The sequence below is a fragment of the Carboxydothermus ferrireducens DSM 11255 genome, from assembly GCF_000427565.1.
GTDB lineage: Bacteria > Bacillota > Z-2901 > Carboxydothermales > Carboxydothermaceae > Carboxydothermus > Carboxydothermus hydrogenoformans.
The window spans coordinates 1-56695 of sequence record NZ_ATYG01000021.1 but is presented as its reverse complement, the minus strand read 5'-3'; the positions used below and the strand labels follow the sequence as shown (position 1 = coordinate 56695).

The window sequence follows — 56695 nt, the reverse complement described above, 5'->3', positions numbered from 1 at the left end:
CGATTCTGAAGTTATAGTTAAAGGAATAGCTTTAGACGAAAGGAAATACCTCCACGGTGCCAGCCTGGCATCATTTAAAGTGGTTTCCGTATATAAAGGAGATCGTAGTTTAAAAGACAAAACTATCTATATTTTTGAACCATCTTTTTTTAACTTTAAATATAAGACGTTTTATATTTACAACGGATATAATTTTATGAAAAATGGGGATAAATATATCTTATTTCTAAAAAAATGGCCGTACAACAGATACGTGAGATATAACCCCTTTTACAGAAATAAGGACCTGTATTTGCTGTCCCATAATAGTGGCATTGATAAATACAACGTAAACAATGTTTTATTTAATAAATTTGTGTCCGAGGAGCAAAAGTATTATGGACAAATAAAACAATATGAATTTATTGCCTACAGCAAGGAGGAAGTAGATAAATACAATGAGATTAAAAGGAAAGTTTTATCCAATTTTTTGAATTAAAACTTAAAATCATGTTTAAGATTAAAATTTCTTTTCCTGCTTTTTCAAGCAGGCTTTTTTCTTTTTAGAGGAATTTTTTGAAATATGCCGAATAAGAAACAAAAATGGCTAAAGGAGAAGAAAAATGCTTTCTAAAGTACATACGGTTGCCTTAAACGGCATTAACGGCGAAATAGTGGAGGTGGAGGTGGACATTAACCGTGGGCTTCCGGGGATGGAGGTAGTGGGCCTTCCCGATACGGCGGTAAAAGAATCCCGGGAGCGGGTAAAGTCGGCGATAAAAAATTCCGGGTTTGATTTTCCCATCGCCAGGATAACTATAAACCTTGCCCCCGCCGACTTAAAAAAAGAAGGCTCTCATTTTGATTTACCAATAGCGCTTGGTATATTGGCGGCGAGCGAACAGTTAAATGCTGACCTTTCAAATTACATCTTTTTAGGGGAACTATCCTTGGAAGGTCAGGTGCGGGAGGTTGATGGAGTCTTACCTTCGGTATTAGCGGTGCGGGGAAAGATTCCCAAAGCGGTGGTGCCGTACAATAACCGTACCGAAGGAGCGTTAGTATCCGGTGTTGAGGTTTACGGGGTAAAGAACCTAAGAGAAATCGTAGCCTTTTTATCGGGAGAAGAAGAGCTTAAACCGGAAAAGCCTCTTGATATTACCGAAATAGTCCGGGAAAAACCCGATGAAGAGCTGGACTTTGCCGATGTAGCAGGACAGGCGGTAGCGAAAAGGGCTTTAGAGATTGCGGCGGCTGGCAATCATAATTGCCTAATGCTATGAACGAATTCCGGAAAAAGTTTAATACGGGAAATGGAACTTATTTAAAGGTGAAGCGGGAAAATTTAAACCGGAGCTACCGAACTGTTACAGTGCGATTTAGCAGTTACGACGTAGAGCGGATAAATCGTTACCTAATGGAGAAAAAGATAAGCCAGTCGGAACTGTTGAGGAAAATAGTAAGCAAAAAAGAATTAAGCTATACGGTAAAAAAGTCCACGGGAAGCAGGGTAGTATTAAACGCTATGAAAACATTCAGCGTTGAAGATAGGCTTTATAGAAAATTAGAAAGCTGGTCTGATAAATTAAGCTTAACACCATCAGAACTTATAAGGGAGTTAATTTTATCCGGGATAAAAGAATAAAAGTGCAAGATAATTAGTCCTAACTTTGCATTTTTACCCGGAAGAGAATAAAAAAAGAACATCAAAACCTGCATTTTGGGGCTGAAAGTTGGCCGAAAAAATGCAGGTTAAGTTTTTAGGAGGTGTTTTTAGTGTTATCACCGGAAGCAAGAAAACTTTATGAGAAACTCTACTTGTTATCTGACAGCAAAGAAACCTTTGAGGAATTTTTGAAGGAGTATCAAACCAGAGGTTTTGTGCTGGAAGACAGCAAAACCATTCTCGATAAAAGCTTTTGCATAGCAGAGCTGTTAAACGACTATCAGCAGTTTAAAAAACTTACCCAAGAAGAATACGAACTGCTTTTTGATTTTGCGGTATTTCTTGAGCAAATACTTAACGTCTGCCGGGGTGAGTAAACTGAAACAAGAGATGCTTTCTTACATTGAAAATTTGCCAAACAAGCTAACAAGAAAGATTTACCTGAACGCTTTTAAAGCCCTTGAAAAATTTATAGAGAAAACCTACCAAGAACCCTTTGAGCCGGACAAGATAATTCTGGACGATGTTTTGGATTTCCACAAGCACCTTGTAAAGACCAGAAGTCCCAGCACGGTAGACACCTATTTTACGGTATTAAGAAAACTTTACAGGCAGTTTCTTCCCGAAAAAGCCGAATACTTCCGGCAGAAAGCAGTAAGACAGAAACTCGCACCAAAGGCCTTAACCCTGCAGGAGCAGAGAAGGCTTTTAAGGGAGGCGGAGAAGGCAAAACTGCGAAGCAAGGTAATAATCTACACCCTGCTTTACACGGGAATGAGAATAAATGAACTGGCGGAACTGACGTGGCAGGATGTAGACCTGAAGGCGAAAACAATCACCGTCAAGTACGGCAAACACAACCGTTCAAGGGTAATCCCGATAAACCAGAAGCTTTTGGAAGTGCTGAAGCAGTACCGGGAAGAAACAAAAGGGCAGGAACACTTCCTGATGTCCAACTTCAAGCGTCCGATGTCCACCGACCAGATAAGAAGAGTAGTGGAAGAACTGGGCAGGAGGGCAAAGGTGGAGCTCACACCCCACACTCTCCGGCACACCTTCGCAACGAACCTGATAAACGCTGGAGTGCCTCTTACAAACGTCGCAATCTTATTAGGACACACCAAGCAGGACGGGATGCCAAACTTAAACGTAGTGGCAAGATATACCCTGCCGGATATGAATAGGCTGACAGAGGACATAGAGAAAATATAAGGGGGTATCTTCTTGGGCACAGGCTGGTATATTATTAACACTTATGCCGGGCAAGAAGCCAAGATCAAAGAAAGACTGGAGGCATTTTCGGCCAGTAAAAATATTTTCAGGATTTTCGTCCCGCCAGCGGAAAAGATCATGGTTCAAAACAAAAACGAAGAACTCGTAGAACGCAAGGTCTATCCGGGCTATATTTTGGTAGAAATGGAACTTAATCAGGAAACATACAACGTTGTAAGAAAAACTCCCGGCGTAACAGGATTTGTCGGAGGATTGAAACCTATCAAATTTACCGAAGAAGAAGTTAAAGAAATTTTGTCTTACCCTCTTCAAAATATTGACAACCTGCCATAAACTGCTTAAAAATAAAAGTAAGACCACTCCTTTTACAATAGAATACCATTTTAGACCACTCCTTTCGATGATGTTGCTCATGACCCCCTGCTGAACCCGGCAGGGGGTCATGCTTTTTAGGGGCAGTCAAGCCTCTCAATGCACACAACCCACGTTTTGTCCCCTTTTCTCGGCCGTGCGAAACGCACGGCTTTTTTCTTTTTTAGACCCCTCCTCATCCTATCCACCCTCCCGGCCGTGGGTAAAATTCCACGGCCTTTCTTTTTTAGAAGTAACATCATCGAAAGGAGGACGGAGCGTGGGATATAAGCTTTTAGAACCGGCAGAAGCGGTTTTGAAACTAATCGAAGAAAACATTAAACAGGGCAAATGGACATTCTTTGGGGAAACAGAAAATGACGAATTTGTTGACGAAGTGCCGGTTAAAAAGCTTGACACTATTTTGAAAAAGATAAGCGATAAAAGATACACCTATTTTACTCCAAACGGGTTTAGTCAACAGCGTTTTGGGAAGACCAAAAATAACGTAGAGCTTTTGAACTCAATCAGTCTGGATATAGACGAAGCAGTTGATTTCTGGGAAATTATTAATGCTTTAGAAGCAGAAGGACTGCCCGAAGCGACTCTAATAGTTCCTACACCTCACGGCTGGCACCTGCACTGGAAAATTGAAGCGGTAAAAGCCAAGAAAAGCAACCAGAACGCCTATTTAAGGGCAATGTCATACATTCGCATAGCTTTGAACAAATACTTTTTTGTAGATCCGCAGGCTATTTCAACGGAGAGGTATTTCCGCATACCAAGACAGCCGGCATTTTACTCCGGCAAGACTTACACGCTGGATTTCTTTACCGAATGGGCAAATAAGGTAGAAGCCGAAATGGGAATAGACTACCTAAATCAATTTACAGTTGCAGTTAAAAACGGAAGAGTAACCATAGTAGGAGAACTCCTCAACGACCCGGCAGTTCAAAAACTCCTTGAAGGTGTTCCGTTTGGCATCAGGAACCGTTCCTGCTACTCGCTGGCTTTAGTATTCAAAGCCGCAGGTTTCAGCTTTAAAGAAGCGTTGGAGGAACTGCTACGCTGGAATAAGAGAAACAGCCCACCGTTATCAGAAAAAGAGGTTAGAAAAGCGGTAAGTTCGGCCTACAGAAGCAATAAAATGCCTTCTGCAAGATGGCTTTATACCCTTACGGGAATTGCTCCAAAATTCAGAGTAGTTGTAAAAACTGCCCCCAGAAGAAAAAATGCCGATGAAGCAATTTTAAACGCAATTAAAGAGAACGGCGGAAGCTTGGAAGCAGACTATGACAGTCTTGCAAAAACACTGGGATTAAGCAGAAGCACGGTAATCCGCCACATTCAGAAACTCGAAGAAGAAGGAAAAATCCAAAAAGAAACCATTCGTCAGGGTAGAAAGGGATGCGTTACACGTTTAATTCTCAACGAAGTTAATATCGGCACTGAAGAACAAAAGACCAGAAAAACTAAAACCGCACTTAAAGTCCAAAAAGTTGCTGTGTCTTCAAAGACAACAGTTAAGCAAAAAATTACCCCTCCTCGTACCTCAAAACAGTTACCAAATCTTAACAGTATCAAATCCTATAACACTATGGTCTTGGGGGTGGGTGGTGGGGGGTCTGCCGGGCAGGCAGGCAGGAGACCCTGCATAATACCACAAGAGTATCTTAAAAGCTATATCTCTCTTAGATGGGGTGGTGGGGAAATAATCCTTCTTGGAGCAGTATACCTGCTTGAAAGAGTAAGAGGGAGCAAAAGGGAAGCCAAAAAAGGCACTGCTGTAGGAATTCCTGCTGTTGGGGTAAGAGTGCCTTTGGAGAGGAAACCGGAAAGCAAGGAAGCTGTCGGTTTGCTTTGCTTTGCCTGCGGGGATTTCCTGAATGACCGTTTCCCACCTGTAAGAAAGGCTTTTGCAAGCTGGCGTAGTCCGCCAAGCAAGAAGTGTTTTGGACGGGTAAACCAAGAAAACGACCGGGAGGAGGCAAAAAAATGGGCAATTTGAGAAAGCTGAAGCGTACTTTAGAGAAGTCTTCTGGTGTTCAGAAAGAACCGGAAAATCTTTTCAGCCGCATAGACAGCGGCATAATAGGCAAAGTAGAGGTGGTTGAGGTTAAGAAAGACGCAGAATTGAAAAAACCGCTTGAGGAGATGAACTTTGATGAGCTCTGGGAGGAGCTTATTCGTGTGGCAAACCGGGAATATGACGGTCATTTTATGCTTTTGCGGTTTACGACAAACTGGCGTTGTTGCTTTGGCACGGTTGAGGCAGACCCGATGACGACCCTTTACATGGCCGAAGGAACGACACTGGAAGAAGCAATCCGCAACGCATTGAAGAACCGTGTTGATGCTGACAAAATACTCAAAATGGCGGAGGAGGCTGAATAGCTTGAAAGAGGGTGTTTTCAGGAAAATTCCAAAACTGAAGCCTTTAAAGTCCAAGTATCACACGCTTCCGGAAATTTTAGAGGCAAACGAAAGCGACGTGGAAGCGTTGATTGAGGCAAGAGGTATCAGGGTGTCAGAAAAGGAAGTTGAGAAATACAACCGGATGGATTTCAAAAACCTTCTGGTTGAGCTTGGGCTTATAGCGTGGGAAGAGTATGACGGCCACTATATGCTTTTAAAGTTCACCACGAACTGGAGGTGCTGTTTTGGGACGATATACGTTGACAATCCAAACACGATGGTGATGGCCGGAGGCAGAACTCCGGAGGAAGCGATAAGAAAGGCGATAATCTACCGGATAGATGACGAATTTGTCGAAGAAGCGGGAGAGATTTTGAGACAGCGTTGGGAAGAACGGGCAAAACGACTGGCGATATCTATGGGGATTTTGAAGAAGTAAGGGGGTATAGTTAGCTTGCTTGGCAGAACCCATTTCATGGGCGGAGCTCTGGCTGGACTGGCACTGGCAAAATCAATGGGACTGCCTCTGGGAGAAGTCTGGGCAGTAACGGGAATAGCAGGATTTTCGGCGTTACTTCCCGACGTGGACACTCCAAAGTCAACCGCCGGGAACGTGCTGTTTCCTCTGGCCTTTGTGCTTAACCGGACTCTTGGGCACAGAGGGGCAACCCATTCCCTGCTGGCAGTATTAATGCTGGCACTGGCCGGAGCTTTTATCCCGGGAGTAAAAACGATATACCTGTTTGCCTTCGTGGCCGGGTATTTAAGCCACCTGTTGCTTGACTTCCTGAACCCGGAGGGAGTGCCTCTGCTTTATCCGTTTGGAGGCAGGTTTTCGCTTGGGCTTTTTACGACCGGGACGATATTTGACAACCTGCTTACAGTGGTGCTTTTTGCGATTTTGTTTGCTGGCCTGAAGTTTTAGAAAAGGGGGGGCATGAAAATCAGAGTTTTAGGGGCATTTTTACTGGCGGTTTTTGTAATTTTAACACCTGTCAACGCATTAGAAGCAAAAACTGTTTCTGCACCCAAGAAAGCTACAACCACAAAAACTCGTAAAACCCGAACGGTAAAGGTTAGCCGGAATATAAACTACCGCACTGCTGAATTTTTAGTAACGGCCTATACCCATACAGGGAATAAAACCTGCTCCGGCACTTGGCCAAAATACGGCACGGTTGCGGTAGATCCGGAAGTAGTACCGCTTGGCACGAAACTTTACATCCCGGGATACGGCTACGGCGTAGCGGAGGATACAGGCGGGAAAATCAAGGGCAACCAGCTGGATGTCTTCTTCCCGAACCGGGAAGATGCGGTAAACTGGGGCGTCAGGAGGCTGGAAGTAAGGATATTTCTTGATTAGAAGGGGGACGCAAGCGTGAAAGACACAAAGCTTGATATACTCGTTCAAAACTTGGCCAATTTTCTTGTGCTGATTTTGGGAATTTTAATCGGGCTTGGAATTGCAAAGGTGCTGGGCATTTAAAGAAATAAACCGAAAGGAGCGTGCCGATTGATTAAAGTTTACTGCGACGGTCTTTGCCAGCCGGTTAACCCCGGAGGCACTGCCTGCTACGGCTGGGTTGCTTATCTTGGAAATAAGAAGCTGTTTGAGGACTGGGGCGTTGTCTGTTCCGGCAGGAAAGCAACCAACAACCTTGCCGAATATACGGCAGTAATAAAAGCTCTGGAGTGGCTTTACAGTAACGGCTTTGCGACGCAGAAGATACAGGTTTATTCCGACAGCCAGCTTGTGGTTAATCAGGTTAACGGCCTGTATAGCATAAAATCTGCCGGGATTGTTCCGTTATACCGGGAAGTTCAGAGACTATCCCGGGAGTTCAGTAACCTGAAAATTTTCTGGATACCCCGGGAGAAGAACAAAGAGGCGGACGCTTTATCCCGCAGAGCTTACCGGGAGTATCAGGAAGAGTACCACAGGAAAAAGCGACTGCAAAATGCCGGAGAGCTTTCCCGGTATGTAGTCCAGAAAGACCCGGCAGTTTTCTTCGTGCCATCCCTGACTTTTAGCGGGCAGTATTACCTTGTTAACCTCAAGCACCAGACCTGCACCTGTCCGGATTTTCAGAAGCGAAAAAGGAAATGCAAGCACATTTTGGCGGTAGAAATTTATCTTAAGGGAACTGGTAAAAATGCAACTGCATCCGTTTGAACCTGACTATGTAGTCCCACCCGGTAAAACTTTGAAAGAAATAATGCAGGAAAAGAAAATTTCTACAAAAGAAATGGCTGGAAAATTGAAACTGTCAGAAAAAGAGTTTAGCGACTTGCTAACTGGAAGATTAGAAATAACTCTTGAGATAGCTTACAACCTGCAGAAAGCGACAGGTGTTCCTGCAGCCTTTTGGCTGAACTTGGAGAAAATTTACCGGAAAGCAAAAATACAGAAAGGGAGGAGCGTATGATTAAGAACTGCTGTTACTTCTGCGGGGTTATAACCTATTCGGTTCTTACCCTGAACGGCAAGAAGTATCAAATTTGCGACAATTGTTTGGAAAAGAATATGCAGTTTCAAAAACGCAAAGCAAACCTGCCTTTAACCGGGGCAAAAAGCAAAGGAGGGGGAAAATGGCGGTTGCAAAAAAGCAACTTTTAGAAAAGCAGGCACGCAAAGCCCAGGAAGAAGCAATAAAAAAGCTCAAAGAACTTGAGGATACTTTTATAGAAAATCTTGCTCATTATCTTAAAACTACGCCTTGGCAGGAAGTAGAAAGGCGATTTTTTATGGCAAAAATGTACCGGACACACGGCAGGTTAATCAAGAAGCTTTATGAAAAGCATTATTTGCCTCAAGTTAACGGTATATGGTGCAAGGTTGAAAAGGATAAAATTGACAGCTTTTTTGAATGGAGTAAAGAGGATTACTGCCAAACAATGGAGAATAAATGGGAAGAAAAACTCCTGCTGGCGGGAGAGTATACGGCAGAAGACAAGCGGCTTTACGAGAAGCTGAAAATTCTTTGGAAAATTATGCAGAAGTAACGAAAATATAGAGAGGTTATTTACTACCTTTACACCTGAAAGCTGGTGGCGTTATGTTGCTTGAAGGAATAGGCGTAAAACTTGCAGATTACCTGCAGGTTCTGTTTACGCAGACAGAAAAACGTTCCAGTGCGGCAACATTCGATTTTTCCAGTGTGCTGTCGCTGGACAACCTTAACAACATTGTACTGCTGGCAATATTTGTTTTTCTGCTGCGAATGGCCTTCCGAACGGTATTTGAAAGAATACCGGACAAGTTTATAGATTTTGTGCTCTTATCTTCTCTGGCTTGTTTTATGCTGGTAATGATCTGGTTTCCGGAGTTTGGGCAGAAGGTGGAATATGGGTTAATTTACCTAAAGCATATTTGGCAACTTCCTACTTAAAAACCATCGGAAAAATGCGAAAAAGTGTTAACTTTTTTTGGTATTTACTGTAAAATAAAGTTAAAACAAGAGAAGGGGAGTGGTCTGGTGCGGGGAAGTACGGCAAAAACAGTCTTAATATTTCTTTTGCTTTACCTGCTTGCAGGTTTGGCCTTTCAGTTGGATAAAGCCGAAGCAGGGATTAAGACCCTGCAAGCAGTTGTAACGTCTGTTTCCGACGGGGATACCGTTCACGTCAAAATAGGAAACAAGGACGAAAAAGTTCGCCTGATTGGGGTTAATACGCCGGAAATTTCTCACCCGGAACTGGGTATAAAAGAACAGCCTTTTGGCAGGGAAGCGGCGGAATATACCAAGAGACGCCTTTTGGGGAAGAAGATCTGGCTGGAACTGGACGTGGGGCAGAGAGATAAATACGGCAGGATTTTAGCTTACGTCTGGCTTTCTCCGCCTTCGTCCGGAAGCGAAAAAGAAGTCCGGGCAAAGATGTACAATGCAGAGCTCCTTTTAAACGGCTATGCTCAAGTGATGACCGTTCCGCCAAATGTTAAGTATTCCAGCCTGTTTGTTAAGTTCCAGCAAGAGGCAAGAAGTAAGAAAAAAGGCTTGTGGGGAGTAGCTCCTGCTCCTATAAAAACTAAAGTAGCCTATGTAGGAAACTCCCGTACCAAAAAATTTCATTACCCTGACTGCCGTTGGGCAAAGGAAATAAGTCCTGCTAACAGAGTAAGTTTCTCCAGCAGGGAGCAGGCTGTAAGGGCAGGTTACGTGCCGTGTAAAGTGTGTAACCCGTAACAAAACTGGGGGGATTTTAGTGCAAAAATTAAAAAAATTAATAGGAGTTATCATTGTTATTTCATTCTTGCTTTTTCAAACCGAGGTAGTTTTAGCAGGTTCCAAAAACTATCCACCATCAATAACATCATTTTTTGCAAGTAAAACTGTAATATATTCTGGCGAAACGATAACCTTAAGTGTTAAGGCGAAAGATAAAAACAAAGATAAAATATATTTCGAATGGTCTGTGGCAGGAAACGGTTCAGAAACAGGGAAATTGTCCTCAAGAACATCTTCAAAAGTTACTTGGACTGCTCCTAAAGTCCTCACTGACACATACTTCAACATCAAATTAAAAGTTTATGATAGCAAAAAAGCGGCTGTATATAAAACTGTCAAAATATTGGTAAAGCCAAAAACTTTGAGCCAGCTTTTTGAAGAATTAAAGAGCAGTTCGGTTGTTGTTGCAACGCCTGGTGGTACTGGAAGCGGTGTCGTTATTTCGCCAGATGGAAGAATTTTAACTTGCTATCATGTCATTAAAGGGCAAAACAGGGCTGAGGTTATTTTAGCTAATGGTGAAAAATATTCGGTAGAGAAACTGGAAAGATATGATTATATAAACGATTGGGCAATTATTAAAATTAATGCGAAAAATTTAAAGTCAGTTAGTTTAACCACAAAATTGCCAGATGTGGGGCACCAGATTTTCACCATAGGTAATCCCCGGGGGTTAGGATGGAGTATCTCAAGCGGTATTGTAAGCAGCAGCGATAGGGAAATTTATGGAAATAAGTACATTCAAATAACTGCACCTGTAAATCCCGGAAATAGTGGAGGTCCGCTTTTTAATATGAAAGGTGAATTGGTTGGAATAATTAATATGAAGCTTGCTGATAGTGAAGGACTTAACTTTGCTATTCCTTGTAAGACAATTTTGGACAATTTAGAAAAGGCTATGTTTAAAGATGCTCCTTTATATGATGTATTCAATGACACCTCTTATAAAGAACAAATAAATTCTCTTGTTGACTTTTTAAATAATGGAAACCACGAAAATTTTAATCCTCTTGTTATTGGATCAACGAATTATGGGAGAGTATTGTACCAAAATGGTATATATGTTGATAATGAAACAGGCCTTATAATGTATGGGGTTGATATTATAGTAAATTACAATCAATTTAGGTTGATGTACTTAAATCATTTAATAAACAATGAATTTAATAATAGTTTTTCGTTTTTTTCATATTACTTTACAAAAACTTTTTCGGACGCAATTGGAACGACTACTTTTGATTTATGGTATGGAGTTTATGATGAACTGGATTATATGCCAACAGATAACTTGGTGCCGGCGGAAAATATAAAGTACGTGAACGGGAAGTACGTGGTTGATTGGTATTTTTATTATGCGAGAAGTGGGTTTAATAATTTTGAGGAAAAATGGTATTAAGTTTAGTTATTAAAACTTGACTAAAAAGAAAAAGTAATAACGATAGGTTAAAAACTTCAAAAAATTAAATAAACCTCAACGATAAAGCGAGTGCAATCTTTTATAACAATCTTATGATACAGGAAAACAAGGTCCAGCTAAAAGAAAAAGAAATAAGAAGGATTGTTAGTTTTTTAACTGCCACAAAACCATAACAATTTTGACATTGCCAGGGATAATCCCTTGACTTGGGGAGAAAATGGTAATACGATTGAATTTGAAGAAACTTAATAATGTCCCGATAAAGGCAAACCCGGCGAAAGCCGGGGACGCAAAGCTAAAGGGGCTAAGGCCGTAAGGCTATGCCAGCCAGCTGCCGAAGGTGATTAGAGGTTTATTAACCCTCCGCCTTCCGGCAGGAGGGTTTAAAATTTTAAAAGGGGGTGTTTGAATGAAGAAGAAAATGATTTTGCTAATAACGGCTTTATTGCTTAGCATTGCTTTTCCTGCTTTCGCGCAAAAAATTGTTTTATCTTATTATGCTGATAATACTGAAAAAGCGGTGACGGATAGTTTATATCAAAAGAGCAGTAGCCAAGGAGAATTAAACATAAATAAAGATATAAATAAAGATAATAAAAAACAACAGAACTTGGTGAATGAAAATAGCAATAAAAAAGATGCAAGTGAAGATAACCAAAAGACTTTAATAAAGGAAGAAAAAGACAACAATCAAACTAAAGTAGATGAAGTAAATTATCAGGATGAGGAAAATGCTCTTGAAAATAAGGAGGTGATTGATGAAGAGGACGAATCCAGTACAATAGATGATGATTACAATCAGAATGAAACAAACGAAGATAGCCAACAAGGTCAAGAAAGCGACGATAATAATTATGGGATAGATAGTGAAGATGACCAGCAGAATCAAGACGATTAAAAAGATTTATTAAAAGACATGTTATTAAAATTCAAAACAAAGTTTTATTGTTGTCTAAAAAATTTTAGAAGATTAAAAAAGGGGGTATTCAGAATGAAAAAGCTGACAGTTTTAGTTTTAACCGTATTCTTACTGGGACTTGCTTTTCCGGTACTGGCGGATACTACTACCGCTACTACCAGCACCACCCCGGGAGTAAGTGATACTGTTTATACCAGCCAAACTCCAACTGTAAGTGACACGACCTATACCACCCCATCGGTAACGGATCAAACTTATCAACCGGTACCGGCTCCAGCAGACAACAAGTTGCCTTTTGATTTAAGCCTTTTAAACAACCTGTCTTACAGCCAGCTAAAACAGTTGAAGGAAGAAATTGAAAATCTTTTGGAGCAAAAAGAGAAAGAACTTCAGGAATTTAAAGGGATTGTAACTTCCTTTGACGGACAAACTCTTATCGTTAAAGGAGAAAACGAAGAAAAAACTTTTGTAGTTACACCGGATACGGAAATGGAAGTAAAAGGAGAGTTAGGTGCCGGTTATAAAGCAGAAGTAAAATACGATCCGGCAAGCAACGAGGCTGTAAAAGTTGAAGCAAAACCTGTAATACTGGAATATACCGGTATGGTAATTTCTTTTGATGGCAACAATCTCACCGTTGCCCGGGGAAATGGGGAACAAAAAACCTTTGTTATTACGGAGAAAACCAAAGTTGAAGGAATAGGGAAGGTCAAAGGAGAAAAAACCATAAAACCGGGTTATAAGGTAGGGGTGAAGTATACCCTTGCAGGAAATGCCGTTGAGGTTAAAGTAATTCCGGCAAAAGTTAAGAAAGAAAATGAAAAAGAGAAAAAAGCAAAAACAAAAAAATCTGCAAATAAAACATACTACAAAAAAAGATAACCCGTTTTAGCAATGGCCGACTGGTTTCTATAGCCAAGTCGGCTTTATAATTTTTTAAGGCATAAAGGCTGGTCTAAAGATATTGTAAAGAGATACTACTATTGGAGAAAAAGCAAAAGGAGGTGAAACAGAAATGAAAATATCACTCTGCCTTGACCGGGACATTATTACCGGAACCGTTGAAGTAACCGACGGCAAAGCAATTTTTATTCCGGACAGCAAGAGCAAAAAGCTTGAAGAAATGAGCGAAATAGCGTTTACTTACTTGCCTGCAGAACAGTTGCACAAGAAATTACCGCCAGCCAAAGCAATTTATCGGCAGGGGAACGGTTTGGTCTTTATGCACTCCAAAGACTTCTCTGTCGTTCTGTCGGCAAAAAGTCAGGTCATAAACCTGCATAAAAGCAAAATTAAGCTGAAGGGGGCTGAAATGAACCATCATTTAATTGACTGGAACTACCCTCTGGATGTTGAAAAGGAGGCAGAACGCAGTCCTCATCTGGTAACTTTTCTGGCTTTTGGTGATTATGTCCGTTTAAACCCGGAGGACTGCGACCCGGTTGCGGGTTATGTTGAATACCTTAAATCCCTGCACAGCAGGATTTTTGCCTTGAAGCTGAAAAAACAGCCGTATATAATACTGGGGTTAAACGAAATGCCGGTAGGAGCTTTCCTGCTGGAAGAATTCCCTGTAAACGGCAGGCCCAGAAGGCTTGTGATTGAGCCGTACAGCCATTTTCCTGCCACCGGAAGCACGGTAGATATGCTGAAACTGTCTTTTTACAACAGCAGGAACGTTTATGCAGGGTTTAACCTTATCTGGCTTGTGCCGGGAGCAGTAGGATTTAGTGAACTATTGGAAGAGGTGATAGATGAGATAGCCGAAGAGTACGGGGTAAATCTTATAGAAGTGAAACCGGGATTAAAGAGCTTTTATGACTTAAACTTACACGAGTTGGTGTAGGCCGGGGAATTTTCCCCGGCCTTGTTTTTCAGGGAAGGAGGTGAGGTTTTGAAAGTATTGCGGAAGCCAATTCCGATGGAAGCGGTGAAATACGAAAAAGGAAAAGGACTGGAGGACGGGTTTATCTGCGGAATAGACCCAAGGGATGATTGCGATGATTGCAGATGCAATGAAAACTATACCTGTAAGTATAAAACCCCGTATGTGCTGATAAACGGTGAAAAAGTTCAGGTTTATCCCGGTGTCTTTATAATTACTGGCGTATCCGGTGAGAAATATATAGTTGATGAGGAAATTTTTCGCAATATGTATGATGTGATTTTGGAAGAAACTTTTTAGGAGGTGGAATAAATGCGAATGTATCCTGTGCCTTTCTCAACCCGTGAAGAAGAACGCTTTTTGGGGCTAACTTTACGGGAAGCGGCCTGGGCTTTCGGAGGATTAATCGTGGGGCTTTTCTTTTCAGTGCTGTTAAGTTTTCTGTTGAGAAAGCCCCCCGGAATGATGCTTTTGCTGGCAGTTCCTTTCGGTGGAGCAGGCTTTCTAATCTCCCGCTGGCCGGTAAATGAAACCGACAGCAGGACTACTCTGGACAGGCATATTATGAAGGGGTTGAAGTATTTGACGAAAACGCACGATTTTATTTATACCAGAAAATAAAAATTTTTTAGAAAGCTGTTGACTATACAAAAGGTATGTTTTAAGATAGCATTGAAAGTTTCTGCCCATCGAGTAACATAACAGCTAAAAAATCGGAGGAAAAAGTTACCAAACCCTGTAACCTTTAAGGTTTCAGGGTTTTTAGTTTTTTAGGAGGCGATGAGTGTGACAGAGGAAAAGGAAGTATTGCTGACACGTGAAGGCTATGAAAAACTTGAGAGGGAGCTTGCGGAGTTAAAGTCTGTCAAAAGGAAAGAAGTGGCAGAACAAATCAAGGAAGCATTAAGTCTCGGGGATATTTCTGAAAACGCCGAATACGAAAACGCCAAAAACAACCAAGCTTTTATAGAGGGCCGGATAGCAACGCTGGAAAAAATTCTGGCAAAAGCAAGGATTATCTCCGCTGAAAGGTCAAAAAACGTAGTTTCTCTGGGTTCAAAGGTAGTTTTGAGGGATGTAGAGTTAAACTAAATAGGCACTTATCAGTTGGTAACCACAGCTGAAGCAGATATTTTCCGGAATAAGATCTCGAATATATCCCCTGTTGGAGTGGCAATACTCGGCAGGAGAAAAGGGGAAATTGTAAAAGTTTACGCTCCAGACGGTTTGCTGGATTGGGAAATTGTAGATATTATTGAGTGAAACTTTGGAAGGAAGGAGTTGAACGCATCGGAAGAAAATCAATGGATTGTAATCAGGAAGAAGGAAAATGGAACTCAGATTGAAAGTGCTGGAGATGTTAATTTTTTCTTCAATGCAACTGCCAGTATGATTAAGTTTTTACGGGACTTGTTGATAAGTGAAGGTTTTCCGGAAGAAGTTGCAGAAGCAGGAATTATGGGAATGGTTGTTGAGGTACTAACAAGAAAAGAACACAAAGAAGGAGAACTTATAAAGATTAATATTACTTCTACCCCGCAAGAGTAATATCTGCGGGGTTTTGTTTTTGGGGAGGTGATAAAATTAAGGCCCGCAAAAAAAGCCAGGTAACCTAACCTGACAGGGAGGAGGTGAAGAAAGTGCGTTATATCAGCTTGCTTGTGATTTTTATAATGCTTTTTACTTTAATGGCAGTACCCGTTTTAGCGGAAGACAACACATCGCAAACTACTCAACAGGATTTAAACATTGACAACCCTGCAAAAAGCGATATTTCAAAAGGCTTACCGGAAGTAACTCCCGAACAGTTTTCCGGGAAGATTAACGGCATAGCAGGGAAAGTTTACGGTGTGGCGGCAAATATCATCCCTTATATCTCCGTTGCAGTAATCGTAATCGGAGCAATAATTGGCATCTTTATTGAAAAAGCAAGAATGGCAGTTCTCTGGGCAATACTGGGGCTAATTGGCGTCCTCTGGGCACCGCAAATCGTGGGGTTTGTAATAAGTCTTGTGAAATAGGAGGTGTTAAGAGTGCTGAAATTTTTAAAGAAACTGGAAAACCTTATTTGGATACCTCTTCTCTGGCTTGGGCAGGGAATGGCACTGGCCGAAGGAACTGGGACTAATCCCGATATTACCAAAGGGCTTGATACTGCAGTAAACGAGGCAACGCTGGCAAACAAGATAGTATCCATTTCCACCAAAGTCGGAGCATTAATCGGAGCAGTAGCAGTCGGAGCTTTCATTTTGGGAGCTTTTCAGGTGGCGACTGCCGCCAACGAAGAAGCAAGGGCACAGGGCAAACAGAAAATGATGTGGGCGTTAGCCGGTGTTGCGGCAGTAGGTCTTGCAGTTGTCATCGTTTCCTTCTGGGCTAACACCATTAAAGGTCAAGCTGGTGCCGCTCAATAACAGGGGGGAGTTTGACTCCCTCCTGTTTATTTTTCGGGGGTGGAACATTGAATAGCTTGGATTTGCTTTTTTCTCTGTCAGTAGGATTTATCGCAACTGAACTGGTTATGGCTGTGACAGGAGCAGTAATTCTTCTTGCAGTTTTATTTTTTGGAGGTGATATGTCTGAATAATCCCTATATCTTTCTTGCCATACTCGGCGGTCTGTTAGTTACGGGCGTTGTGGTGATGTTCTTTTTACTGAAAGCCAATCCTGCTACGGGAAAAGCCGAAAAGGGCAGGTATGAAAGCCAAGAAAAGAAAAGGTCAAATCAGAAACAAGCACACCCGCAGGAAATAATTCCCCTGCAGGAAATAAAAGACGGGGCTTACAAAGCTTACGGCAGGTATTATCTTATTTGCAGGGTAGAAGGCACGAACTTTTCCGTGATGTCCGACGCTGAAACCAATGCAAGGGAAAACGCCATTATAGACATTCTAAACCGCATAGACTTCCCGGTGCAGTTTATCACCACGACTGCTGTAGCAGATACTTCCATGATAGCAAACCAGATGCGGGAGCGGGCTGAAAGCCTGCCGGATGACAGCAAACTGAAAAACTACATCGAACTTTATGCAAGGGAAATGGAGCGGATGAAATATGCACGGGAAGTTTTAACGCAGGTTTCGTGGTTAGTCCTTTCCTGCAAGGATGACGAAGAGGAATTAAAACGGCTGAAAGACCGGCTTGGTTACCTTGTTACAGCTTTCCGGGAGCAGGCAGGAGTGGTGTTAACCCCGATAACGGACTTTGAGCAGATAATGGACAACATTCACGAGATAATCCTTCCGGAGGAAATAAATCGTCCTTCCCGGCTTGCAGTAATGGGAGCTACAGAGCCGGTTCACTTCAACGCAAGGGAAGCAGAGCAGTACCTTTCAAGGGCAGGTTAATCCTGCCTTTTCGTTTTTTTGATGAGAAAGGGGGAATGAAATGAAGCAGAAGCTTTTAATAAAATCTGTTGGTGAGGAGGTACACGTTAATTTTAGAGGCAGTACCGACTTTCTTAAAAGTGCCTTTATTATGACGGCGATTACCCTTGCGGATATTTTACTCAATCAGGATGGTTTATCGCAGGAAGAAGTAATCGGAGAATTTGAAATGCTTATCAGTTCTGCATTAACAATTGCTCAAGGAGGTGTACTGGTTGAAGAAAAACAGGAATAAAAAAGAAAATCAAATAAAAGCACCTGCACCGGGCATTTTTGATTTGCTTTTACCCGACCGGATAGAAGAAAACCCGGACTACATCAGGCTTAATGATTACTACGTTCGGATGATGGTAGTGGAAGCTATACCGGAAGTAATTCACTTCGGCTGGTTTTCCCGGCTGACCGGTGAAGGTGGAGTTACTCTTTCGGTGATCTTAAATCCTTACACCCACCAGCAGGCGTCCAGCAGGATAGCCTACTGGCAGAAGGTACTGGGGTCAGAACTAATCCTTGCACACAAGCAGGGCAATACTCAGAGGATTGGGGTTTTGGAAACAAAATATGCGTTCTACAACCAACTGCTTACGGACATCAACCTGCACCGGAACAACATAATGTCGGCAGTAATAGTGATAGCCGTGTATGCCAAATCCCTTGAGGAACTGAACGAAAAGTCCGGCAGGATAAGGGACATTCTTGGGGCAACAAGGGCGGTAACCCTGTACAAGAGGCAACTGGAAGGCTTCAAGGCAGTCCTGCCGTTTGCCAGAACGGACTTACCGGAGTATCACGACGTAACGGTGGCAAATGCGGCGTGCTTATCACCGCTAATCAGCCTTGATTTTACGCACCCTTCCGGGATTTACTTTGGTATAACCGAAACCGGAAGTCCGGTGCTGTTAGACTTATTTATCGGACAGCCTTACCTGTATGGCCCGCACATGTTCATCTGCGGAACTACCCGGGCAGGAAAGTCTTATACCTGCAAGGGCATTACCGCACGGTCGGTTGCGTCGGGAATTCAAACTATAATCCTTGACCCGGAAGGTGAATACAAGAAGCTGGCAGAAGCTCTGGGCGGGGTTTACATCAAATTTCACCCTGCAATGAAGCCTGCTTTTAATCCGTTCGATATAGAGCCGGAAGTAGACGATACCCTTGGGGAGTTCTTGAACATTCCCGAAAAAATAGACGATATAGTAAGCCTCGTGGCAACAATGATGGAAGTGCAGAGCGGAGAGAAATTAACTGCCGAAGAAAGGGCTTTAGCGGGAATGGCAGTCAGGGAAGAATACCACTCCCGGGGGATAACCGAAGACCCGGCAAGCCTGTATATGCCGGGAGGAATAAAGTTAAAAGACGGGATTGCGGTAGGCAGGGTGAAAAAAGAAATGCCGACTATTTCCAGCTATATCGAACGCCTGAAAAAGCTGAACGCACACCGGCTGGCCAACGTGCTTATGCCGTTCAAGCAGGGAGGGCCTCAGGGTTTCTTTGACGGACAGAGTGCCTACAAAATTTCCGAAGAGCCTCTGGTAGTGTTTGACATAAAAGACCTTGGCTCGGACTTCTCCAAAACTTACGCAATGTACGTTCTTTTAGCGTGGGCTTGGGAGAAATTCGTGAAAAAATCCCGCAGGAGAAAGCGAATACTGGTGGACGAAGCGTGGCTGTTCATGGGAAGGAAGGATACCTCGCAGTTTTTATCCCAGATGGCACGGCGGGGTGCGAAGTACAACACATCTCTACTTCTTGCCTCGCAGTCCATCCGGGAGTTCTTGACCGAAGAAGGAATGTCCCTGCTTGGTCAGTGCGACACGAAGTTTTTCTTAAAACTGCAACAGAACGAAGCGGAAGCGTTGGGTGAAGTGTTTAAACTACCGCCTAACGTTGTTGAACGTTTAAAGACCTTCCAAGCCGGGCAGGGGATTTTGAAAGCAGGCAACCAGAGTGCGGTTGTTTATTTTAGAGGACTGCCTTTTGAGGAGCACTTCCTGCGTTCAGATCCGGAAGCAATGTTAGTGAGGTAGGAATATGGTAGTAAACATTTATGCTAATCGTGGCAGGGCTTTTGAAGAATTATTTGAACTGGCCGTAGCAGGAAAGAAATACTGCTATTTTCAGAAACAGCACAACCTCTGGATACCGTATGCCGGAAAAGCCTTTCCTGCCAAAGGTTCGCCGATAGATTTCATTGGAGTAGTAAAAGGCATACCGGTTGCGGTAGAGTGCAAAGAGGTAACCGGGGACAGATTTCCGCTTTCCCGTTTGCCACGAAAAGAATTTGACGCACTCAAGAAATTTCAGCGGGCAGGTGGCAAATCGTTTTTGGCGGTAATGAACAAAAAAGACGAACAGTTTAGCCTGATACCTTTCGGGGAGGTGGAAGAAAGATACCGACTTTATCTAAAAAACCCCGGCAGGAGAGGTTACGGCAGTATTCACTTAAAAGAATTCGTTGTCTTCAACGACATTTCAAAACTGCCGAAGATACTTTTAAAACTTGCCGGGAAGGAGGTAGAAAAATGAAGAAAACGAAATTAATAGCCTTGCTGGTACTGATACTGCTTTTGGCTTTAACTGCAACGGCTTTAGCGTCTATACCTGCTGGCTCTGGATTGGGTGGAGAACCTAACGCACAAAACGGTGCAGTCAATTCAAGCTCTTCTGACGGCGGGGTACTGCAACTTTTTACTCAAAACCAATGGAATACGTTAATGCTGTGGTATGCTTCCCTGTCAACCATAACTGGCGGACTTTTGATATTAAGCCTTGTCCGGATGGGTTACGGACAGATGTATTCCGGTATTAACCCGGCAGTTCGGGCAGAATTTATGGAAGGCGTGCAGAGGGCTTTCATAGCGGTTGCGGTAATGGCTTTAACTCCGGTGTTCGTTAAACTTCTTTTAGATATAAACGATGCTTTTGTGGCGTTTTTTGCGGATATTTTGAATAAGTTTGCAAACGGCGGAATGAATGTAACAATCCCCAAGAAATTAAATGCAGAAGGAGTATTTGAAAGGATACTGGTTGCACCTTTTGCCACGCTGATTGAAATGATAAAACTTCTTTTTGGCTTAAAACCCATAGACCAGCTTGTTTTTAACGGAAGGCTAAATTTCGGGGACAATTCTCTTTTCGATATGCTCTGGGGAAACGGTATAGATACGGGCAATGCCTTTGCCAATGCAATCCTGCAAATAAGTCTTATGGGCTTTACTCTTTACTTCAATGCCGTTTATACAATACGTAAATGGGTTATCGCAACCAACATAGCGGCAACGCCTATAATTATCTGGGCTTGGGTTATTTCGGCAGAACGGAGAATAATAGAAATCTGGATTTCGGAGATAATCGAAACCATATTCAAGCAAACATTTCATGCATTAACCTTCGGGCTTTATTTAAGCATACTGGCGGTAAAAACCCTGCCGTCGGCGGTGGACGGAAGCTGGCTGGCAAGCCAGTTTAAAGACCTTGCAGTATGGCTTGCCGGATTCGGTGGAGCGATAGCGGTAGCTTTCTTCATCTATCTCGGCTTTAAGCTGGCAACTGCACAGAACGCCGAAAAAGCGGCGGAAGCCAAAATGGGCTTCCAGAAAGTAATAATTGGCCTTGGCGTTTTGGGATTAATCCTGCCGATTGGAAGCTTTCTGGCAAGCACCCTGTCAGGTAACTGGGGAGTAGGAAGGGTTGTGATCGGTGGAGAAGGCGGAGGAGAGATAACAGTTTGGGAAGTTTTCTTCCTGCTGGTAACTATTATCCCGGTTAGCAAAATGCTGTCTTCAATTTTTATGTCCCTTGTCGCAAGAGCGGGAACGGTAGATGAAGAAAGGGTTGCCGGAATAGGACTTGGTGCGTTAGCCAGTGCCGCCGGTACAATTATGATGGCAGGAAGGTTTATGGGGGGACTGAAAGGCAAAGGGCTTTCTGGCTGGTTAGCACCGGGAGGCAAAGGAAATGATTTAACACCCGCCGGAACGGTTGCAGGAACAGCGGGTGGGACAACTGCGGGTGAAAGCAATATTGAAATTAAGCCGATTAAAGGTGCCGCACCGGGAGCATCGGCTACTCTGTACACGACAAAAGAGCCGTCTGCAATACAAAGGGCACAGAATACACCCTTATATCAGGCGGCAGGAATGGCTTCGGAAGCTGGCAATGAATTGGCTCTTAAAACCGGGGCTTTAGGAGCGGCAACATCTTTCGCTACGCCTGCGGTAATACCGATAGCGGCAGGAGTTTCGGCAGGCATAGGCAAAGCGGCAGGTTCGGTGTATTCAATGGCAAAACAGGTGGGACAGGGTTATAAAGAAGCCAAGCAGTCAGGGAAAGGCTTTGGTGAATTTTTGACTGACTACACCGGAGCCAAAACCAAGCTTGGCGGAGCAACCGCACTGGCAACTGCCACTGCCGGTTCGGTGCTTGGTCAATCTGTCGCCCTGCGGGCACAAGCAGGGGTATTATGGGCTGAAAATAAAGCCACTCAAGCGGCAGAGAAACTGGAAAACTTCATAGTACGCTGGCGTTAAACCTGCGTAATGCAGGTTTTATTTTTTTAGGGGGCGATAACCTTGCAGGATAAAGAGAATTTTTTTAATCAGGCTTTAAAGCAGGGTGCTCAAATACTATTAAAGAAAGGCTTGCAGTGGCTTTTAAAGACAGTAATACTGCCGTTTTTGCCGTATATAATTGTGTTTTTTGTTATTTTTGGTATGCTTTTAGCTTTCGTGGGAGCAGTTTATTCCGCTTTCCCGGTGGCAGGAATACTTACTGCCGAAAACAAAAAATTTGCAACCCAGAAGGATAAAGAGGAAAAAGCAAAGTACCAAAGGCTGGCTGACTTTTGGAACAGTTTTGACAACTGGCTTGTAGACAGGGTAGAAGTACCGGGAACGGATGGAGAAATAGAACCAATACCAAGAAGCCCATTCTATCCCGGGAAAGGCATACAGGATATTGGAATGGTTGCCGACCCGGAGCATACAACCCAATATCTTTTAAACTGGGGACAAATTTACAGCGTTTCGTTTTACTGGGCAAGCGTGTTTAACAAGGCAGAGATACCTGACGACATAAAAGAAGAAATGGCAAAAGCCATTCATCCATACTTTTACTACCGCTTAACACCAATAGTCCGGCAGGTTTATGATGTGGTATATGGCTGGCAAGAACCAGAAAAGTATTATACTTACCGTTTAATTGAGGCTTATACCATTCAGGGGCATTATCAGTTTTACTACAAGTGGAAGGTAACCGAATATGACCTGCCGAATGGCAACAAAGAAAAAATTACAGAACAGGAATTAGACACGGTACAACTGGTAGGAACTGACCGCTGGAAAAGGTTAAAAGATGTGATTAAGGAGAAGTACGAAATCAAAACCGACAAGGACATAGAAGAAGCAAGACAGGCGGTCTGGGAGGCGGGTGAAGCCTATTACCGTGAGCAGGAATGGCTTGCGTGGCTGGAATATGCGGTGGACAGCGGGTATTTGAGTTCTGCGGGGATACCGCCGGATTTGAGGCAAATCTTTCTGGAAGCGGAGCAAAAGTTCGGCGTGCCGTGGTGGTTTTTAGCGGGAGTTTCCTTGCGGGAAAGTTCGTTCAGGGTAGATGCGGTAAGTTCCCTCGGTGCAATCGGCTTAATGCAGGTTATGCCGTATAACTTTGAACATTACGCACCGCTTCTGGGGTTTTCTTACCCTGCCGATACGGCCAACCCAAGGGCACAGGTATTTATCGGGGCATATATGCTGGCGTCCCGAATTGGTGATGTTAATAGCATTGATTGGCAAGGAGATGGCTGGAAAACTGATGAAAGAATAGTTAAGGCACTTCTGTCGTACGGTGGTTACGATGATCCTGATGAAATCAAAAAAGCATTAAGTCCGCCTCATGGGTACGTTTACGACATCCTAAGATATGCGGAGCAGTTCAAGAACAGTCAGTCTTCCACTCCCGGCTGGCCGCTGCCGAAGCAGTACACTACTATCAGTTCGCCTTTCGGGCCAAGAATACATCCCAGAACAGGGAAACCTGATTTCCACGAAGGTATAGACCTTCCTGCACCCAAAGGAACTCCGGTATACTCTGTTGCTGACGGTGAAGTAATTTTTGCCGGGTGGGCAGGAGATGCAGGGCAGATGATTAAGATAAAAGACGCTTTTAACACCTACCACTACCTGCACTTATCAAAGATAGACGTGAAAACTGGCGACAAAGTAACTGCCGGGCAAAAAATCGGAGAGGTGGGAAACACGGGAGTATCTGTCGGAGCAAATGGCGGTTACCACCTTGATATTAGAATAAAAAGCAACATAGACGGCAGATGGATTAACCCGCTGGAAATTCTCACAATTCCCAAAAAGTAGAACAAAAATTTTTCGGAAAAGTAGTTGACAATTGAGAGTTTTGAACTTATGATATAGGTAGACAAACTGCACCCACCGAACGGGGGTGGGTGTAAAAATTGACAAACAGAAAATAACCCCTCGAACGTCAGGTTCGGGGGGTTATTTTTTTTGAGGTGGTGAGAATGTGAACAGGAGACAGGTGATGGTAGAAATGCGGGCCCAAGGACATACTCTTTCGGAAATAGCGAAGGTTTTTGGTCTGTCAAGGGAAAGGGTAAGGCAAATTATCAGCAAAAAGCCAAAAACAAAAACTGTTTTTGTCCCCTTGGCAAATGAAAACGGAGTAACTCTTTTGAAGATAGAAAGAACAATCAGAGGGTTGACATTGAGGGATCTGGCAAGATTGTCGGGAGTGTCTATAACAGTTTTAACTTCGCTTGAGAACAGGCACAGACCTGTTAAGGAACTTACAGCCTCAAGGATTGCAGAAACCCTTGGTTGTCCGGTTGAAAAAATTTTTAAAAAGGAGGTGAGAATAATTGATACTTCTGGCAACCGGGATACACGAACTGGAAAAGGAAATTCAGTCCAGAGTACACAGCAAGACCTGTTACCACGCAAACGCCTTGCCTGCGGTAGTGGCGAACTACAAGCCGGAAGCGGTAATCATCTCTCCGCACCTTGAAGGCAGTAAAGATGACTTTACCGGAGTAGTAAAAAAACTTCGTGAGATAGGAGTTCGGGTAATTGTTTTACCCGGACGGGAGGAGGATGACGCAACCAGAAAAATTATCAGCAGTTTGCTGCCGTTCGGGGTTTACGACTATGTTTTTGACCCTGTAAATGCCGATAAGGTGGTCTTCCGTCTTAACAACCCGGGAAAACTCGGAGATTTCACGGGTTTTACGGAAGAAATCACCCTTGACGAAGAAATTGTCCGGGAAACCGCTGTCAGGAAAAAAGAAAGCTGGTTTGAGAGAATAAAGCGAATTTTCAGCAGGAAACCGGAAACAGATTTCCTGACCGGATGCAGGACAAGAAGGGAAATGCAGAGGGTTTTGGACAGGTATTTAGCCAAGAAAAGGCGGTTTTCTTTTGCACTCGTGGATTTTGACAACTTCAAGCAGGTAAATGACACGTACGGACACCAAATCGGCGATAAACTCCTTACCTGCTTCGGGCAGTTTTTAAGGGAAAACCTTCGCAGGCAGGATATGGCCTTTCGCTACGGCGGGGAAGAGTTTGCTCTCATCTTCCCGGACACCTTGCCGGAGGAAGCGGCAAAGATCCTCGAACGGCTGAACAAGAACTGGGCAAGTTTCTACACCAGCAACAAGAAAGATTTCCGGGTAACTTTTTCGGCAGGAGTTGCCTCTGGAAGCAAAAAAGCGGTGGAAGAGGCAGACAGGGCATTGTACCTTGCCAAGAAGCAGGGAAAGGACAGGATAGTAATTTACAGCCCGGAAGCGAAGAAAGCATATAACGCTCCCGTGCTGGAAGAAATCAAACTGGAGGTGAACGGCACGAAAGGCAAAAAAGTGAAGCTGTCCGCTTTGCTGGGAAGCAGGCAGGAGCTTCAAGACACGGCAAAACCGGAAGGAAAGCCGACGAAGTTCCTGATGGTTTACTCCTCGGCGTCAGGGGTAGGCAAAACCGCCGTGTCAATAAGTCTTGCAAGCCTGCTGGCCGAAAAAGGCAGGGTGCTTTTGGTGGACGCAGACACTTCCGGTTATACCCTGACCGAACATTTTGCGGGAACATCCCCGGGAAAGATGGCATTTAAGCCTGTTCGACCGGAAGGCTGGCAGTTTGACTTCTTAACTTCTCCCGGAAGCCCGGAACAGTACACGGCAGAAAAGGTAAAAGAAGTTGTAAGCCATCTTCAAAACTACGACTATCTGGTAATAGACAGTGCACCCGGCTCGCTTTCCCTGCACGACCACATCCGGGAGTTTCTCGAAAAAGCCGATAAGGTTTTCCTTCTCTGCACTCCCGAAGCAAAAGCGGTGGGAGCGGTGAAAAGGTTTATCAACAGCGAAATGAAGTTAATTGACGGACTTAAAAACAAAACCAAATTCATCGTCAATCGCTCGCACCCTTTAGCTGCAAGGACACCGGAGGAGGTGGCTAAAGAGGCAGGAATAAACATTGATTACGTCCTGCCGGAAGATAAATTCGTGGAAAAAATGTTTTCCGAAGCCAAACCGCCGGAAATTGTTGAGGCGGAATTTTTATTGAAACTGCAAAACATCATCAATCAGGAGGTGCTTGGTTAATTGAAAATCAAAGCGATAATCGGAAGTGAAAAGCTTGAAGAAAAGTTAATCAATGACCTGAACGGCGAAAAGGGCAGTCCGCCGGAATTGCTGGTAATTTCCCGCAAGTGGGAGAAAGGAGGTGCGGAAAACCTTGTAGAAGAAGTAAAAACTGCCGTGTATGACGGCTGTTCTTACGTGGTAACAGTCCTCGGCAGGAAAGACCGGGAGGCGGAAAAAATCGAAGAGGAACTTTGGGACTTGGGAGTTCCCGGCGAAGCGATACTTTACGGCAACCCGGTAAAGTATTCGCAACTTCTGGAACACGTCAAAAAAATTCTGGCACAAAAAATTACTACCGACCCGGTGGTGTGGCTGGACAAAGAGGAGGAAAAACAAGAAGAAATTGTTTTTGCGGAAGAAGTAAAAAAAACTGACGAACGGCCAGAAGAAGAAATCCTGAAAAAACCAGAAACTGAGGAAGAAGCTAAAAAAGAACAGCAGGACGAAATGAAAGAACAAGCGGCAGAACCCGAACCGGAAGAAGTCAAAAAGGAAGTTGTGCCGACTAACAAATCCAAAACTGTCTGGTTTATCTCTCCCGCTCCCGGTGCAGGGCAAACCACTATTGCCAGTTCAGTTCTGGCGGTTTTAACCGAAACCACCGGGGAAAGGGTGGCACTGGTTGACCTGTGTCAGCCTGCATCGGTTTATTTAAAGTTCGGAGATCCGGAGTTTGAAGACTTGGACGACCGCTATTTCGCCAAGACCAAGTGGGGAGATTTGATAGTTCCCAAGAGACCTTTAACTCCTGATGAAGCAAAAGAATTCATCAATACCCTTACCGGTTATGACCGCATCTTTGTTGATGCACCTGCCGGATGGGATGCAGGGCAGTTTGGCAGGACGGTAACGGTGATAAACGAAGACCTTGAAACCTTTAAACTGCTTAAAAACTTCAAAATCGGAAATGTTCTCGTATTAAACAAAGTTCAGCACCAAAGCCCCAATTTCCTGCAGGAAATCCTGAGAAGCGAATTCGGCAGGAAAGCGGATGTAATAATCCCGTTCGACCCGGAAGAAGCCAAAGCGGTGGACGCACCGGCGGCACTTTACTCCGATGCTTTATCCAGAGGTGCGGGAGAAATTTTATCGCTAATAGCGGGGTGATGGAATGGAAGTAATTCTCTGCGGCAGTCCCGTATCCGGAGCAACTCCTGCCTTTATTGCCAGAACCCCGGTGGAAGCCTACGACCTTTTGAAAGAGCGGGGTGAGGGCGTTGTACTGGTTTCCTTTTCTGACAGGCAGGGAATTGAGTTTGCCCTGAACGCTTCCCGGCTGTACCGGGACAAGAAATTCCTGCTGGTGCTGGAGAAAGCGGACTTGAAAACTTGGATTGAGCTGGAGCGGGCAGGGGTAACGCCTGTTCACCCTACGGACATAGAACAGGTGCTTAAAAACCTGAAATTCAAGGCAAGAACCCCCGTTCCGGTGGAAGCGGCGGTAGAGGAAGAAAAGAAAACCCTGAAAGAGCAGTTGGGAAAACCCGTTTCGGCGGTCTACGCCGGAAAGGTTGCCGTAACCTCTTTAAAACCCGGTGCGGGGAAAAGCTTTCTTGCAAGAGAACTGGCGGAAGAATTCAGGAAAGCCACGGGACTTCCGGTTTACATCAACGAAGAAGGGCAGGGATTGTGCTTTTTTGAAGAGGATTTCGACCCGGAACTCGGCAGTAGATACGACAGCGTTCTGGTTGTTTCAAGAGCCGACGAAATTTCTCTGGCAAGGCTTTCTAACTTGAAGGGCTTGTATGAGTTTAAAAACTTCTATCTTGTTTTAAATCAGTCGGAGAAAATAAGAATACTTGCGGAGGCGTTGCCGTTTCCGTTAGCGGCGGTTGTTCCGCCAAAAGAGAGCAAGAACTACGAAAGAGAACTGAAAAAGATTTTGAGCCTTGTAACGGGGAGCGACTTCCTGTTTGAGAAAAAGCGTAGCTTCTGGGAGGTGATAGGTTGGAAAAGAAGAAACGCTCAACAAGTTTGAAAATAGCCGTGGCGGCAGGTATACTGTTCTTTATCGCAATGCTGATATACGGGCAGGCATCGAAAGGACTTACTCCTGTAGTGGTGGCTAAAAAGCTGATCCCTGCCGGGGAAACCCTGAAAAAAGAGGACTTGGAAGTAATTCAGGTGCTAAAACCGCCAAAAGGGGCAGTATCCAAGATTGAGGCGGCGGTGGGCAAGAAAATCTCTTTACCCCGTCTGCCGGGAGATATGATTTTGCAGGACAGCCTGCAGGGAACAAGCCAAACGGTGCCGGAAGGACAGGCGGGTCTTGTTATCCCTGTCGAAAACAAGGATTTACTGGAAGTCGTAAAACCCAACGACACGATTTCTTTCATCGCCACTTCTGTTTCTGCCGGACAGAACAGCTTTGAAGTGGGAAACTTTAAAGTCCTGATGGTCTTCAAGAATGAAGATAAAAGTTCCGGGACAGTCGGAAGTTTGTTTGTTGCTGGCGATCCGGCAGAAATCTATCAGGCGGCAGGGTACTTGAAAAACGGCCAGTACCAGATAGTTCTAAACCCGTCCTCGTAGGCGGGTTTATTTTTTAGGAGGAGGTGAAAAAATGTGCTTGCCTGCGTGTTAAGCCCTTTAGGCGGAAGCGGAAAGACAACCGTTGCCCTGAACACCGCAAGGGCAGGGGTGCTGGCGGGAAAGAAAGTTCTGGCAGTAGAACTGGACTTTTCCCCCGGTTCGTTTCGGTCGCTCTTGCAAATTGAGCGGGGGAAAGCCCTTGCCGGTGCGGTCAACGCCGAAAACTGGCAGGATTTCGTCGCTAAAACCCACTACGGGTTTGATGTACTTCCTGCCGGACTACCCGATAGAAGCGAACACGTTGACCTTGTGCCGTACAGGGATTTTTTGAAGAGAGCCTTGAGCGTTTACGACTATGTGGTTGTAGACACTCCTCCAACGGTGCACTACCTCGTATCCGAAACGGTAAGCAACTTCTCTGCGTTAAACCTCATAGTAATTCCCGGCATACGTGGACTTGAAGGAGTAAAGCGGACGGCAGAATGGGCAGAGTTCCTGAAACTAAAAGGTGTCCTGAAAACAGGGACGATTGTTTTAAACCAGTTTCCCAGAAAACTTGTTTGGGCAGTTGGAGAAGTTCTTGAGTACCCCATTGGAGCAAGTCTGCCGGAAACGAAAGAATTAAGGCAAACCCCGGTAAATGACGAAATCGCAAGACAGCTTGCCCCGTTGCTGGGTCTGGAAGTAGTTCCGGAAAGAAAGGGATTGTTCAGCTTCTTGATGCGAAAAGGAGGGATAGCCGTTGCAAAGCAGTGATTTTACCCCGCAGGAACTGGAAATGCTTTTGCGGGAAGTCCAGAGGCGTGTTCTGGCACGTATATCTGACAGGCGGGACATAGACGTCCGGGTAGCCATCAATGATATAGCACGGCAGGTCATCATAGACAAGAAACCTGCGATGCTCCCCAAAGCCTTGGAGTTTGCCGAAGAAGCTTACACGAGGCTGTTCTCGCTGGGGCCGCTGGAAAAGTACCTGCAGCCCGGTTCTGCGGTAACGAATATGATTATCTTCGGCACGAAACTATTGGTGGAAGAAAACGGCGAAAAGCGAATAGAAAACGCCTTTACCTCGGAAGAGGAAGTCCTGCGGATATTTGAGAGAATAGCCAACCGGGTGGGGAAAGAGCTTTCAATAGCCGTGCCTTCCATAGACGCTGAACTTCCCGACGGCTCCCGGGTGCTTCTGGTAATCCCGCCGCAGGGGGACAAGCCTTACGGGTCTATCCGGAGGCACACAAAGAGGGAAGCAAAGCTGGAAGAACTGTACCCGGGGATGAGGGGGCTGAAAGAAAATGCTGACTATTTAATCCGGGCGGTCAAGGGACGAAAAAATTTCGTTGTAGCGGGTTCAACCAACGCAGGGAAAACAACCCTGATGAACGCACTCCTGCAGGAAGTTCAGCCAAAGCACGTGGTTGCAGTTTTGGAGGATACCCGGGAAATAAATCTGAGCCATTTGGAATTCGTGGCCTACTTCAAGACCCGGGAAATCGAAGGTATGCCCCCCATTACTTGGCAGAGGATTTTGAAGGACTGCCTGCGGTTTACTCCGCAGAGGATAGTCTTGACGGAGGTTAGAACTCCGCCTGCGGCTTACGAACTGATACAGGTATTGAATACCGGACATGCAGGCTCTATGACTTCGATACACGCCAACGGGGCAATGGACGCATTGTACCGCCTCGAAACTCTCATACAGGAACATAGAAACCTGCCGATAGAGGTAATCCGCAGGCTGATTGCCAGAGCGGTGGATATAGCGATATTCCTGACAACCGTTGAGAACGAAATCGGGGAAACGATAGGACGAAAGATAGCGGAAATAATTGAAGTGGACAGGGAGCTGGACGAAAACGGGCAGTACAAAATCCGGGAGGTGTACCGGGGTTGATTTTCGGTGCAAGCCTCATCTTCGGGTTGGCAGGTTTTTTACTGGCTTTAGCCTTAATGGTTCTGCAACAGGAAAGAAGACAGAAGCTGATTTCCTACCTGCAACGAGATTTTCTTGTACAAAGGGAAGAAGAAAAAGAGGTTTTCGCCTTAATCGGACTTGAGGGACTACTGGAAAAGGAAGCAAAGAGGGTTGAAGGATTGAAGTTAAACCCCGGCGACGTTCTCCTTGCCAAGGCTCTTGGGGTGCTGATCCTGCTTTCTCTTTCAGGGCTTTTCGGTTTCCTGCTATTCGGGATGGTGCTTTCGGGAATATACATTTACCTCATAAACTTCATAATAGCCAAGATGAAGCAGGCACGCCGTAAAGCCATTGAAACGCAGGGATTTATAGATTTCCTGCTGGATATGGCTTCGGCGTTGAACATAGTCCCGTCCCTTCTGGACGCTTTGAACGCTACTCTTCCCCGGGCTGACGAAAAAATCCGTCCGGAAATTGAAAAAATCATCACCGAATACGAAGCGGGGCTTACTCTTGACGAAGCACTGATGAATTTCGCACAGAGAAGCCAGTCGGCAACGGTGATGGCGTGGGCGGACGGGCTCATACTGGCAAGGAAGCACGGAGGCGACCTTGCGGAGATCTGCAGGAAAACTGCCGAAAAACTGCGGACGAAGAAACGGGTGGAAAAAGAAATAAAGGCGGCGGCGTCCGGGGCAAAAGGTACGGCTATGGCAATCGCTGTGATCCTTTTTTTGGCCTTGATAATGCAGGTAGCATCCGGACAGCTTTCAATGGTGCTGGAGCAGTTCTGGGGCAAAATAGCCGTATCCGTGATTACGGGGCTTTTCCTCGGAGGAACTTTCATTATCTACAATATCATTGAGAAGGAGGCTGAACTTTAAGAGTGACAAAAGGAATGGTAAGCAAAATAAGACTTCCAACCCGATATATCGGGGAAGAGCGTGCAGGGAAAATCGAAAAAACCCTGAAAGCACTCGGCGGTATAACCCTGTTCGGCATAAAAATCAACACTGCCGAAGAATATGCCGCTTACCTCGTCTTGTTCATCGGAATAGGCATAGCGGGAGGTATAATAGTTTCCCTGATTGGGGTGCCGGTGGCAGGGTTTGTTCCCGGCTTGTTCTTGGCTTATATGCTTTACGACAAGGTAAAGCACGGGATTAGCAACCTGAACAAGCAGGTTATGAAAGAAGAAGAACTGCCTGCACTCTTTGAGGTAATAAGCATAGCCGTCCGGGCAGGGGCAACGATTGAAAACGCTGTAAGGCACGCCGCAAATAACCGGGAGGGACTGGCGGCAAGCTGGCTGAAAGAGGCACTTGCCAGATATGACGCAGGTGAGCCGCTGGATTTGGCGGTAGAAGCAGTAGCAGACAGGACAAACTGCCGGCAGTTGTTAGTTCTTGCCCGGATTGTAAACGCCGGGAGAAAAACCCGAGAAGGACTTGCCGACATTCTGGATAAAGCAGTTGAAGATATCTGGACTGAAAAAGAAATGGAAGCCAGAGAGCGGGCAGGAAAAATCGGAAGCAAACTTACTTTTCCGGTTTTGCTTTTCTACTTCCTGCCGGGGGCTTTGTTGATTTTACTGCCAATGCTGGCGTCCATTTCAAGTTCTGGTCTATTTTGAGGAGGTGGTAGTTATAGGGGAGAGCTTGGATTTCAAAGCAGTAACCTGTACCCCAAAAACGAGAGGAGGTGTGCCCGTGTTGTTAAAACTTTACGCAAAAGCGGTTGCTTTTAAGAACAACCAAAAAGGAGTATCGGAGCTTGTTGCCGCAATCGCTCTGGTGGTAATTGTTGCGGCGATAGCGGTAGCGGCCTCTCCGGTGGCTAAGCAAATGGTAACTGGCCTTCTGAATAATGCAAATGGTGTTATCAGTGGAATTAAGTAACGCTTTTCCAAAAGGAAGACAAAAACAATGCCGTGAAGAAAGGAGGGATTACCGTGTTACTTAATCTTTTTGCCAAAACAGTTGCTTTCAAAAACAACCAGAAAGGTGTATCCGAACTTGTAGCGGCCATTGCTTTGGTAGTTATCGTTGCGGCCATCGCAGTTGCGGCTTCGCCAATAGCCAAAAATATGGTGACCACTCTTTTAAACAACGCCAATACTGCCATCAGCGGTATCAAGTAGTTTCTTAAATCAAAAACCCAAAAAAAATTAACAAGGAGGAGGAGTTCTGATGTTACTCAATCTTTTTGCAAAGGCGGTTACTTTAAAGAACAATCAAAAAGGGGTTTCCGAACTGGTAGCGGCAATTGCTCTGGTGGTGATTGTTGCGGCCATTGCCGTGGCGGCCTCTCCGGTGGCTAAGCAGATGGTAACTGACCTTCTGAACAACGCCAACACCGCCATCGGCGGAATTAATTAAGTTACCTTCTCAAAAGCCTGCACTTTACGGTGCAGGCTTTGTTTTTTCAGGAGGTGATAGAAAAATGAACGGGCTAATAGTGGTTGTGAAAAGGGGTGATGAAATAAAAGAGTTGTACTTAAAAGCCGACAACCCCTGCGAAGCCTACGAATTCGTGATGGACATATTTGACTGGGGCGTGCTGGCTATTTTAAACGAAGAAGGTCTGGAGTACCTGAAAAACAAGTTTCTGGGGGTGCTAAACCGATGAAACTCCTGAAAGACCAGCGGGGTGTGGGAGAACTTGTCGGGGGAATGGTGGCAATATTTTTTATGTCTTTAACAGTAGTAGCAATAATCGTGATTATGCAGGCTTGGAACGTGAAACTTGCAACCCAGCAGGCCGCCTTTGAAGCGGCAAGGGCAGGAATAGTGTCCGACACCCCCGTGCAGACCGCCCAAACGGTTGCCAAAAATTTTGCCAGCGGATTAATTCCCAACTGGGATACGGTTCAGGTGTCGGCTGTACTGCAGGGAAGCCTTCCCAACCAGAACTTGCAGGTAACGGTAACCTATCGCTATGCACCTAAAATTCTTCCAACTGCTTGGAATATTACAGGACAGGCAACAATGCGAATGGAGGATGCCCCATGATGACCGGACTTGCAAAAAACCAGAGAGGACTTGGTGCCCTTTTTCTTGGCGTGTTCTGGCTGTGGATAGTGTTCTTAATTTTGGGTTACAGCAATTTTGTCGCAGAAGCTCTGAATATGAGAAGCAGTTTTCTTAAAGCAACGCTGATTGCGGTAAAAGCGGCGGCACGAAGCATAAACGAACAGGTAGCTCAAAGTGGAGGAAATGCACAGATAAATTTAGGCAAAGCAAGGCAGGCGGCAGATACTTACTTTCAATTGAACCTGCCACCGGTTTTTAAGCAAACGGGAGCAACAGCCGAAATTGAAAGCATTCAAATTATCAACCAAACAACAGTAGAACTGACTACATCGGCAAGCGTGCCCGTTGTTACTCCATTGGGTAAGCTTACTGTTCCTTTTAAAACTACCCAGAGGGCAGGATTGAAAGTTTTCCAGTAGAAAGGAGGTGAAAACTTGGATAAAACCCAAAAACTTCTTGTAGTACTGCTGGCAGTAATTGTTCTGGTTGCAGGAATGGTTGGATATAACATTTATCAGGTAAACGGCTTAAAGGGAAAAGTAGTCGCAATAGAAGACAAAACACTTTCAAATAACTCAAACACGAAACAAACTCCCGAAAAACCGACAGAAAATCCTTTATCCGTGCTTAAAGAGAATTTAGGCAAGAAATCTGTAACGCTTTTCTTCTACCTTACAACCTGACCTTACTGCCAGAAGCTCTGGCCGTTGGTCAGGGAGGCGGAAAAGAAATTTTCTAACGTGGTTTTCATAAAGATAGATGCCAGTTCACCTGATGCACAGGCAGTCTATGATGAGGTTTACAGCAGGTACAAGAAGCAAAGTGAATATGTCCCCTACCTACTCTACTTTGATACCAAAGGCAACCTGACCGGAGAAACGGTAGGCTACATCCCGGCAGAGGAACTGGAGGCAAACATTCAGAAAACTCTCAAGTGAAGGAGAGGTTCAAGGTGAAAAGATTTGACCTTGTTCTTGTTTTTGCTCTTGCAGTTTCATTAATTCTTTCCGTGGTTGCGGCAATCCAGAGGGATTACCAACCGATAACCTCAAAGCCGATTGATTACAACCACGTCTGGAAATAATCAAAAACCAAAATTTTAAAAGGAGGAGGATAAAGATGAAAAAACTTAGCTTTCTTGCAGTTTTAGGTTTATCTTTAGCATTAATCCTTTCCGGTTGCGGGGCAAAGCAGGACAATCAAAACCAAGCCGTGCAGGAAAAAGAAAAACAAACAGTCCAGCAAACCTACAATGAAGAAACTCCCAAGCAGGTTGAAGCGAAAAACGTTATCACCGCAACAGAACAAACTTACATTGAAATTGACGGCAAACGCTATGATTACGAAAAAATCCGGATGGTATTTCTCGGGAAACCTGATATAAAACCCGGACAAACAGCTCACGTGTTTGATATTAATGGGCAGACTTATATAGCAGTTTATACCGGAGTGCTAAAAGAAAAAGTTAAGGCAGGAAACGATGAAATGATAAGATTAAGTGCCAAAGTGGTGGATGTCGGCAAAGGAGCAATAACCTTTGACAGTAAAGACATTATACCTTACGACGGCAAGACCATCATTAATACTTTCAAGGGAACATTGACAAAGCAGAACTATCAATCTTTTACCGGAAGCGAACTGAAGCCGGGCGATATTGTGCAGGTTTATATCAAAGACGGGAAGGCTGTAACGATAATTAAATACTAAAATCACTCTACCACCAGAACAAATCTGGTGGTATTTTATTTTATAGGAGGTGGTTTCTATATGACCAGAGGAGGAGGGGTTACAATTAGAAGGCTTATTGTTTTTAGCCTTGCTGTATTGCTTTTAGCGGCAGGAGGTTGTGCAACTTCAAAAGAGAAACCGGGATACGTTAAAAGCACGGGTGAACCTAAAACTACTAAAGAAACCGCTTATCAAGTAAACCAGAACACCGCAGACAGCACAAAAAAGAAAAAAGGCATATATCACCCTACCTACCGGAAGGAGATACCAGTTCCGGTATACGAAAACTGCGAAATAATTGAAGGCAAAATCACCAAAAAAGACGGCTTTGGTTATCACGTCGGCAGTTTAACAATTCCCTGGCCTGCGGCGGGAGTGCACATAATTCTCGATAACGGCGACAGTTTAAAGATTGGAGATAACGTTAGGATAAGAAAAGCGGGGAACAGCTTCTGGGTCATAAAATACAGCGGCTACCGGGAAAGATATTTCAATTCCAAAAAATACGGAAAGATAATTGAAGTCCGGGGTAAAATCAAGGAAGTGAAGGAAAATGGAATAATACTGGATAACGGTAAAAAGTTCTTCTGGAACAAAGATACTCCGGTAGATGTTCACCTGTTTGACGACAGCATAGCAGACCGATATTTCAGTTACGACCCAAGCTATTTTAAGCCCGGGCAGGTAGTTACAATAGAATATCCCGTTAGAAACCCGAACGAATGGGTGGAAATCTTTCAAGAATTTTAAGGGAGCGGAAAACACCGCTCCCTTAAATATTTTTGAGGCAGGCTTTGGGGGTGAGAATGAAAGTGCTGGAGATGGAAAACTGATTTAAAAACCAAAAAACTAAATAACGGAGGAGGTTTTTATGTGGAAGAAAGCTCGAGCTGTTCTTCTTGTGTGTCTTTTGCTGTTTAACGTTGCAGTCGTTTTCGCAGGAAACGGTCATGATAATGGCAAGCAGAAAAGTCCTTCCAGCTGGCTTACAGGCCCGGCACCAAACGGTGCATTCATTCCGGTAACGGAAACACAAAAAATTTACGTTCCAGAGCAGGGGCACTACGAAACAAGAACCATACCCGAAATAGGGCACTGGGAAGCAAAATACAATCCGCCGGTATATACAACGGTATGGGTGAACGATACCTGCTATCGAACAATACCAAAAACCTGTACCCGGATAGTGCCGGCAACCTGCTATCGGACGGTGCAGTCTACCTGTCCTACCACAGTGCCAGATACCTGCACAAGAAAAGTACCATCAACCTGCACCAGAACAGTAAATGACACTTGCACAAGACAGGTAAGAGATACTTGTTACAGGAGAGGCACTTGTACTGATAAGTACTGGGACTGCTGGATTGAATTCTGGGAAGATTGGGGAACGAAATGTCATAGTGAGTGTGTAATATATGATAGTAAACATGATGTTTGCAAAAAGACAAAGGAAGTTTGTAAGCAAGTAAAACAAACAGGCAAGCGTACGGTTTGCGGCTGGAAAACTAAAACGTATACCTGCGATGTTCCTTACACCTGCTACAAAACCGAAACCTATACCTGCACCAAGACCGAACAATATCCTTGCGAAAGAACTGAAATGTATACCTGTAATAGGATTGTCGAAGTGCCTTGTCCCCGAACCGAACCTTACGATTGCTCCACAGAGGAAAAATACGACTGCTCAACAACCGAACCTTATACCTGTCAAAAACCAGTAGAGCAACTTGTATCCCCGGGAGGCTGGACACAGGTGTGGGTTGTAGACCAGCCTGCTCAAACCCAGCAGGTGTGGGTGGTAGACAAACCTGCAAGCTGGCAAGAGGTAACCACCACAACATTGAAGAAAGTAACGGGTACGGTTACCGTAGCAAAAGACCCAAGCTATATACTGACCCAGACCTTCCCGGATGCCAAGAACGAAAACCAGCCTGCTTCGATGATGCTGACGGTGGAATGGAAGGATATGAAACTTGACGGCCAGCCGGCACAGGTAACAAAAGTTGAGGCATTTCACGAATTAGAACGGTACTACAATAAAGGGACAATGATAGTTCAGCCGGTATCGGCAGCAATGGACAGCAAAAAGAACAGAGCAGAGTTCAAGTTTGTCTATTCCAAACCGGGCACGCCGAACTCGATAATGCACATCAGGCTCTACCTGAACAATACCAACGAATTTGTTGAAATCACCGCACCTATCCCGGTAAACGGGGCAACTACCACGCTGAAAGGCGGCAGTACGGATAATACATTGAAAGGCACACCAGCCGATAAGGACAGTTTAACTCTTTAAGCCTGCCTCAAAAAGGGAAGCAGTGTTGCTTCCCTTTTAGTATTTTTTATGAAAAATTACAGCAGGATATTGAAAAAATAAACATAATTTGTTATAAGTATTCAAAAGCACACAACCTTCTTAACGCCCCCCGGAGTAACGCTCCGGGTCTTTTTTTAACCCCGGAGACAGTTCTCCGGGGTTTTCTTTTCTTGGAGGTGATTTCCCTGCTAAAACTTCTTTTTACCTTTACTGCAGGTTCATTGGCCGGAAGCTATGCCAACGCTCTGGCTTACAGGGCGTTAAATGGCATAAACCCTGCCATCTCTTCCCACTGTCCTGTCTGCGGGAAAAAACTCGGGTTCTGGGAGCAAATTCCGGTTGCAAGCTATCTCGTTCAAAAAGGCAGGTGCAGGGGTTGCGGAACAAAAATTCCGGCAAAATACCTGCTTGCGGAAATTGCAGGAGGAATTGCAGGAGTTGCAGGTTTTTTGAAGTTTGGAATGAGCTTTGAATGGATGTTCTGGCTTGTTTTTGTTGCTTACCTTACAGCACTATCTATTACCGATATTGAAGAAATGCTTTTGCCCAACACGATAGTTTTGCGGTTTTTTGCTTTCGGGCTAATCTATGCGGCAGTAAAAGGAAATCTATTTCCTGCACTTTGGGGAAGCCTTCTTGCAGGACTGCCGTTTTTGATTGTTTACCTTGTAAAGCCTTCTTCTCTTGGCGGAGGAGATGTAAAACTTGCGGCAGTTTTGGGGTTCTGGCTCGGGATTGAAGCGGTGCAGGCGGTATTTATGGGACTTACTTTTTTTATTTTCTATGCGTTAATCCGTGGAATTATTAGAGGCAGTTTTAAAACTGTTCTGCCGTTAGGACAGTTTTTGGCTTTAGGAGCAGTAATAACATTTTTGACAGGAGGGATTGTGTGGAGTTAAAAAAGCTGGTTTTTATAGGTTCGGCACTCCCGGAAGAATTAAAACGGTTCAACCCGGTGGTATTTGCCAATCTGCAAACTGCCAAATCCCTTGCTTTGCCGGAAATGGCGTTCGTGGTGGACGAAAGCCTCTGGGAGAAAGCCCAAGAGGAACTAAAGGAGGTGGTAATGGTTAAGATGGGCAAAAACTGGCTTCAAGCTTTAAAGGAAAAAGACGTATTAGTGTGGCGTACAAAAGTTGTGGCTGTAACCGGAAGCACGGGAAGCGGCAAGACACTGCTTTCCTGCCTTATGGCACTTGGGGCAAAATCCTTGGGCTTGAAACCCCTGATAGTTGACTTTAACGTGGCTTACGGCGGGGGTGATATATCGTTTTACTTCCAGCTTCCCAAATCTCCCAACTGGAATACCTTTTTGTCGGGGGCAAGCCTGACAAATTCCGTAATCGGCACGGAAGTAGGCGACATACTGCAACTTCCTCCTAAACCTATTGAAATTACACAGGAAAAGGTAGAGGAGTTAATCCGGCAAGCAAAATCCAGTTATGACCTTATAGTTTTAGATCTGCCGGAAAAGTATTTGAAGTTTGTTAATTGTGCTGATGAAGAAGTTTTTTCTGACGGCAAACTGCCACGATTTAATTTTCCTTTCCTGCAGAAAGCGGGAGGCTGGAGAGAACTTTCCCGGAGAAAGGAGGCGGTTGAGGCAGGGCAAAAGCTGTTAAAACACTTGGGGGTGAAAGAATGAACGTCGTGCTTAAAACTTTTTTATGGTTTAATGTCCTGACTTCAACTTTTGCAGCTTGGTTCAAGTACCAGCTTATGCAGGCAAAAATCAAATGTTACTCCTGCGAATTCGCTTTGTTCACGCCGGAAATTAGCTTCATAATTGCTCTGGTCGGAGTGGCAGTATCGTTAATGATGCTGTTCTTGTACCGCAACAACACCAATCTTTTTCGCTTGCTGGCTTTAACCTGCGGCATAGGAGGGGTTTTCTTTATTACTTTAATGGTTTCGTTTAACCAGATTTGCTATCCCTGCGTTCTGGCTGATACCAGTTTTATCACTACGGCTGTACTGACAGCAGCAACAACCCTGCAGAAGAAGGGAGATGTAAAAGATGGTGTACGACCCTCGCATTTTTGATTTTTGCTTGGCGTTTCAACCCATTTACAACCTGAATGGTTTAAAGCTAATCGGTTATGAAGTGCTTTTAAGGTTCAAACATTTCAACACTCCGGAAGAAGGGTTGAGGGAACTCCAAAAAGAAGGACTTCTCCCTTTCTGGGAGCTGAAAGTTATTGAAGAAGCATTGCTAAGGAAGCAGGAAGAAAACTGCCTTTTGTTTGTCAACCTTACCCCGGAAGCGTTTTTGAGCAAGGAGTTTCATAAACAGGCCAAAATCCTTATGAACGGCGGGAGTTCAAATTTCTGCGTTGAAATATCCGAAAAAACAGTCTACAACGAAACAGACTACCGCAGAGCTCTGGAACGCTGGCTGGAAGCGGGCAGTTACGTTGGCATAGACGATTTTGGCACAAAAGGGGCAAACCTTGATCTTGTTGTTGCCGGGAAGCCGGATTTTGTTAAATTTGACCGCCGTCTTGTAAGCGGGGTTGCTGAAAACCCTGACCAGAGGAAAATTCTATTCACGCTTGCCGACACTATGGGAAAGCTGAACATTTTTCCGGTCTTTGAGGGTGTGGAAAAGTCCTCGGACTTTGAACAAATAACGCAGAGGTACAAAAATGCCGGGGTGCAAGGGTTTTTACTTGGGAAACCTCAAATTATAGGAGGTGGTACTTATAAAGAAGTTTGGCGTTGATATCGGCTACGGCTACACCAAGGCCGTAAGCGAAAACGAAAAGTTAGCTTTTCCGTCAGTAATTGCCGATAAGAACGGGCAGGAGATTGATGTATTTTCCGTTCAGCTTGATTATGAGGTGGAGATAAAATACCCTGACGGCAAGGTTGAAAGGAAACTGGTAGGCGAAAGTGCAACCCGTTATTTGACTGCCGTGTCGGTAATGACAAGGGAAAAACCTGCCGAAATTCACGATTTGCTTCTTTATACCGCAATCTATCTTCTTGGCGGAGGCGGAAACCTGCAGGACGGGCAGGTTGAGGTTTGTGTCGGCTTGCCTTTGGCTTTTTACAAGTCCCAAAAAGCCGAACTGAAAGCAAGGCTGGAAAGAAGCAACGCTTTCGTGCGGGTGGGTAGCGGAGAACAAAGGTACATCTCAATCGCAAAGGCAACTGTTATCCCGCAGGGTGCGGGAGTGATTTTTGCAAATACCGATACGATACCTGATGACGGACTTTGTGCAGTAATAGATGTAGGAACTTACACTACCGATTTTCTCCTGTTTGAAATGCAGAAAGGAAGAGCAATTCCTCTGCTTGATGCCTGCGGAAGCGTTGAGGCAGGAATAAGTTTCATTCATCGGATGCTGATGACGGAGTTTCAGAACCAAACAGGAGAGCCTTTACCTGCCGAAATGGTGCAGTATGTTATCAACCTTATCGAAAGCGGGAAACCGGTAATTTACGGAGGAAAAGCAGTAAATCTTATGCCTGCATACCAAAAGGCAAAAGAAAATACTGCGATAGCTATCAGTCAAAAAGTGCTAAACACCTTCGGGAACAGGACAAAGTTCATAAACCCCATTTTCCTTGCAGGTGGCGGAGCGGTAACCTTGCAGGAGGAACTTAAAAAGCATTTGCCTAATGCGGTATTAACCGAAGAACCGTTTTATTCTAACGCTATCGGGTATTTGAAAGTAATAAGTTAGTAAGAATGGCGACAACCTGTAATGCTTGTATTACAAGGCTTTGGGGTGATTTTTTATATATTGTTGGAGACAATCCGTTTAAGCAATATGGCGACAGTCCCAAAGCCTTGTAATATGGCTTTTAAATGAGATTTTAACGCTAAAATGTCCGCTTGGAATTTTAGTGAGGTTGAGCAACATAAAAAGAACGTCCGACAAGAGGGAGATGAAAATGACTAAAAAGCTTAAAAAAATAAGTATACGGCTTTCGGACAACCATAAAATTTTCACCTATCCACCACGAACCCGTTCGGCAATCCTGCGGGAATGGATAGAGGCAGGAATAGAACTTTCAGAAATCAAAAACGAAATAAATGAGATTAAAGCAACCATAAATGCCATATATTCTCTGCTTACCCAAGAAGGCACTAACAGCCCACCCAAAATAAAACTTTCAGAACTTAATAATCCTGCAAAAACAGAAGAAAAAGACGAAAAATTAGAGAATTTGAAGACTATGCTTAACTTTTTTGACGATTTTGAAGGATAAGGAGGTATGCTGTATGAGCGACTTAAACGATGTTAAAAAGGAAATTGGCACTTTGCCTGATGGATTTTTCTTTTATACTCCGGAAGAAATTAAACGTATTGCCAAGGAAGAACCCATAAAAGCCGGCCATATTTTTGTTGAGTTCTTTGAAAATGTAAATTTAAACGAACTCTTTAAACTCTATCACGAACAAACAGTCTTAACCGCAAAAATCCAAAGGATACTTAACTCCCTTGCAGAAGTGGCAGACAGGATAGGGCTAAACATTACAGAACCAGCAGCAAAAGTTAACTGGGAATGGGACGGTGAACTTCTGAAAATTACGTTGCCGTTCTTAATTCCAAAGCTAAATTACTATGCCAACGGGTGGAAAGATGTCCGGGATAGCTTGATTATGCAGTTGGCAAGAGGCTTAAAAGACCTTCCCGAAGATATCAAATTCCAAAGAGCTTTCTGTATTTTCAAATTCTGGTACGAAAAAAGAATAGACTGGGACGCACATAACAGAGCTTATCATTCTATCATAAACGCTTTGCGTCTGCGTAAAGTAATTGTTGACGACAGCGTGAAATATTTAGTCCCTGTTTTGATAGGCGAAAAAGCTCCCAGCAAAATAGAACAAAAAACTGAAGTTTTCCTTTTTGAAGTGGACAAGTTTAACAAATTTTCTCATCTCTTTTTGCCGGAAACACCACCTGAAAACTATCAAATGCCAGCTGACGAAAAATATCAAAAACCACCCCAAAATTTAGTGCCCGAAAACGACGATTTTTGGTATTAAAAAATGTAAACCGTTGATACTTTTGGGGTATGGTTACACAAACACACTTTTATTTTACACTTTTTAAAACTTCAACTCCTTGAAAATCAGGACTTTAATTATTAGTTGAAAAATATAAAGAATAAACTGAGGATAGAGCCTTAAAAGTGCAGGTAAACTGAAAACAAACCTTTTGGTACCTTAAAACTTCAGTTTGTTAGTTTCGCAGGAGGTGAAAAAATGCCGGGCAGGCATCATTTACGTGAACGTGATATAAAGTTTCTGCAATTCATCGGCAGGTATGGATACATCACGTTAGACCAAGCGAAAGAGTTTTTTGGGACGTCTTATTACCATTATCGCAGGATACTGGTGCTTGAGGAGCACGGTTATATCAGCAAAATCAAATCGAAATACCTGCGTCTTACTCAAAAAGGCAGGGAAATTGCAGGAATAAACGAACAAACCAGACTGGGGGACATAAAGCAAATTGAACGCAGGGTATTGAGTGCAGAACTGGATATAAAATTTCGTGGTTTGCCATTAGGTTGGGAATGGATACCGTCTTTTGAAGTAAAGGAGAAAGACACTACCTTTTCGCCTACCAGCAAGTTTAACGGACTTTTAAAAAACAAAGACAGGATATACCTAACCTACGTCCTGCCGGCCAAACCGAAGGAGAAATATGTTGACACGGTAAAGCTTGAGATGGAGAAATTAAGCGACGCAGGATACATCAGGGCAATAGTTTTCTGTAAATCGCCATTAGCAATCAAGATGTTTGGCGACAAGAACCGTGGCATGAATGAGCTTCACGTTCTTCCATACCCCAACGGCGTGCAGTTGCTTCCATTTCTTAACCCCGAAATGGTGCAACAGCTTGGCAGGGAGCTGTTTGGTAGCATCATAGTTGGCGAAAACCCGCAGGCAGACTTCACGATAATTCAGGACGGCAGGAAGATTGACCTCTGGTTTCTTGCAACCAGCGACCTTGCGAAGCTGAACACTTTAAAAAGCCACGTCAAAATATTTTCGGGAGCGGTTTCTTCCCGTTCAAACGCCGTTCTCTGCTTGGAACAGCAGAGAAACTACTATCAGGAGCAGTTTCCGGAGTTACCGGTCTACACATTCAGCCTTGACAAAGTTTTAGGGAGGGTGGTCTAATGTCCCTTACATTAGCTATCCTCCTTGCTTTTATCCTTGATGCTTGGCTTTTAGGCAGTTTATCCGCCTACTTTCAGGCAACCCAGACTGCTTTCAAGTCCGGGAATATGCTCAATCCCGACTTATCTTACCCGGCAGGATTAATCAAGAACCCCTTTCTTGCCGTCTGGGAGCTCCTGAAAGGCTTCGTGGGAGCATCCCACTTTCCAATAGGCCTTTGGCTTTTGTTCAACACCGCAGTATTAATCATAGCCTTTGCCTACCTGCTTAAATCCGGCAGGATAAATTCCCTTGCAACTCCCAAATTCGTAAACCGTCCGGACAAGGGAACATCAAGCTGGCTTACCTTTTCCGAAATGGCAAGGATGTTCAAGTTCGACTACGAAACCTCCGGCATCCTTCTCGGCGGGATAAAGCAGTTCTGGCAGCTAAAACCCGTGGTGCTTCCGCTGAAGCCGATAGACAACAGAAACGTCGCCATCTTCGGCCCGCCGGGAACGGGGAAATCAAGGGGCTACATTCGCAATAATCTTTTCCATGCAGTAAAATCCGGCTGGTCAGTAATCGTAACCGACCCTAAAGGTGAGCTTGCCAGGGATTTCAAAAGCTGGTTTGAAGAAAAAGGCTATACCGTCCGCATATTTAATCTCGTGTCAATGCTGAACTCTGACAGGTGGAATCCGCTGTCCGTAGTAAAAAGCGACATAGACGCTCAACAGTTTGCCGAAGTGGTTATAGCCAACACGGCAGTACCCGGAAGAAAGGGCGGAGATCCGTTCTGGGACAGGGCAGAGATGAACCTCTTGAAGGCACTGGCTTTGTACGTCGTAAACGAACTTCCGGATGAAGAGAAAAACCTTGGCTCACTGTACCACCTGCTGGCTTCCGGCAACTTTGAAACCCTGTCCACCTGTTTTGACGGACTTCCTGCCGACCATCCGGCCAAACTTCCGTGGAACATTTTCTGCGAAACCTCTGGCACGGTGCGTTCCGGCGTAATCATCGGCCTTGGTTCACGCCTGCAGGTATTCCAGAACAAATTAGTCCAGAGACTAACCGCAACAAGCGACATAGACTTGGAACTCCCGGGCAAAGAGAAATGTGCCTACTTCTGCATCTTATCCGACACCGACAGCACCTTTGACTTTTTAGCATCCCTGTTTTTCAGCTTCCTGTTCATCAAACTGGTAAGACTTGCAGACAGTATGGGAAAAGAGTTAGATGTGCCGGTGAACTTCCTCTTGGATGAATTCTGCAACATCGGCCACATCCCGGATTTCACTAAAAAACTCTCCACGATGCGTTCAAGGGGTATCGGCTGTTCGATAGTCTTCCAGAATATCGGGCAGTTAAGGGACTACTATCCGGGCAACGGCTGGGAGACGATACTGGGCGACTGCGACACGTGGGTGGTGCTTGGTGCGAAGGACAAGTTAACCGCCGACTACATTGAAAAGATCCTCGGCTACGGCACGATAGAAACCGAAAGCATAGCAACGGAGCGGGGCAAGATCTTCGACCTCGGCAGGACAACGAAAACCCCTGCTCAAAGAGAACTGATGCAGTTATCCGAACTTTTACGTCTTCCCAGGGACGAACAGATAGTCATAACGGCACATTCAAAACCTGCCCGGTTGAAGAAGCTGGACTATACCTGCCACCCGTGGGCGAAGGAGTTAAAGCCGGAGCCGATATCCCGGTACATTCCCGGCTGGGCGAAAAGACTGGAACAATCAGAGCAAGGGGAGCGGGAAGAAAAGCAGATGCAGGAGCAACCCGAACAGCAGGAACGGGCACAGCAGGGAGCGAAACCGCATTTAGAGGTTGATGATGGTTTCTGGTATTGAACCCGCCGAAAAGCCGGTTATTTTTATTTGTGGCAGGAGGAATTAGAGGAAATTTCACGAAAAGATAAAAATCAATAACGGCAAAACCGAAGTTTTAGAAGGACGGTGATGTTTATCGATCCAATTTCATTTTATGTTACAAAAGTGCTGTTTTTTGCAGTAGTCTTTGTGATTGCCTTTGAACGAATAAAAGCAGCGGCAGAAGGATTAATTAAGATAGTCGGCTTTTTGAAGAAAATCGGCAAGAGAGAGAAAGCACGCAACAACTCCCCGGAGTGAATTTAGAACTTTTTGGTTCATCATTTGTAACGGAAAAGTGGGAAGTGCTTTTCCCAATAAATTGGGAGGCATATTGTTTATAAAAACCAAGCGGGAAAACCCGAAATTCCTTCCGGGAAATCGTCAAATGCGGCAGTCTTGCAGGTGCTTGACAAATTTCAAAAGCGTCATTATGCTATAAACAGGCAGTTTGCGCCAACAAGAAAAACTTAAACCCCAAAAATAGTTAGTAAACCTTACCAGCAGTTTAACCCTCACCGCAAAGGTGAGGGTTAGTTTTTTTGTGACACTTGCATTTATAAAGTGTAAATGATTTATTTTAGAAAGCTCATATAACATATAATAATGGGAATATTGCAATAAAATTTATGGCAAATAACAAAAATAATAACAAAAATTACACTAAAATAATTGACAATGACACGATTTTATGTTAATTTCTAAAATGAAGATTTATCGAGGGGAGTGATGCAATGGGGTAAAGCCCAACGAACTTCGTCAAATTATGGACGAACATATATTCGACAGTGTGAAAGCGGAAGTGAACAGAGGTCGTTGGAAAGAGGTAAGGGAACTGCTTGAAGACCGGCAGAAAAAGAAATACAAGCGGAAGCTTGACAGGGAATTCGGGACGAAGAAATGGTACGTGAGGCAGAAGTACCATGCCTACACCTACAGGTGCATGAGAAGCATCCTTGAGTATTTGAGGCAGGCGAAGAAGATTAACAAGTTTCACATCAGGCTGGCTTTAGAGATGAAAGACAGGAACGAATACCTTAGAAAGTTCTACTGTGCGGTAGTTGAAAATGTTGAAGTATCAAGCGTAGCGGAAGCCCAGAAATTGATAAACCAGCGTCTTCTCCAAAGCCCCCCTAAATCCGCAGTCGGCAACATAGCCGGCATAATAGAACAGACCTTCCAGAGACAGCGAACGCTCACCTACGTCTACGTGCCTTCCAGGGAAGCCATAACAGCGTATGAAATTTTAGAAGATATAAAGCAGTATCCTGCGAACAATGTCCCGGATAAGCTTTTAAATGAAATGATTGAGAACGCGGTGCAGGCGGTAAAAAAGGCAGGCATCACGGCAAGCGAGGCAACTGTTGAAGACATAGTGCTTGGCAGGAGAAGGGTAATAAGCCTTGAGGAACTTGAAAGGTTTGAGAGAAAGGAAACAATGCGAACTATAATGAAAATCCTGAATTCGAGAAATCGTGCGGAGATTTTAGCCCTCTTCACACCTTCGCAGGTACAGGCAAAACAGTATGCCGCAAGAAGCGGGAGCAGGACAGGCAGGAAAGGAAAAGGCGGGGGAGTGAAGAACATAGAAAAGGCTATCGCCTGTACAGCGATAGCCCGAAGTTAAAAAAGAAAAAGGGATTTTTAAGAAGAGGCGGGCGGCCACCCGCCTTTTCGCTTTTATTGTAGCAGTATCTTCTCATTCTGTCTATACGGGAGGTGTAACAATGCAGTCAAAAATATCTTGACAGATTTTTGTTTAATTCAACAAATCCAAAAAATTTCAGGAGGTGTCCAAAGTGCTTGAGATTTATTCGTCACGTCAAAACCAGTCTGTGATTGACCTGACTGTAACAGGTCTTGAACACTTTGCAGTGAAAGAAGGTGAAGAACCCGTTCTCTGCTGGACGGTATCCACGAGGGCAAGCGACAAGATTAAAGGCTACGTGCCTTACTACGAGGCAGGAGTAGAAGGTCAGAATGAAAGGGAAATCGAGCGGGAAATGCTTCGGTTTCTGGGTCAAAAGATTTCAGGAGTAGTGTATGCCATCAACACCAATGCAGGGTATTTCGTAGCATCCAGAAAGCAGGCAATGGAAAGACAGGCAAAACGGCTCTGGGAAAACATTTTTGAGGGAGCAAAGATTGAGGTAATTGTCCGTCGTACCACCCCCAACCGGATAGTTGGCGAATACCGGGGAGTGGAGGTAGTAATTCCCAAGCAGGAAGCGTCTCACGGCTGGATAGAGCATACCAGTCAGGTTGCCAAGCCGGGCGACGAAATAGAGGCAAAGGTAATTAAGCTGGACAAGGAAAACAAGCGGCTGATAGCCTCAATTAAAGCTCTTAAAGCCAGCCCGTGGCAGGAAGCAAGCAAAAAGTATCAGAAAGGCGGGATATACGCCGGGAAGGTAACGGGAATAGCAAGTTTCGGCATCTTTGTAGAACTTGAACCGGGGGTGAGCGTGCTGTGCAATCATTTGAAAGCAGGGACGGCAAATATCGGGGACACGGTAGCGGTGTTAATTACGAAGATAGACCACGCAGAAAGGAAGATCTCCGGGAAAGCCCTGCGGGTAGTGTCCCGGAAGGCTATGTAAGCCCCCTTTCGCTGGAGCAGGGATATAAACTTTTCACCATACCGAGAACTCTGCGGGAGCCGAACTGGCTTACCCGTGAGGAAGCAGAGGCAATAAGCCTGATAAAAACCTTTGGTGCTGGAGCGTCCTTTCAGCTCCAGCACCTCTGGGAAAATCCGGACAAAGGCAGGAAAAAACTTAAAAAGCTTGCGGACATGGGAGTGATAATCCGCCACAAGCTGGTCGGCAGGGAGTGTACCCTGAACGTGTACTCCCTGTCCGTAAAAGAAGAAGTGGAAAGCCTTTTAAAAAGAATAACCCTGCTTCAGCTTGCACTGGTGTCGCAGTCTCCGGTACTTCCGGCACAATCTCCGGCAGACGCATTCTGGCACTACAACGACCGGGAATTATACGTACTGACAGTGCGGAGTAATCCTGAAAAAATAAAATACCTGCCGTTAAGGCATTTAGGCAGGGTAGTGATAATTTCTCCGAAGCCGTTAGACTTTAGCCTGCCTGTTCCGGCAAGGCTTTTGTTAGACAGGGAACTTATAGACTGGAAGCTTGTTTTTCGTTATCCTAGCGGTAGTAGAGAATCATGACCCCCCGTAAAACGGGTAGTTCAACGAGATTGCAGCCAGGCGAAATGATTATAGCTAATCCTTTACTTTCACAGCCTTTAAAGATAATTTATCCCAAACCTCCTTATTGCAGGCAGAGTTAAGGAAATTTAAAAATTTTGCAGGACAGGTGTCTCAGTAAAGCTGAGGCTCCTTTTTTATTTGAAAATCAAACCTGAAACTAAAAATTTATAAGCGCGATTTGTCTTGAAATGGTATTATGAGGATTGGGAACTTCCAGTGATTTCTTTGAGAGGCAATACCGAAAGAATTAAGTACCTGCCGCTGAAGGAGTACGGAAGGGTGATGTTGATTTCACCGATGCAGGTAAATTTTGTTCTTCCCATTCCTGCAAGGTTACTGTATGATAAAGAATTGATAGAGAAAAAGCTAATTTTTTGGGTTATAAGCGGGAAAACTGAAAGTTTATGAATTAGGAAGGAAGAAAAGAAAACAAGTCGAAATAATATAAGTTAAGAAAAATCGAAGAAAAATTTATTACTTGCTTCATCAAATACGGCGGATTATACAGAAAAACTTTTTCGAGTTATTTTCTGTTATTTGAGCTTTTTGTCCTGAGTATATGCAAAAAAAGCTTGGTTTAAGCACCAAATTATGGCTAAACTTTAATTTTTGATTAAATCCTTCTTTAGTCAGGTGGTGCTTACTGGATAGGATGAAAGCAGACTTTTTTACAAAAAATATCTTGGAGTGGTCTGAGAAAAATTTAATTTGGTATCCTTGGAGAGAATTTAAGGATCCTTTTCAAATATTAATTTCGGAAATACTTTTACGAAAAACAAACTCTGAGAAGGTAAGTAATATAATTTTAAAAACTTTAAAGAAAATTCCCAATGTTAGTGCTTTATTAGCTGTTTCTACAGATGAACTTGAAAATTTATTAAAGCCATATGGATTAAGTAAAACTAAAGCTTTGCAGTTAAAAAAAATTGTAAAAATCCTAAATGAAAAATTTGAAGGACAAATTCCAAGTAACAAAAAGGACTTAATGGAACTTCCGGGAGTTGGGGATTATATTAGCAATGCTGTTCTTTGCTTTTCATTTAACATGAGCGTTCCAATTGTTGATACAAATGTAATCCGGCTAATATGTCGGTATTTTAACTTTGTCTCTACTAAGCAAAGGATTCGAGATGATAAAAAAATTTGGGAATTTACAGCAAGCTTATTACCTGAAAAAAATGTAAAAGAGTTTAATTATGCCCTTTTAGATTTTCCTAAAATTGTCTGTAAACCAAAAAATCCCGCATGCGATGCATGTGTCTTAGCATCTAAATGCAGTTATTTTAACAGAAAGGATGGTGATTGTACTTGATATTTAAAATGGGGGAACTTTTTTGCGGAGCTGGCGGGTTAGCTTTAGGAGCAAAAGAAGCTAAAGTTAAGGATTATAGAATTGAACATGTGTGGGCAAATGATATTGATTATTGGGCTTGTGAAACATTCAGAAAAAATATTTGTCCAGAAAAACCTGAAATTGTTATCTGGGGTGATGTTAGAGAATTGAAAATAGAAGATCTTCCGCAAATTGATGCTTTTGCATTTGGATTTCCCTGTAATGACTTTAGCATTGTTGGGGAGCAAAGAGGTTTAAATGGTAATTATGGACCTCTTTATTCATATGGAGTTAAAGTATTAAAAATTCACAGACCGCTGTTTTTTGTTGCTGAGAATGTAAGCGGACTAAAAAGTGCAAATGAGGGATATGCTTTTACTAAAATTTTGAATGAACTAGAAAAGGCAGGAACTAATGAAAAACAATATGAATTAACAATTCACTTATATAAGTTTGAAGAATATGGTGTGCCGCAGCGAAGGCACAGAATTATTATAGTTGGTATAAGAAAAGATTTAGGTTTAAAATTTAAAGTTCCTGCACCTACACATAAAGGTAATTATATTAGTGCAAAAAAAGCTCTCGAAAATATTCCCGAGGATGCACCGAATCAAGAAAAAACTAAACATAGTCCTAAAGTTATTGAATTGTTAAAACATATTCCGCCTGGGAAGAATGCATGGTGCGAAGAAGTACCTTTGGAACTTCGATTAAATGTGAAAGGAGCAAAATTAAGTCAAATATATAGAAGACTTCACCCTGACGAGCCTGCATATACAATAACAGGTTCCGGAGGAGGAGGTACCCATGTTTACCACTGGACTGAGCCTCGTGCCCTAACGAACAGAGAAAGAGCAAGACTTCAAACTTTTCCTGATTACTTTGAGTTTTTGGGACCCAAGGAACAAGTTAGAAAGCAAATTGGCATGGCTGTTCCTCCCAAGGCTTCAAAAATTATTTTCGAAGCAGTTTTAAAAACTTTTGCAGGGGAGTCTTATCCGTATGTTGAAGAAAATAAAGGTGATTATTATCAATCGTTGTTTGACTTTGTATATAGCTGACTTTTTAGCACAACTCAAATCAACCCAAAGCATTTATGGGGCGGCACCACCCCATAAATGCTTTTTATTCACAGTGTAATTTTAAGATTTCCTACAAATAACTTAAAATTTCTTCAAATGATGAATAAGCTTTATTATCGATAATTTTTAAAAACATTTTAATTCGTTCTTCTTCGGGAATATTATTTTCAATACAATAATCCAAAAATCCTAACAAAGCTTTGGCGCTTATTATGATTCCCTTTATTTCTCTATCTGAGATAAATTTTTTTGCTTTTGCTGTTATTTGTTTAAGGTTTTTTTCTCCTCCCCAATCGGAAGCTGTTACGTAGCCAAAAAACATTAACCTTTTACCTTGATAGCCGTCATAATTTGGAATATATTCAGATGCCATGTGTGAACTTAGTTGAGCAGTTAAGGTAAATTTTGTGTGATAATTTTTAGCATCAATTATACCGCAATACTTGCCATTATAGGTAAGAAGTATTTCAATTTCAGTTTCTGCAGAATTAACTCGAGGACGCATAATTACTTCAAAGCCTAATGCTCTAAATATATTTCCTGTTTTATCTTCAAAAGCTCTGTTATCATATTCATTTAAATAGCTTTCTACAAAATCACTATTTAATGTTTTAGGAGCAAATTCTTTGATTGAATGAGCATATTCTTCTGCTTCTTTTGATGTTAATTCTTTTTCAAGAATACTTTTCAGTTCACTGAAGGTCAACTCACTTAAAGACGGATAGTTTGCAAGTAGTTGTCTTATTTTATTTTCTGTTTTTAATTTATTTCCTGCAGGTTTGATTTTCCCATATTTGCTGGCTTTATAACTGTCAACATCTAATCCATTACTCTGAGCCATTCTCTGAAGCGAAATGAGATAGCGTGTATTAAATGGGTATCTTTCATCGTAATATTCTATTTCTTTAGATACATCTTTGGATTTTTTAGGATTTATTCGTAAAGCTTCTCCTCTGAAGTATTCAACAAGTTCAGTATATTCACATAAAAGCATGAAAGTGTGAGCGACATCTCCGTGAGCAAGCTCAAAATCTCGAGCACCTTTATCAGAACGTTCGCGGTGATCATATTTTTCTGCTATTTCTTGCTTGATAATTTGTTTTTCATTATCATCAGCTTTTCTAAAATGCAAAATTTTTTTAGTTATCTCAGGCAGTTCATTATCATTTTTTGCGGTCATAGCAAAAAATGTTATTTCTTCTTTAGTTAAGTAATAATCCAATTCTTTCTGATTTGTAAGCTTAATTAAAAACCGTGCCGGTCTAATTCTAAAGCCGGACTCAAATTTTGGGCGAAAACCAGGTTCAAGAAAGTAGGCATTAGGAATTTGGAGAGTTAGAATTTGTTTAATAATATTCTCTTTTACTTTTATGCCATCTCTGATTTTTTCTCCTACTTTGGTTAAATGTAGATAACCATTATCATCAGTATAAACATAAGCAAAAGTTTTTAACATTGCAGCCCAGGTGCGCCCACCAGAGCCGTCATTACTTATATTGTTGCGCTTTAATCCCTTTGCAATTAAGACTTTTTCGTAATTAATATGCGCTTCACGATTTTTTTGCCATTGAATTTTTAATCCGTCAGTTGCTTCTATTAAAGCTAAAAGTGCTTCTCGATGAAATTTAGGATCGCGTTCAGGACGTGTAATGAACCAGACTTTTCTTTCTTTCATTGATTATCGCTCCTTTTTAAAGTTAAAATGTAATTATAAGCATCTATTTCATTAGGAGTTAAATTGTCATTGATGGATTTAAAATAAAATTTTAGACTTTCAAAAAAAGATATTAAGTCATTATTATATTCGAGCAATTGTTCTAACTCATCTTGCCTAAGTTCTATTAATACTTTTGCAATATTCAACATTTCACTATCAATTATTGAATCAAGTTTTATTTGATCATTTATCTTTTTTTCACTTATTCCCATTTCATTTAAAATTGTCGAAATCGCTGAAATCAATAAAATAAAAGAAGTAATTTTCATGTCTTCTAATTTATTAAATGTTCTATTAAACCAGTTGTCTTTTCTTCCAGTGTAAATACTTAATTTTTCATGGGATATGTTATTGGCTGCTAGTATCTTATCTATGTTTCTTGTAAAACGATATAATAGGACCTTTTCTAAAAATTTTTTCAAGTTATCACTTATAAAATTGGAATCTAAATCAGGCATGTGCTTTTCACCTCTTTTGAATTTATTTTTCTATATAATACTTTAAAGCTTGTTTGAATAAATCGGCTTGTAAGCATATATTTCATTATTATTTTAGTTAAGAGAGGTAAAAGGGATATGAAAAAAATTAATACATGGGAAAATGAGGAACTTATATTAGCCTTAGATTTATATTTCAGGAATAATCCAAACAAATTAAGTAATAATCACCCAGAAATAAAAAAATTAGCTAATATTTTAAATCAACTTCCCATTAACAAAAAGAAGAATATTAGCAGAACTCCAAATTCTGTTTACATGAAATTATGTAATTTTTTGCGTTTGGATCCTAATTACCCTGGTAAAGGCTTGGCAAATGGTGGGAAGTTAGATGAAAAAATATGGAATGAGTATAGTAATAATATTGATTATTTAAGAAGTATAGCTCAAACTATAATAGATAGTTTGCAAGACCAAAATATAATGATAAAAATTGAAAGTATGGAGGAAATAGATGCAGAAGAAGAGTTTCCGGAAGGCAAAATTTTATATAAGCTTCATAAATATTATGAGCGAAGTTATACATTAGTAAAAAGACTAAAGGAAGATGCTTTAAAAAATGGAGCTTTAAAGTGTTGGGTATGTGGATTTGATTTTTTTGAAAAATATGGGGATTTAGGAAAGGGCTTTATTGAAGTTCACCATACTGTTCCAATTTCTGAGTATAGAGGAAAAAGAAATACAAAATTAGCTGATTTAGTTTTAGTCTGTTCAAACTGTCATAGAATGCTTCACAGGAAAAGACCTTGGCTTAAAATTGATGAACTAAAAAAGATATTAAAATAAAAGCACACCTATATATAGAAGGAGAAAAAAGTAAATCTACAAGTACTTATTATAATGTAAATTATCTTAAGTTTTCAGTATAAAGTCAAATCATAGCGATTTTTGAAAGTAGGTTCCGTGTCACCGCCGGTATATAATTGACCCAGGAGCAACGAAAAGGAAATGACCCACCCCCTGGCGAAATATCCCTCCTGATACCACTGCAAAGGTAGAAAGCGGCATAGATTTTGTCAAAGGTAACTTCTTGCCGGGTAGGAAGTTCGTAGACTATACGGTGATTTAAACCGCCATGCAATAGTGTGGTGGGAAAAGAAAAACAGGAGAATACACGGTACTACCGGGGAAAGGCCTATTGACCGCCTGAAGGAAGAAAACCTCAAACCACTGCCTTCCTCTGACAGATACCAAAAATTCCTGGAAGAAGCAAGGAAAGTCCACAAAGACGGCTTTTTGAGCTTTGACGGCGTAAGATACGGTGTTCCCTGGCAGTATAGCGGAAAAGAGGTGGTTGTAAGGGACAAAAACGGTAAAATCGAAATCCTCTATGATGGGAAGGTGATAGCTGTCCACGAAAAGCATTACCGCTCAAGGAGCACCGTTTTCCTCAAAGACCAGTATAAGGGTCTAAAAGAAGCCGAGGGCATGTTTTATCCCAGGCCGAGGGCGATCAAGTTATCTTCCCTGGAAGTTGAGAAGCGTCCTCTGGGGGTTTACGAAAGCCTCCTGGAGGTGGGCACAGTATGATAGACTTTGAAAAAGCTCGGTCCTACCTTGAAGAACTTGGGCTTTTAAGCGCAGCAGCTTTTCTTGACGCCCTCCTGGAAAGGGCCCAGCGGGAAAACAGCACGTATCTTGATTTCTTAAATGACCTGCTTGAAACTGAACTTGCCGAAAGGCAAAGGCGAAATGTCGAGGTAAGGTCAAAACTCGCCCGGCTTCCGTATAAAAAGACCCTTAAGGAATTTGACTTTACCTTCCAGCCCAGTATCGATGAAAAACTGATAAAAGAGCTTGCCACAATGGCCTTTGTCCACCGGGCAGAAAACGTAATATTCCTTGGGCCGCCTGGAGTAGGGAAGACGCACCTTGCCGTAGCCCTTGCTATAGAAGCTCTATCCCAGGGCATATCAGTCTACTTTACAAGCCTTTCCAGGCTAATTGAAGACCTTAAAACAGCCCATAAAGAAAGCCGGTTGGAAAGGCGAATGAGGATCTACCTTAGGCCCAAGCTCCTTGTTATCGACGAAGTGGGCTATCTCCCTTTAGATGGCCTTGGCTCAAACCTCTTTTTCCAGCTAATAAGTGCCCGGTATGAGAAGGGGAGCATCATCCTCACCAGCAACAAGGGTTTTGGGGAATGGGGAGAGCTCATGGGAGATCCGGTGCTTGCCACTGCAGTGTTGGATAGGCTATTACACCATGCCATATAATCAACATAAGGGGGAACAGCTACTGCTTAAAGGACAGGTTAAAAACCGGTCTCTACGGGAATCCACATGTCAAAGCTTAATTTTAAAAAAAGCCAGGGTGGGTCAATTTAAAACCGTTGAAAATGGGTCAATTTAAATCCGCTATTGACAATAAAGTAAAAATATTGATTATTACTATTTTCCCATTAAATTGAATTTAAGAAAGTTTTTCATTCTTAAATTATGAAAGGGGTTGGAAAAATGAAGTGTCCGCATTGTGGCCATGATTTATTGAAAGAAAACAGAAAAGAACTTTATGAATTTTTTTCAAATGAACTTGCAGAAAAATATATAGCCAAAGCTTTAAAAGAAGCAAAGAACACAATTGCAAAAATATTTACATATTTAGCTATTGAGATTATTATCTTGTTTATTGTAATTTTATATTTTGCTAGACAATAAAAAGGGGGATTAGTACAATGTCAAATAGTCAGAACAAAGAAAATAGATTTGAATATTTAGATTATGACGCTTTTAATCAACTTTTTGATGAAAATTCAATAGCAAACTTAGATGATATAATCGATTTTTTAAGTAAACATGATGAAGATTTACAAAAAAGCATAGTAAAAACAATATCAAAAAGTGGTGCTTTATTTGAATTTAATGAAACTGTTAAACAATATGCTTTTGGTTTTGGATTTTTTCTATTTATTATCTTATCAACCATAGCTGTTACCGCTCACACTAATTGACCACATTTAGCTCAAATTAAGTGGCCGCAAATATTGCTCACTTTATTTGGCCAGGCAGTTTTTTATACTGCCTGGCCATTGGCATAATTTTATACAGAAAATTCATTTTCAATTACTACCTTGACCATACGGTCATCAATAAGCCGTTTCTGTTCGGCTGCAGCTGCCATTAGACAAGCAATGCACAGGTTATTGATTTTCCGGGCAATGCCAC

76 protein-coding genes, 2 pseudogenes and 1 riboswitch (1 of these 79 cut by a window edge) are annotated in these 56695 nt (G+C 43.1%); of the genes and pseudogenes, 76 read left to right on the top strand and 2 right to left on the bottom strand.

Annotated features, from left to right (window positions below; translation table 11 throughout):
- From CARFE_RS0108800 to CARFE_RS0108450, 71 genes are all read left to right on the top strand, one after another.
- Positions 1-478, top strand: the 3' portion of a protein-coding gene (locus tag CARFE_RS0108800; RefSeq protein WP_028052494.1) for a hypothetical protein. Its footprint begins 182 nt before the window's first position; the window shows 478 of its 660 coding nt (coding positions 183-660); its start codon lies off the left edge, out of view; its stop codon occupies positions 476-478.
- A 124-nt stretch (positions 479-602) separates the two neighbouring features.
- Entirely contained in the window at positions 603-1262 is a 660-nt protein-coding gene (locus tag CARFE_RS14840; protein WP_051250251.1) for a magnesium chelatase domain-containing protein, read from the top strand.
- On the top strand, positions 1247-1624 hold the full coding sequence (locus CARFE_RS0108790; protein WP_034541928.1) for a hypothetical protein: 378 nt from the start codon (positions 1247-1249) through the stop codon (positions 1622-1624). The genes CARFE_RS14840 and CARFE_RS0108790 overlap by 16 nt, the downstream gene beginning before the upstream one ends.
- A 131-nt stretch (positions 1625-1755) precedes the next feature.
- Positions 1756-2022 (top strand): hypothetical protein, encoded by a 267-nt coding sequence (locus tag CARFE_RS0108785; RefSeq protein ID WP_028052492.1) that lies wholly within the window; start codon positions 1756-1758, stop codon positions 2020-2022.
- Positions 1988-2857 (top strand): tyrosine-type recombinase/integrase, encoded by an 870-nt coding sequence (locus CARFE_RS0108780; protein ID WP_161625136.1) that lies wholly within the window; start codon positions 1988-1990, stop codon positions 2855-2857. Before CARFE_RS0108785 ends, CARFE_RS0108780 begins: the two co-directional genes overlap by 35 nt.
- 12 nt (positions 2858-2869) lie before the next feature.
- Positions 2870-3211, top strand: a complete 342-nt coding sequence (locus tag CARFE_RS14835; protein ID WP_051250250.1) for a transcription termination/antitermination NusG family protein — start codon at positions 2870-2872, stop codon at positions 3209-3211.
- Positions 3212-3509: 298 nt separating this feature from the next.
- The gene (locus CARFE_RS0108765) at positions 3510-5237 is read left to right on the top strand and encodes a primase C-terminal domain-containing protein (protein ID WP_028052490.1); all 1728 of its coding nucleotides are present in this window, start codon (positions 3510-3512) and stop codon (positions 5235-5237) included.
- A complete protein-coding gene (locus tag CARFE_RS15645) occupies positions 5225-5623 on the top strand; it encodes a hypothetical protein (RefSeq protein ID WP_051250249.1) in 399 nt (132 codons plus the stop codon). The genes CARFE_RS0108765 and CARFE_RS15645 overlap by 13 nt, the downstream gene beginning before the upstream one ends.
- A 1-nt stretch (position 5624) precedes the next feature.
- A complete protein-coding gene (locus CARFE_RS0108755) occupies positions 5625-6083 on the top strand; it encodes a hypothetical protein (RefSeq protein ID WP_028052489.1) in 459 nt (152 codons plus the stop codon).
- A gap of 15 nt (positions 6084-6098) precedes the next feature.
- Positions 6099-6569, top strand: coding sequence for a metal-dependent hydrolase (locus tag CARFE_RS14825; protein ID WP_028052488.1), 471 nt, complete (start codon positions 6099-6101; stop codon positions 6567-6569).
- A gap of 12 nt (positions 6570-6581) precedes the next feature.
- Entirely contained in the window at positions 6582-7007 is a 426-nt protein-coding gene (locus tag CARFE_RS14820; RefSeq protein WP_051250248.1) for a 3D domain-containing protein, read from the top strand.
- 150 nt (positions 7008-7157) lie between these two features.
- On the top strand, positions 7158-7817 hold the full coding sequence (gene rnhA / locus CARFE_RS15640; protein ID WP_051250247.1) for a ribonuclease HI: 660 nt from the start codon (positions 7158-7160) through the stop codon (positions 7815-7817).
- Between the two features lie 31 nt (positions 7818-7848).
- Positions 7849-8070, top strand: coding sequence for a helix-turn-helix transcriptional regulator (locus CARFE_RS0108730; protein ID WP_161625135.1), 222 nt, complete (start codon positions 7849-7851; stop codon positions 8068-8070).
- Positions 8067-8261 carry a hypothetical protein gene (locus tag CARFE_RS16305; protein ID WP_028052486.1) on the top strand — a complete coding sequence of 65 codons (195 nt, stop codon included), beginning with the start codon at positions 8067-8069 and terminating at the stop codon, positions 8259-8261. Before CARFE_RS0108730 ends, CARFE_RS16305 begins: the two co-directional genes overlap by 4 nt.
- Complete coding sequence (locus CARFE_RS14810) at positions 8234-8647, top strand: hypothetical protein (RefSeq protein ID WP_034541926.1); 414 nt, start codon at positions 8234-8236, stop codon at positions 8645-8647. Before CARFE_RS16305 ends, CARFE_RS14810 begins: the two co-directional genes overlap by 28 nt.
- 56 nt (positions 8648-8703) lie before the next feature.
- Entirely contained in the window at positions 8704-9033 is a 330-nt protein-coding gene (locus tag CARFE_RS0108715; RefSeq protein ID WP_154652749.1) for a hypothetical protein, read from the top strand.
- Between the two features lie 87 nt (positions 9034-9120).
- A complete protein-coding gene (locus CARFE_RS16570) occupies positions 9121-9828 on the top strand; it encodes a thermonuclease family protein (RefSeq protein ID WP_245570770.1) in 708 nt (235 codons plus the stop codon).
- Between the two features lie 19 nt (positions 9829-9847).
- A complete protein-coding gene (locus tag CARFE_RS15635) occupies positions 9848-11266 on the top strand; it encodes a S1C family serine protease (RefSeq protein WP_028052484.1) in 1419 nt (472 codons plus the stop codon).
- Positions 11267-11541: 275 nt separating this feature from the next.
- Positions 11542-11626: riboswitch (cyclic di-GMP riboswitch) on the top strand.
- Positions 11627-11696: 70 nt separating this feature from the next.
- Positions 11697-12185, top strand: coding sequence for a hypothetical protein (locus CARFE_RS0108700; RefSeq protein WP_028052483.1), 489 nt, complete (start codon positions 11697-11699; stop codon positions 12183-12185).
- A gap of 93 nt (positions 12186-12278) precedes the next feature.
- Entirely contained in the window at positions 12279-13088 is an 810-nt protein-coding gene (locus CARFE_RS0108695) for a hypothetical protein (protein ID WP_028052482.1), read from the top strand.
- Between the two features lie 133 nt (positions 13089-13221).
- Complete coding sequence (locus CARFE_RS0108690; protein WP_028052481.1) at positions 13222-14052, top strand: hypothetical protein; 831 nt, start codon at positions 13222-13224, stop codon at positions 14050-14052.
- Positions 14053-14100: 48 nt separating this feature from the next.
- On the top strand, positions 14101-14391 hold the full coding sequence (locus tag CARFE_RS0108685; RefSeq protein ID WP_028052480.1) for a hypothetical protein: 291 nt from the start codon (positions 14101-14103) through the stop codon (positions 14389-14391).
- A gap of 12 nt (positions 14392-14403) precedes the next feature.
- Complete coding sequence (locus CARFE_RS0108680; protein WP_028052479.1) at positions 14404-14712, top strand: PrgI family protein; 309 nt, start codon at positions 14404-14406, stop codon at positions 14710-14712.
- A gap of 165 nt (positions 14713-14877) precedes the next feature.
- On the top strand, positions 14878-15183 hold the full coding sequence (locus tag CARFE_RS16935) for a GreA/GreB family elongation factor (protein ID WP_281170184.1): 306 nt from the start codon (positions 14878-14880) through the stop codon (positions 15181-15183).
- A gap of 15 nt (positions 15184-15198) precedes the next feature.
- Positions 15199-15354, top strand: coding sequence for a GreA/GreB family elongation factor (locus CARFE_RS16930; protein WP_281170183.1), 156 nt, complete (start codon positions 15199-15201; stop codon positions 15352-15354).
- 18 nt (positions 15355-15372) lie between these two features.
- Entirely contained in the window at positions 15373-15639 is a 267-nt protein-coding gene (locus CARFE_RS0108670) for a hypothetical protein (RefSeq protein ID WP_028052478.1), read from the top strand.
- A gap of 92 nt (positions 15640-15731) precedes the next feature.
- Entirely contained in the window at positions 15732-16112 is a 381-nt protein-coding gene (locus tag CARFE_RS0108665; protein ID WP_028052477.1) for a hypothetical protein, read from the top strand.
- Positions 16113-16124: 12 nt separating this feature from the next.
- Complete coding sequence (locus tag CARFE_RS0108660; RefSeq protein ID WP_028052476.1) at positions 16125-16505, top strand: pilin; 381 nt, start codon at positions 16125-16127, stop codon at positions 16503-16505.
- Between the two features lie 47 nt (positions 16506-16552).
- Entirely contained in the window at positions 16553-16678 is a 126-nt protein-coding gene (locus CARFE_RS16725; protein ID WP_257020439.1) for a hypothetical protein, read from the top strand.
- Positions 16656-17438, top strand: coding sequence for a hypothetical protein (locus CARFE_RS0108655; protein WP_161625134.1), 783 nt, complete (start codon positions 16656-16658; stop codon positions 17436-17438). The genes CARFE_RS16725 and CARFE_RS0108655 overlap by 23 nt, the downstream gene beginning before the upstream one ends.
- Before the next feature lie 40 nt (positions 17439-17478).
- The gene (locus tag CARFE_RS0108650) at positions 17479-17712 is read left to right on the top strand and encodes a hypothetical protein (RefSeq protein WP_028052474.1); all 234 of its coding nucleotides are present in this window, start codon (positions 17479-17481) and stop codon (positions 17710-17712) included.
- Positions 17693-19507, top strand: coding sequence for a VirB4 family type IV secretion system protein (locus CARFE_RS0108645; RefSeq protein WP_210432946.1), 1815 nt, complete (start codon positions 17693-17695; stop codon positions 19505-19507). The genes CARFE_RS0108650 and CARFE_RS0108645 overlap by 20 nt, the downstream gene beginning before the upstream one ends.
- Positions 19508-19511: 4 nt before the next feature.
- Positions 19512-20006: a Holliday junction resolvase RecU gene (locus CARFE_RS15630; RefSeq protein ID WP_028052472.1), complete on the top strand. Its 495-nt coding sequence runs from the start codon at positions 19512-19514 to the stop codon at positions 20004-20006.
- Complete coding sequence (locus CARFE_RS0108635) at positions 20003-22009, top strand: pilin (protein ID WP_028052471.1); 2007 nt, start codon at positions 20003-20005, stop codon at positions 22007-22009. Before CARFE_RS15630 ends, CARFE_RS0108635 begins: the two co-directional genes overlap by 4 nt.
- A gap of 42 nt (positions 22010-22051) precedes the next feature.
- Positions 22052-23851 (top strand): M23 family metallopeptidase, encoded by a 1800-nt coding sequence (locus CARFE_RS0108630; protein WP_028052470.1) that lies wholly within the window; start codon positions 22052-22054, stop codon positions 23849-23851.
- Between the two features lie 166 nt (positions 23852-24017).
- Positions 24018-24518, top strand: a complete 501-nt coding sequence (locus CARFE_RS15970) for a helix-turn-helix domain-containing protein (protein ID WP_084138880.1) — start codon at positions 24018-24020, stop codon at positions 24516-24518.
- Complete coding sequence (locus CARFE_RS16565; protein WP_084138879.1) at positions 24472-26109, top strand: diguanylate cyclase; 1638 nt, start codon at positions 24472-24474, stop codon at positions 26107-26109. The genes CARFE_RS15970 and CARFE_RS16565 overlap by 47 nt, the downstream gene beginning before the upstream one ends.
- Positions 26110-27258 (top strand): P-loop NTPase family protein, encoded by a 1149-nt coding sequence (locus tag CARFE_RS16195; RefSeq protein WP_028052469.1) that lies wholly within the window; start codon positions 26110-26112, stop codon positions 27256-27258. It begins immediately after the preceding gene.
- Between the two features lie 4 nt (positions 27259-27262).
- Entirely contained in the window at positions 27263-28129 is an 867-nt protein-coding gene (locus CARFE_RS0108615; RefSeq protein WP_028052468.1) for a hypothetical protein, read from the top strand.
- Entirely contained in the window at positions 28099-28683 is a 585-nt protein-coding gene (locus CARFE_RS0108610) for an SAF domain-containing protein (protein ID WP_154652747.1), read from the top strand. The genes CARFE_RS0108615 and CARFE_RS0108610 overlap by 31 nt, the downstream gene beginning before the upstream one ends.
- A 33-nt stretch (positions 28684-28716) precedes the next feature.
- On the top strand, positions 28717-29439 hold the full coding sequence (locus CARFE_RS0108605; RefSeq protein WP_028052466.1) for a ParA family protein: 723 nt from the start codon (positions 28717-28719) through the stop codon (positions 29437-29439).
- Positions 29426-30574, top strand: coding sequence for a CpaF family protein (locus CARFE_RS0108600; RefSeq protein WP_051250244.1), 1149 nt, complete (start codon positions 29426-29428; stop codon positions 30572-30574). The genes CARFE_RS0108605 and CARFE_RS0108600 overlap by 14 nt, the downstream gene beginning before the upstream one ends.
- Positions 30571-31479 (top strand): type II secretion system F family protein, encoded by a 909-nt coding sequence (locus tag CARFE_RS0108595; protein ID WP_028052464.1) that lies wholly within the window; start codon positions 30571-30573, stop codon positions 31477-31479. The genes CARFE_RS0108600 and CARFE_RS0108595 overlap by 4 nt, the downstream gene beginning before the upstream one ends.
- Before the next feature lie 2 nt (positions 31480-31481).
- The gene (locus CARFE_RS0108590; protein ID WP_028052463.1) at positions 31482-32228 is read left to right on the top strand and encodes a type II secretion system F family protein; all 747 of its coding nucleotides are present in this window, start codon (positions 31482-31484) and stop codon (positions 32226-32228) included.
- Between the two features lie 76 nt (positions 32229-32304).
- Positions 32305-32493, top strand: coding sequence for a hypothetical protein (locus CARFE_RS0108585; RefSeq protein ID WP_028052462.1), 189 nt, complete (start codon positions 32305-32307; stop codon positions 32491-32493).
- 53 nt (positions 32494-32546) lie between these two features.
- Positions 32547-32735, top strand: a complete 189-nt coding sequence (locus tag CARFE_RS0108580; RefSeq protein WP_028052461.1) for a hypothetical protein — start codon at positions 32547-32549, stop codon at positions 32733-32735.
- Between the two features lie 49 nt (positions 32736-32784).
- On the top strand, positions 32785-32973 hold the full coding sequence (locus CARFE_RS0108575) for a hypothetical protein (RefSeq protein ID WP_028052460.1): 189 nt from the start codon (positions 32785-32787) through the stop codon (positions 32971-32973).
- Positions 32974-33037: 64 nt separating this feature from the next.
- Positions 33038-33223, top strand: a complete 186-nt coding sequence (locus CARFE_RS0108570) for a hypothetical protein (protein WP_028052459.1) — start codon at positions 33038-33040, stop codon at positions 33221-33223.
- A complete protein-coding gene (locus CARFE_RS0108565; RefSeq protein WP_028052458.1) occupies positions 33220-33606 on the top strand; it encodes a TadE/TadG family type IV pilus assembly protein in 387 nt (128 codons plus the stop codon). Before CARFE_RS0108570 ends, CARFE_RS0108565 begins: the two co-directional genes overlap by 4 nt.
- A complete protein-coding gene (locus CARFE_RS0108560; RefSeq protein WP_028052457.1) occupies positions 33603-34046 on the top strand; it encodes a hypothetical protein in 444 nt (147 codons plus the stop codon). The genes CARFE_RS0108565 and CARFE_RS0108560 overlap by 4 nt, the downstream gene beginning before the upstream one ends.
- Before the next feature lie 15 nt (positions 34047-34061).
- The gene (locus CARFE_RS0108555) at positions 34062-34310 is read left to right on the top strand and encodes a hypothetical protein (RefSeq protein ID WP_028052456.1); all 249 of its coding nucleotides are present in this window, start codon (positions 34062-34064) and stop codon (positions 34308-34310) included.
- 24 nt (positions 34311-34334) lie between these two features.
- Positions 34335-34565, top strand: coding sequence for a thioredoxin domain-containing protein (locus tag CARFE_RS0108550; RefSeq protein ID WP_154652746.1), 231 nt, complete (start codon positions 34335-34337; stop codon positions 34563-34565).
- Between the two features lie 14 nt (positions 34566-34579).
- A complete protein-coding gene (locus tag CARFE_RS16720) occupies positions 34580-34711 on the top strand; it encodes a hypothetical protein (RefSeq protein WP_257020440.1) in 132 nt (43 codons plus the stop codon).
- Positions 34712-34746: 35 nt separating this feature from the next.
- A complete protein-coding gene (locus CARFE_RS0108540) occupies positions 34747-35334 on the top strand; it encodes a lipoprotein (protein ID WP_028052454.1) in 588 nt (195 codons plus the stop codon).
- A gap of 60 nt (positions 35335-35394) precedes the next feature.
- A complete protein-coding gene (locus tag CARFE_RS0108535; protein WP_028052453.1) occupies positions 35395-36105 on the top strand; it encodes a hypothetical protein in 711 nt (236 codons plus the stop codon).
- 151 nt (positions 36106-36256) lie between these two features.
- Positions 36257-37651 carry a hypothetical protein gene (locus CARFE_RS0108530; RefSeq protein WP_161625133.1) on the top strand — a complete coding sequence of 465 codons (1395 nt, stop codon included), beginning with the start codon at positions 36257-36259 and terminating at the stop codon, positions 37649-37651.
- Between the two features lie 197 nt (positions 37652-37848).
- Complete coding sequence (locus CARFE_RS14780; RefSeq protein WP_245570771.1) at positions 37849-38571, top strand: prepilin peptidase; 723 nt, start codon at positions 37849-37851, stop codon at positions 38569-38571.
- A complete protein-coding gene (locus tag CARFE_RS0108520) occupies positions 38562-39317 on the top strand; it encodes a tyrosine-protein kinase family protein (protein WP_028052451.1) in 756 nt (251 codons plus the stop codon). The genes CARFE_RS14780 and CARFE_RS0108520 overlap by 10 nt, the downstream gene beginning before the upstream one ends.
- Positions 39314-39715, top strand: coding sequence for a hypothetical protein (locus CARFE_RS0108515; RefSeq protein ID WP_028052450.1), 402 nt, complete (start codon positions 39314-39316; stop codon positions 39713-39715). The genes CARFE_RS0108520 and CARFE_RS0108515 overlap by 4 nt, the downstream gene beginning before the upstream one ends.
- On the top strand, positions 39690-40394 hold the full coding sequence (locus tag CARFE_RS0108510) for an EAL domain-containing protein (protein WP_028052449.1): 705 nt from the start codon (positions 39690-39692) through the stop codon (positions 40392-40394). Before CARFE_RS0108515 ends, CARFE_RS0108510 begins: the two co-directional genes overlap by 26 nt.
- Positions 40366-41361: a ParM/StbA family protein gene (locus CARFE_RS0108505; RefSeq protein ID WP_028052448.1), complete on the top strand. Its 996-nt coding sequence runs from the start codon at positions 40366-40368 to the stop codon at positions 41359-41361. Before CARFE_RS0108510 ends, CARFE_RS0108505 begins: the two co-directional genes overlap by 29 nt.
- Before the next feature lie 211 nt (positions 41362-41572).
- Entirely contained in the window at positions 41573-41890 is a 318-nt protein-coding gene (locus tag CARFE_RS0108500; RefSeq protein WP_028052447.1) for a hypothetical protein, read from the top strand.
- 13 nt (positions 41891-41903) lie between these two features.
- Positions 41904-42671: a hypothetical protein gene (locus tag CARFE_RS0108495; protein WP_028052446.1), complete on the top strand. Its 768-nt coding sequence runs from the start codon at positions 41904-41906 to the stop codon at positions 42669-42671.
- A 219-nt stretch (positions 42672-42890) separates the two neighbouring features.
- Positions 42891-43814, top strand: a complete 924-nt coding sequence (locus CARFE_RS0108490; protein ID WP_028052445.1) for a hypothetical protein — start codon at positions 42891-42893, stop codon at positions 43812-43814.
- A complete protein-coding gene (locus CARFE_RS14775; RefSeq protein ID WP_051250242.1) occupies positions 43814-45661 on the top strand; it encodes a VirD4-like conjugal transfer protein, CD1115 family in 1848 nt (615 codons plus the stop codon). Before CARFE_RS0108490 ends, CARFE_RS14775 begins: the two co-directional genes overlap by 1 nt.
- 108 nt (positions 45662-45769) lie before the next feature.
- Positions 45770-45940 carry a hypothetical protein gene (locus CARFE_RS16370; protein WP_162830802.1) on the top strand — a complete coding sequence of 57 codons (171 nt, stop codon included), beginning with the start codon at positions 45770-45772 and terminating at the stop codon, positions 45938-45940.
- Between the two features lie 541 nt (positions 45941-46481).
- Entirely contained in the window at positions 46482-47306 is an 825-nt protein-coding gene (locus CARFE_RS0108475) for a hypothetical protein (RefSeq protein ID WP_154652745.1), read from the top strand.
- Positions 47307-47478: 172 nt separating this feature from the next.
- Positions 47479-48279 (top strand): S1 RNA-binding domain-containing protein, encoded by an 801-nt coding sequence (locus CARFE_RS0108470; RefSeq protein ID WP_028052443.1) that lies wholly within the window; start codon positions 47479-47481, stop codon positions 48277-48279.
- Positions 48280-49118: 839 nt separating this feature from the next.
- Complete coding sequence (locus tag CARFE_RS0108460) at positions 49119-49310, top strand: hypothetical protein (RefSeq protein WP_028052441.1); 192 nt, start codon at positions 49119-49121, stop codon at positions 49308-49310.
- A gap of 244 nt (positions 49311-49554) precedes the next feature.
- Positions 49555-50214 carry an endonuclease III domain-containing protein gene (locus CARFE_RS0108455; RefSeq protein WP_028052440.1) on the top strand — a complete coding sequence of 220 codons (660 nt, stop codon included), beginning with the start codon at positions 49555-49557 and terminating at the stop codon, positions 50212-50214.
- Positions 50211-51296 carry a DNA cytosine methyltransferase gene (locus CARFE_RS0108450; protein ID WP_028052439.1) on the top strand — a complete coding sequence of 362 codons (1086 nt, stop codon included), beginning with the start codon at positions 50211-50213 and terminating at the stop codon, positions 51294-51296. The genes CARFE_RS0108455 and CARFE_RS0108450 overlap by 4 nt, the downstream gene beginning before the upstream one ends.
- A gap of 91 nt (positions 51297-51387) precedes the next feature.
- Here the strand turns inward: CARFE_RS0108450 and CARFE_RS0108445 are convergent, their stop codons facing one another.
- Both CARFE_RS0108445 and CARFE_RS0108440 read right to left on the bottom strand, forming a co-directional pair.
- A complete protein-coding gene (locus tag CARFE_RS0108445) occupies positions 51388-52992 on the bottom strand; it encodes an AlwI family type II restriction endonuclease (RefSeq protein WP_028052438.1) in 1605 nt (534 codons plus the stop codon).
- Positions 52989-53492, bottom strand: a complete 504-nt coding sequence (locus tag CARFE_RS0108440; RefSeq protein ID WP_028052437.1) for a hypothetical protein — start codon at positions 53490-53492, stop codon at positions 52989-52991. Before CARFE_RS0108440 ends, CARFE_RS0108445 begins: the two co-directional genes overlap by 4 nt.
- A gap of 117 nt (positions 53493-53609) precedes the next feature.
- On the opposite strand from CARFE_RS0108440, the gene CARFE_RS0108435 reads away from it, so the two are divergent.
- From CARFE_RS0108435 to CARFE_RS0108415, 5 genes and pseudogenes are all read left to right on the top strand, one after another.
- Positions 53610-54317: an HNH endonuclease gene (locus CARFE_RS0108435; RefSeq protein ID WP_028052436.1), complete on the top strand. Its 708-nt coding sequence runs from the start codon at positions 53610-53612 to the stop codon at positions 54315-54317.
- A 190-nt stretch (positions 54318-54507) separates the two neighbouring features.
- Positions 54508-55061, top strand: a pseudogene (locus CARFE_RS14770) (Mu transposase domain-containing protein); the annotation flags it as partial.
- Positions 55058-55827, top strand: a pseudogene (istB, locus tag CARFE_RS14765) (IS21-like element ISChy4 family helper ATPase IstB). The pseudogenes CARFE_RS14770 and istB, both read left to right, overlap by 4 nt.
- 160 nt (positions 55828-55987) lie before the next feature.
- Complete coding sequence (locus CARFE_RS0108420) at positions 55988-56188, top strand: hypothetical protein (protein WP_028052435.1); 201 nt, start codon at positions 55988-55990, stop codon at positions 56186-56188.
- Positions 56189-56205: 17 nt separating this feature from the next.
- Complete coding sequence (locus CARFE_RS0108415) at positions 56206-56481, top strand: hypothetical protein (protein ID WP_028052434.1); 276 nt, start codon at positions 56206-56208, stop codon at positions 56479-56481.
- Positions 56482-56695 lie beyond the last annotated feature (214 nt).

Bases quoted from the DNA above. Each gene is read 5' to 3' on its own strand.
- CARFE_RS14840 (WP_051250251.1), top strand. From the start codon at position 603: ATGCTTTCTAAAGTACATACGGTTGCCTTAAACGGCATTAACGGCGAA.
- CARFE_RS15645 (WP_051250249.1), top strand. From the start codon at position 5,225: ATGGGCAATTTGAGAAAGCTGAAGCGTACTTTAGAGAAGTCTTCTGGT.
- CARFE_RS14820 (WP_051250248.1), top strand. From the start codon at position 6,582: ATGAAAATCAGAGTTTTAGGGGCATTTTTACTGGCGGTTTTTGTAATT.
- CARFE_RS16305 (WP_028052486.1), top strand. From the start codon at position 8,067: ATGATTAAGAACTGCTGTTACTTCTGCGGGGTTATAACCTATTCGGTT.
- CARFE_RS14810 (WP_034541926.1), top strand. From the start codon at position 8,234: ATGGCGGTTGCAAAAAAGCAACTTTTAGAAAAGCAGGCACGCAAAGCC.
- CARFE_RS0108700 (WP_028052483.1), top strand. From the start codon at position 11,697: ATGAAGAAGAAAATGATTTTGCTAATAACGGCTTTATTGCTTAGCATT.
- CARFE_RS0108695 (WP_028052482.1), top strand. From the start codon at position 12,279: ATGAAAAAGCTGACAGTTTTAGTTTTAACCGTATTCTTACTGGGACTT.
- CARFE_RS0108690 (WP_028052481.1), top strand. From the start codon at position 13,222: ATGAAAATATCACTCTGCCTTGACCGGGACATTATTACCGGAACCGTT.
- CARFE_RS0108680 (WP_028052479.1), top strand. From the start codon at position 14,404: ATGCGAATGTATCCTGTGCCTTTCTCAACCCGTGAAGAAGAACGCTTT.
- CARFE_RS0108650 (WP_028052474.1), top strand. From the start codon at position 17,479: ATGAAGCAGAAGCTTTTAATAAAATCTGTTGGTGAGGAGGTACACGTT.
- CARFE_RS15630 (WP_028052472.1), top strand. From the start codon at position 19,512: ATGGTAGTAAACATTTATGCTAATCGTGGCAGGGCTTTTGAAGAATTA.
- CARFE_RS0108635 (WP_028052471.1), top strand. From the start codon at position 20,003: ATGAAGAAAACGAAATTAATAGCCTTGCTGGTACTGATACTGCTTTTG.
- CARFE_RS0108615 (WP_028052468.1), top strand. From the start codon at position 27,263: ATGGAAGTAATTCTCTGCGGCAGTCCCGTATCCGGAGCAACTCCTGCC.
- CARFE_RS0108575 (WP_028052460.1), top strand. From the start codon at position 32,785: ATGTTACTCAATCTTTTTGCAAAGGCGGTTACTTTAAAGAACAATCAA.
- CARFE_RS0108570 (WP_028052459.1), top strand. From the start codon at position 33,038: ATGAACGGGCTAATAGTGGTTGTGAAAAGGGGTGATGAAATAAAAGAG.
- CARFE_RS0108565 (WP_028052458.1), top strand. From the start codon at position 33,220: ATGAAACTCCTGAAAGACCAGCGGGGTGTGGGAGAACTTGTCGGGGGA.
- CARFE_RS0108560 (WP_028052457.1), top strand. From the start codon at position 33,603: ATGATGACCGGACTTGCAAAAAACCAGAGAGGACTTGGTGCCCTTTTT.
- CARFE_RS0108540 (WP_028052454.1), top strand. From the start codon at position 34,747: ATGAAAAAACTTAGCTTTCTTGCAGTTTTAGGTTTATCTTTAGCATTA.
- CARFE_RS0108535 (WP_028052453.1), top strand. From the start codon at position 35,395: ATGACCAGAGGAGGAGGGGTTACAATTAGAAGGCTTATTGTTTTTAGC.
- CARFE_RS0108515 (WP_028052450.1), top strand. From the start codon at position 39,314: ATGAACGTCGTGCTTAAAACTTTTTTATGGTTTAATGTCCTGACTTCA.
- CARFE_RS0108510 (WP_028052449.1), top strand. From the start codon at position 39,690: ATGGTGTACGACCCTCGCATTTTTGATTTTTGCTTGGCGTTTCAACCC.
- CARFE_RS0108500 (WP_028052447.1), top strand. From the start codon at position 41,573: ATGACTAAAAAGCTTAAAAAAATAAGTATACGGCTTTCGGACAACCAT.
- CARFE_RS0108495 (WP_028052446.1), top strand. From the start codon at position 41,904: ATGAGCGACTTAAACGATGTTAAAAAGGAAATTGGCACTTTGCCTGAT.
- CARFE_RS0108490 (WP_028052445.1), top strand. From the start codon at position 42,891: ATGCCGGGCAGGCATCATTTACGTGAACGTGATATAAAGTTTCTGCAA.
- CARFE_RS14775 (WP_051250242.1), top strand. From the start codon at position 43,814: ATGTCCCTTACATTAGCTATCCTCCTTGCTTTTATCCTTGATGCTTGG.
- CARFE_RS16370 (WP_162830802.1), top strand. From the start codon at position 45,770: ATGTTTATCGATCCAATTTCATTTTATGTTACAAAAGTGCTGTTTTTT.
- CARFE_RS0108455 (WP_028052440.1), top strand. From the start codon at position 49,555: ATGAAAGCAGACTTTTTTACAAAAAATATCTTGGAGTGGTCTGAGAAA.
- CARFE_RS0108445 (WP_028052438.1), bottom strand. From the start codon at position 52,992: ATGAAAGAAAGAAAAGTCTGGTTCATTACACGTCCTGAACGCGATCCT.
- CARFE_RS0108440 (WP_028052437.1), bottom strand. From the start codon at position 53,492: ATGCCTGATTTAGATTCCAATTTTATAAGTGATAACTTGAAAAAATTT.
- CARFE_RS0108435 (WP_028052436.1), top strand. From the start codon at position 53,610: ATGAAAAAAATTAATACATGGGAAAATGAGGAACTTATATTAGCCTTA.
- CARFE_RS0108420 (WP_028052435.1), top strand. From the start codon at position 55,988: ATGAAGTGTCCGCATTGTGGCCATGATTTATTGAAAGAAAACAGAAAA.
- CARFE_RS0108415 (WP_028052434.1), top strand. From the start codon at position 56,206: ATGTCAAATAGTCAGAACAAAGAAAATAGATTTGAATATTTAGATTAT.